The organism is uncultured Mobiluncus sp., assembly GCF_947087965.1.
GTDB lineage: Bacteria > Actinomycetota > Actinomycetes > Actinomycetales > Actinomycetaceae > Mobiluncus.
On sequence record NZ_CAMUES010000002.1, the window covers coordinates 346,028 to 403,698 of the forward strand.

The 57,671-nt window shown below is 56.9% G+C and carries 51 protein-coding genes (1 of these 51 cut by a window edge); 18 read left to right on the top strand and 33 right to left on the bottom strand.

Annotation, left to right across the window (positions count from 1 at the left end):
• Nucleotides 1-567, top strand: a complete 567-nt coding sequence (rsmD, locus tag Q0V70_RS03550; RefSeq protein ID WP_297588427.1) for a 16S rRNA (guanine(966)-N(2))-methyltransferase RsmD — start codon at nucleotides 1-3, stop codon at nucleotides 565-567.
• Here rsmD and Q0V70_RS03555 read toward each other — a convergent pair.
• From Q0V70_RS03555 to aspA, 4 genes are all read right to left on the bottom strand, one after another.
• On the bottom strand, nucleotides 533-2,968 hold the full coding sequence (locus Q0V70_RS03555) for a tellurium resistance protein TerC (RefSeq protein WP_297588428.1): 2,436 nt from the start codon (nucleotides 2,966-2,968) through the stop codon (nucleotides 533-535). The genes rsmD and Q0V70_RS03555 overlap by 35 nt on opposite strands.
• Nucleotides 2,969-3,009: 41 nt before the next feature.
• Nucleotides 3,010-5,460, bottom strand: a complete 2,451-nt coding sequence (locus Q0V70_RS03560) for an ATP-dependent DNA helicase RecG (protein ID WP_297588431.1) — start codon at nucleotides 5,458-5,460, stop codon at nucleotides 3,010-3,012.
• Between the two features lie 85 nt (nucleotides 5,461-5,545).
• Complete coding sequence (locus Q0V70_RS03565; protein WP_297588434.1) at nucleotides 5,546-7,165, bottom strand: hypothetical protein; 1,620 nt, start codon at nucleotides 7,163-7,165, stop codon at nucleotides 5,546-5,548.
• Between the two features lie 170 nt (nucleotides 7,166-7,335).
• Nucleotides 7,336-8,781 carry an aspartate ammonia-lyase gene (gene aspA / locus Q0V70_RS03570; protein WP_297588437.1) on the bottom strand — a complete coding sequence of 482 codons (1,446 nt, stop codon included), beginning with the start codon at nucleotides 8,779-8,781 and terminating at the stop codon, nucleotides 7,336-7,338.
• A gap of 268 nt (nucleotides 8,782-9,049) precedes the next feature.
• Here aspA and rpmB point away from each other — a divergent pair, with 268 nt between their 5' ends.
• The 5 genes from rpmB (at nucleotide 9,050) to tpx (ending at nucleotide 13,783) form a co-directional block, all read left to right on the top strand.
• Entirely contained in the window at nucleotides 9,050-9,247 is a 198-nt protein-coding gene (rpmB, locus tag Q0V70_RS03575; protein ID WP_036324183.1) for a 50S ribosomal protein L28, read from the top strand.
• 458 nt (nucleotides 9,248-9,705) lie between these two features.
• On the top strand, nucleotides 9,706-11,004 hold the full coding sequence (locus Q0V70_RS03580) for a hypothetical protein (protein WP_297588440.1): 1,299 nt from the start codon (nucleotides 9,706-9,708) through the stop codon (nucleotides 11,002-11,004).
• A gap of 242 nt (nucleotides 11,005-11,246) precedes the next feature.
• Nucleotides 11,247-12,734, top strand: coding sequence for an inorganic phosphate transporter (locus tag Q0V70_RS03585; protein WP_297588442.1), 1,488 nt, complete (start codon nucleotides 11,247-11,249; stop codon nucleotides 12,732-12,734).
• 18 nt (nucleotides 12,735-12,752) lie between these two features.
• Nucleotides 12,753-13,040 carry a hypothetical protein gene (locus Q0V70_RS03590; RefSeq protein WP_297588444.1) on the top strand — a complete coding sequence of 96 codons (288 nt, stop codon included), beginning with the start codon at nucleotides 12,753-12,755 and terminating at the stop codon, nucleotides 13,038-13,040.
• 245 nt (nucleotides 13,041-13,285) lie between these two features.
• The gene (gene tpx / locus Q0V70_RS03595) at nucleotides 13,286-13,783 is read left to right on the top strand and encodes a thiol peroxidase (protein WP_297588446.1); all 498 of its coding nucleotides are present in this window, start codon (nucleotides 13,286-13,288) and stop codon (nucleotides 13,781-13,783) included.
• Between the two features lie 48 nt (nucleotides 13,784-13,831).
• On the opposite strand, the gene Q0V70_RS03600 is transcribed toward tpx, so the two are convergent.
• The 4 genes from Q0V70_RS03600 to infC are packed head-to-tail and all read right to left on the bottom strand — an operon-like array spanning nucleotide 13,832 to nucleotide 16,342.
• Nucleotides 13,832-14,659, bottom strand: a complete 828-nt coding sequence (locus Q0V70_RS03600; protein ID WP_282921719.1) for an RNA methyltransferase — start codon at nucleotides 14,657-14,659, stop codon at nucleotides 13,832-13,834.
• Between the two features lie 28 nt (nucleotides 14,660-14,687).
• On the bottom strand, nucleotides 14,688-15,071 hold the full coding sequence (gene rplT, locus Q0V70_RS03605) for a 50S ribosomal protein L20 (protein WP_282921720.1): 384 nt from the start codon (nucleotides 15,069-15,071) through the stop codon (nucleotides 14,688-14,690).
• A 19-nt stretch (nucleotides 15,072-15,090) separates the two neighbouring features.
• A complete protein-coding gene (rpmI, locus tag Q0V70_RS03610; protein WP_004006656.1) occupies nucleotides 15,091-15,285 on the bottom strand; it encodes a 50S ribosomal protein L35 in 195 nt (64 codons plus the stop codon).
• 1 nt (nucleotide 15,286) lies between these two features.
• Entirely contained in the window at nucleotides 15,287-16,342 is a 1,056-nt protein-coding gene (infC, locus tag Q0V70_RS03615) for a translation initiation factor IF-3 (RefSeq protein ID WP_297588625.1), read from the bottom strand.
• Nucleotides 16,343-16,771: 429 nt separating this feature from the next.
• Between infC and Q0V70_RS03620 the strand changes: the two genes are divergently transcribed.
• Both Q0V70_RS03620 and Q0V70_RS03625 read left to right on the top strand, forming a co-directional pair.
• Nucleotides 16,772-19,480 carry a sodium-translocating pyrophosphatase gene (locus Q0V70_RS03620; protein ID WP_297588449.1) on the top strand — a complete coding sequence of 903 codons (2,709 nt, stop codon included), beginning with the start codon at nucleotides 16,772-16,774 and terminating at the stop codon, nucleotides 19,478-19,480.
• Between the two features lie 2 nt (nucleotides 19,481-19,482).
• Nucleotides 19,483-20,547, top strand: coding sequence for a glycosyltransferase family 1 protein (locus Q0V70_RS03625; RefSeq protein WP_297588452.1), 1,065 nt, complete (start codon nucleotides 19,483-19,485; stop codon nucleotides 20,545-20,547).
• Between the two features lie 125 nt (nucleotides 20,548-20,672).
• Here Q0V70_RS03625 and Q0V70_RS03630 read toward each other — a convergent pair whose 3' ends face one another.
• The 11 genes from Q0V70_RS03630 to Q0V70_RS03680 form a co-directional block, all read right to left on the bottom strand.
• A complete protein-coding gene (locus Q0V70_RS03630) occupies nucleotides 20,673-21,395 on the bottom strand; it encodes a glycerophosphodiester phosphodiesterase (protein ID WP_297588455.1) in 723 nt (240 codons plus the stop codon).
• 36 nt (nucleotides 21,396-21,431) lie between these two features.
• Complete coding sequence (gene priA / locus Q0V70_RS03635; RefSeq protein WP_297588457.1) at nucleotides 21,432-22,166, bottom strand: bifunctional 1-(5-phosphoribosyl)-5-((5-phosphoribosylamino)methylideneamino)imidazole-4-carboxamide isomerase/phosphoribosylanthranilate isomerase PriA; 735 nt, start codon at nucleotides 22,164-22,166, stop codon at nucleotides 21,432-21,434.
• Nucleotides 22,167-22,205: 39 nt separating this feature from the next.
• Entirely contained in the window at nucleotides 22,206-22,859 is a 654-nt protein-coding gene (hisH, locus tag Q0V70_RS03640) for an imidazole glycerol phosphate synthase subunit HisH (protein WP_297588459.1), read from the bottom strand.
• Entirely contained in the window at nucleotides 22,856-23,641 is a 786-nt protein-coding gene (locus Q0V70_RS03645; protein ID WP_297588462.1) for a hypothetical protein, read from the bottom strand. Before Q0V70_RS03645 ends, hisH begins: the two co-directional genes overlap by 4 nt.
• Nucleotides 23,642-23,659: 18 nt before the next feature.
• Nucleotides 23,660-24,274 carry an imidazoleglycerol-phosphate dehydratase HisB gene (hisB, locus tag Q0V70_RS03650; RefSeq protein WP_297588464.1) on the bottom strand — a complete coding sequence of 205 codons (615 nt, stop codon included), beginning with the start codon at nucleotides 24,272-24,274 and terminating at the stop codon, nucleotides 23,660-23,662.
• On the bottom strand, nucleotides 24,271-25,410 hold the full coding sequence (locus Q0V70_RS03655; RefSeq protein WP_297588468.1) for a histidinol-phosphate transaminase: 1,140 nt from the start codon (nucleotides 25,408-25,410) through the stop codon (nucleotides 24,271-24,273). Before Q0V70_RS03655 ends, hisB begins: the two co-directional genes overlap by 4 nt.
• Nucleotides 25,411-26,742, bottom strand: coding sequence for a histidinol dehydrogenase (gene hisD, locus Q0V70_RS03660; protein ID WP_297588471.1), 1,332 nt, complete (start codon nucleotides 26,740-26,742; stop codon nucleotides 25,411-25,413).
• A gap of 15 nt (nucleotides 26,743-26,757) precedes the next feature.
• Nucleotides 26,758-27,597, bottom strand: coding sequence for a carbohydrate ABC transporter permease (locus Q0V70_RS03665; RefSeq protein WP_297588473.1), 840 nt, complete (start codon nucleotides 27,595-27,597; stop codon nucleotides 26,758-26,760).
• A complete protein-coding gene (locus tag Q0V70_RS03670) occupies nucleotides 27,584-28,435 on the bottom strand; it encodes a carbohydrate ABC transporter permease (protein ID WP_297588476.1) in 852 nt (283 codons plus the stop codon). Before Q0V70_RS03670 ends, Q0V70_RS03665 begins: the two co-directional genes overlap by 14 nt.
• 98 nt (nucleotides 28,436-28,533) lie before the next feature.
• Nucleotides 28,534-29,829 (bottom strand): sugar ABC transporter substrate-binding protein, encoded by a 1,296-nt coding sequence (locus Q0V70_RS03675; protein ID WP_297588479.1) that lies wholly within the window; start codon nucleotides 29,827-29,829, stop codon nucleotides 28,534-28,536.
• Nucleotides 29,830-29,837: 8 nt separating this feature from the next.
• Entirely contained in the window at nucleotides 29,838-31,055 is a 1,218-nt protein-coding gene (locus Q0V70_RS03680; RefSeq protein ID WP_297588481.1) for an aminotransferase class V-fold PLP-dependent enzyme, read from the bottom strand.
• Nucleotides 31,056-31,187: 132 nt separating this feature from the next.
• Between Q0V70_RS03680 and Q0V70_RS03685 the strand changes: the two genes are divergently transcribed.
• Nucleotides 31,188-31,901, top strand: a complete 714-nt coding sequence (locus tag Q0V70_RS03685) for a FadR/GntR family transcriptional regulator (protein WP_297588483.1) — start codon at nucleotides 31,188-31,190, stop codon at nucleotides 31,899-31,901.
• 51 nt (nucleotides 31,902-31,952) lie between these two features.
• On the opposite strand, the gene dnaE is transcribed toward Q0V70_RS03685, so the two are convergent.
• The 7 genes from dnaE to ftsZ all read right to left on the bottom strand — a co-directional run bounded on the left by dnaE (nucleotide 31,953) and on the right by ftsZ (nucleotide 40,606).
• A complete protein-coding gene (gene dnaE / locus Q0V70_RS03690) occupies nucleotides 31,953-35,633 on the bottom strand; it encodes a DNA polymerase III subunit alpha (protein ID WP_297588485.1) in 3,681 nt (1,226 codons plus the stop codon).
• Between the two features lie 86 nt (nucleotides 35,634-35,719).
• Nucleotides 35,720-36,634, bottom strand: coding sequence for an RluA family pseudouridine synthase (locus Q0V70_RS03695; RefSeq protein WP_297588487.1), 915 nt, complete (start codon nucleotides 36,632-36,634; stop codon nucleotides 35,720-35,722).
• A complete protein-coding gene (locus Q0V70_RS03700) occupies nucleotides 36,634-37,161 on the bottom strand; it encodes a signal peptidase II (RefSeq protein ID WP_297588488.1) in 528 nt (175 codons plus the stop codon). The genes Q0V70_RS03695 and Q0V70_RS03700 overlap by 1 nt, the downstream gene beginning before the upstream one ends.
• A 67-nt stretch (nucleotides 37,162-37,228) precedes the next feature.
• Nucleotides 37,229-37,816: a DivIVA domain-containing protein gene (locus Q0V70_RS03705; protein WP_297588490.1), complete on the bottom strand. Its 588-nt coding sequence runs from the start codon at nucleotides 37,814-37,816 to the stop codon at nucleotides 37,229-37,231.
• A 190-nt stretch (nucleotides 37,817-38,006) separates the two neighbouring features.
• On the bottom strand, nucleotides 38,007-38,312 hold the full coding sequence (locus tag Q0V70_RS03710) for a YggT family protein (protein ID WP_297588492.1): 306 nt from the start codon (nucleotides 38,310-38,312) through the stop codon (nucleotides 38,007-38,009).
• Nucleotides 38,313-38,409: 97 nt separating this feature from the next.
• Nucleotides 38,410-38,874, bottom strand: a complete 465-nt coding sequence (gene sepF, locus Q0V70_RS03715; protein WP_297588494.1) for a cell division protein SepF — start codon at nucleotides 38,872-38,874, stop codon at nucleotides 38,410-38,412.
• A 220-nt stretch (nucleotides 38,875-39,094) separates the two neighbouring features.
• The gene (gene ftsZ, locus Q0V70_RS03720; protein WP_297588628.1) at nucleotides 39,095-40,606 is read right to left on the bottom strand and encodes a cell division protein FtsZ; all 1,512 of its coding nucleotides are present in this window, start codon (nucleotides 40,604-40,606) and stop codon (nucleotides 39,095-39,097) included.
• A gap of 213 nt (nucleotides 40,607-40,819) precedes the next feature.
• On the opposite strand from ftsZ, the gene Q0V70_RS03725 reads away from it, so the two are divergent.
• The 3 genes from Q0V70_RS03725 (at nucleotide 40,820) to Q0V70_RS03735 (ending at nucleotide 43,182) form a co-directional block, all read left to right on the top strand.
• A complete protein-coding gene (locus tag Q0V70_RS03725; protein ID WP_297588497.1) occupies nucleotides 40,820-41,647 on the top strand; it encodes a transporter substrate-binding domain-containing protein in 828 nt (275 codons plus the stop codon).
• Between the two features lie 87 nt (nucleotides 41,648-41,734).
• The gene (locus tag Q0V70_RS03730) at nucleotides 41,735-42,388 is read left to right on the top strand and encodes an amino acid ABC transporter permease (RefSeq protein WP_297346604.1); all 654 of its coding nucleotides are present in this window, start codon (nucleotides 41,735-41,737) and stop codon (nucleotides 42,386-42,388) included.
• 26 nt (nucleotides 42,389-42,414) lie between these two features.
• Complete coding sequence (locus Q0V70_RS03735; RefSeq protein ID WP_297588500.1) at nucleotides 42,415-43,182, top strand: amino acid ABC transporter ATP-binding protein; 768 nt, start codon at nucleotides 42,415-42,417, stop codon at nucleotides 43,180-43,182.
• 28 nt (nucleotides 43,183-43,210) lie between these two features.
• On the opposite strand, the gene Q0V70_RS03740 is transcribed toward Q0V70_RS03735, so the two are convergent.
• A complete protein-coding gene (locus Q0V70_RS03740; protein ID WP_297588502.1) occupies nucleotides 43,211-44,635 on the bottom strand; it encodes a hypothetical protein in 1,425 nt (474 codons plus the stop codon).
• Nucleotides 44,636-44,735: 100 nt separating this feature from the next.
• On the opposite strand from Q0V70_RS03740, the gene Q0V70_RS03745 reads away from it, so the two are divergent.
• From Q0V70_RS03745 to Q0V70_RS03760, 4 genes are all read left to right on the top strand, one after another.
• Nucleotides 44,736-46,478: a hypothetical protein gene (locus tag Q0V70_RS03745; protein ID WP_297588630.1), complete on the top strand. Its 1,743-nt coding sequence runs from the start codon at nucleotides 44,736-44,738 to the stop codon at nucleotides 46,476-46,478.
• A 9-nt stretch (nucleotides 46,479-46,487) separates the two neighbouring features.
• Nucleotides 46,488-48,032: a hypothetical protein gene (locus Q0V70_RS03750; protein WP_297588505.1), complete on the top strand. Its 1,545-nt coding sequence runs from the start codon at nucleotides 46,488-46,490 to the stop codon at nucleotides 48,030-48,032.
• 11 nt (nucleotides 48,033-48,043) lie between these two features.
• Nucleotides 48,044-49,333: an exopolyphosphatase gene (locus tag Q0V70_RS03755; protein WP_297588507.1), complete on the top strand. Its 1,290-nt coding sequence runs from the start codon at nucleotides 48,044-48,046 to the stop codon at nucleotides 49,331-49,333.
• 129 nt (nucleotides 49,334-49,462) lie between these two features.
• On the top strand, nucleotides 49,463-49,870 hold the full coding sequence (locus Q0V70_RS03760; RefSeq protein WP_297588510.1) for a hypothetical protein: 408 nt from the start codon (nucleotides 49,463-49,465) through the stop codon (nucleotides 49,868-49,870).
• Nucleotides 49,871-49,930: 60 nt separating this feature from the next.
• Here the strand turns inward: Q0V70_RS03760 and Q0V70_RS03765 are convergent, their stop codons facing one another.
• Nucleotides 49,931-50,653 carry a PspA/IM30 family protein gene (locus Q0V70_RS03765; protein ID WP_297588514.1) on the bottom strand — a complete coding sequence of 241 codons (723 nt, stop codon included), beginning with the start codon at nucleotides 50,651-50,653 and terminating at the stop codon, nucleotides 49,931-49,933.
• 192 nt (nucleotides 50,654-50,845) lie between these two features.
• Between Q0V70_RS03765 and Q0V70_RS03770 the strand changes: the two genes are divergently transcribed.
• Together Q0V70_RS03770 and Q0V70_RS03775 are read left to right on the top strand one after the other, a co-directional pair.
• Complete coding sequence (locus Q0V70_RS03770; RefSeq protein ID WP_297588518.1) at nucleotides 50,846-52,456, top strand: ABC-F family ATP-binding cassette domain-containing protein; 1,611 nt, start codon at nucleotides 50,846-50,848, stop codon at nucleotides 52,454-52,456.
• Between the two features lie 64 nt (nucleotides 52,457-52,520).
• Nucleotides 52,521-53,288: a hypothetical protein gene (locus Q0V70_RS03775; protein ID WP_297588521.1), complete on the top strand. Its 768-nt coding sequence runs from the start codon at nucleotides 52,521-52,523 to the stop codon at nucleotides 53,286-53,288.
• 66 nt (nucleotides 53,289-53,354) lie between these two features.
• Here Q0V70_RS03775 and Q0V70_RS03780 read toward each other — a convergent pair whose 3' ends face one another.
• From Q0V70_RS03780 to sufC, 5 genes are all read right to left on the bottom strand, one after another.
• On the bottom strand, nucleotides 53,355-54,467 hold the full coding sequence (locus Q0V70_RS03780; protein ID WP_297588523.1) for an NADH:flavin oxidoreductase/NADH oxidase: 1,113 nt from the start codon (nucleotides 54,465-54,467) through the stop codon (nucleotides 53,355-53,357).
• 140 nt (nucleotides 54,468-54,607) lie between these two features.
• Complete coding sequence (locus Q0V70_RS03785; protein ID WP_297588527.1) at nucleotides 54,608-55,084, bottom strand: metal-sulfur cluster assembly factor; 477 nt, start codon at nucleotides 55,082-55,084, stop codon at nucleotides 54,608-54,610.
• Nucleotides 55,085-55,088: 4 nt separating this feature from the next.
• On the bottom strand, nucleotides 55,089-55,631 hold the full coding sequence (gene sufU, locus Q0V70_RS03790; RefSeq protein ID WP_297588529.1) for a Fe-S cluster assembly sulfur transfer protein SufU: 543 nt from the start codon (nucleotides 55,629-55,631) through the stop codon (nucleotides 55,089-55,091).
• A 19-nt stretch (nucleotides 55,632-55,650) separates the two neighbouring features.
• Nucleotides 55,651-56,952 (bottom strand): aminotransferase class V-fold PLP-dependent enzyme, encoded by a 1,302-nt coding sequence (locus Q0V70_RS03795; protein WP_297588532.1) that lies wholly within the window; start codon nucleotides 56,950-56,952, stop codon nucleotides 55,651-55,653.
• 33 nt (nucleotides 56,953-56,985) lie between these two features.
• A protein-coding gene (gene sufC / locus Q0V70_RS03800; RefSeq protein WP_297588535.1) for a Fe-S cluster assembly ATPase SufC crosses the window boundary here: on the bottom strand, nucleotides 56,986-57,671 show its 3' portion. It continues 79 nt past the right edge of the window; only the last 686 of its 765 coding nucleotides appear in the window; its start codon lies off the right edge, out of view — the gene reads right to left on this strand; its stop codon occupies nucleotides 56,986-56,988.

Here is a 57,671-nt window from a genome sequence, read left to right on the forward strand (position 1 = left end):
GTGACACGGATTGTTGCTGGCGAAAAAGGGGGCTTGCACCTGACTGTGCCGAAGTCGGGAACCCGCCCCACTTCAGAGCGGGTGCGCGAAGCGATGTTTTCCCACCTGCTCTGCTCTGGGTTCCCACAAGGTGCCGCGGTTCTGGATTTGTTCGCCGGTTCGGGAGCCCTAGGTCTGGAGGCGCTGTCTCGTGGCGGGGCAAGCGCGGTTTTTGTTGACGCAGCCGGGTCGGCAGCCAAGGTGCTGCGTGCGAACATAGATACCCTGCACTATCGGGACCGCTCCCGTGTCCTGGTGAAAGATGCCGCCAAGTACGTTTCTGAACTGAAACCCACGGATTGTTTTGACCTCATTTTCTTGGACCCCCCTTATGCTTTAGCACCTTACGTGCTCTCAGAGATTCTGGCAGGCCTGACCGCGCACTTCAGCCCGGAGGGGGTCATGGTACTGGAGACATCAAAAAAGTTTCCTACCCCTGAGATTCCTTCGGGACTGCAAGCCGCTGGCACGAAGAACTACGGGGATACCCTGGTCACTTATTTGCACCAGGCTCGGAGCTGCGGTTGAGTTGGATGGCTCGCTGTGCAATCACAGCACTCAGAGCTGGCAGTACCAGATAGATAGCTTCCTTCACAATCATCATCCCGGAATCGTTGATAGGCACAGCCACCACCATACCCAACAAAATACCCAAAGCCACTACGCGCAGGGCAGGCAGGTCAGTGAGCTGATCCCAGGTGGACACCCACCACGGCCAGGACACTTGGCGGCGTTTTACCATCACTGTGGCCACCACTAGCGCCACTACTACCAGCGCTATTAGGATGACGACCCCGAGGTTGTTCACAAAAGAACGCAGCACATCGCGGACTTTTCCGGAAATCAACTCCTGACTTTCACTGCTGCCCAGATTCGACCAAAAGTTCCCGATATGACTGTCTGAACCGCGGGAGAACCAGCCGATAGCCCCCATCACCCCCAGCGTGAGCACCACCCAGACACCGGCATGCCACCAGCGCGGTTGTACTCCAGCAGCCATCAAGGCGACTATCCCAAAGGCCAGAATAATTCCCGGAGGTCCTCCGAAGTCCGCACCCCAACCGGGCAATGCATCAATCAAGAGGACTGCGACACCGAGTCCCGCGGTGACCCAGGCGGCCCGGCGCTGACCCCAGAAACGTTGCAGGACCGGCAGTAATGCCAGGAGAGCCCCGACAATGAGAATGATGTAGGTCCGGTTAGAAATGCCGTAGTAGCGCCGCGAACTGAGGACCAGCGAGCCCATGAATCCGTTGCGCTGATGGGCGGAACCCAGGACAATGTCCAGCGCCAAAATAAAGAATGAAATCCCCGCCAGAATAGACACCGCGTGCGGGCTACGCCACAGGATACCCACCAAAGCCGCCGCAATCACCGCGGTCAAGGCCAGGGCTACCGCGATTGCTCCAATCGTAGAGTCGGTACCGGGCAAGTTCCACCACGGAATCCAGTTCAGAATCAGCGCTGCCGGCAACATAGCGAAGGCAATAAGGCCCAGGAGACGTACCGCCCACCAGCTGTTTGCTAAACGCCGCGAGCCGCGCGCCGCAAAAGCCCAGATTATCAGCGCCCCAATCGCCAGGTAAGACAGCAGATGAAAGACCTGGTACCACCGTGAGTTGGCGCGCAGGGCGGAGCTGGCGTGACGCTGCTGCTCGGTAATCACGGAACAAGCCTCGGCGACGCTAGCGACCGGGTTAACTCTCAGCTCAGGAAGGGTGATATTCGCCGGCGGGACCAGCTTGGGGTCCAGGTATGTGCGCGCGTTCAACACTAAACCGCGTACGTCGGCAAGAGTTGCTAAGCCGACGGCGCGAGTCGTGGAAGTGTAGAGAACACCAGTGCCAGGAGTCCCAGCGTCGGAAGTTGCGGCCGACTCCCCTCCCGTCAGCGCCAACCCGGGAGTCTGCGCTGCCAGCAGCTGCAGGGACCTGGCGCCTTCAAAATCCCCCAAAGAAGCGATAATGACCGGACGAGGGTGCGCCGCGCTCTGATTTGCGCTCAGGATGGCGGCCAGCTGCTGTAGGGACAGGGTCTTTGCCGTGTCGTAGGTGTTCTGATTCAGCACAGCGGTGTCAACCGTATCCAAATCCACCACAACATCGCTGGGGGCGGCGGCGAGAAGGCTCTGCCACGCAGATTCCAAAGATGTCCGGTTCTTTAAGGTCTTGCCTAGCGGCGAGGTGGGCTGTTGGGCTTCGGCGGCGAGGGCGGCTCTGGCGCCAGCCCCGGTACGCTCGTTATAGAGGGAATCGAGCGTGGAAGGATTGATTCGGGCCATTTCGGGGACGACAGGCAAGGGCAGCCAATGGGCGACCTGACCGCGGCGATTTGCCAGCGGTATTCCTGCATTTCGTCCGACGGCCCAAGCATCCGTCGCAAAAATCCCGCGAGTGGGCCAGGTAATGTTTTCGGTGCGGCCCTTGAACTGGGCATAGGTGACAGCTGCAGATTTTGGCAAGGGCGTGGCGACGGCAGGTCTCAACTGAACCGGTGTCTGCACGGCTGTACCATCGTCCTTTACCAGCTTCATCCCCAGGCATTGCGACCCTACAGTTTTAGCCAACCGGCGTCCTTCTTCGTCGGCAACATCGCCGTGAGCCCGCAGCTGCATCCATCCTTCGGTGGGGCAGGTATAAATCCGAAATGACCGCGTGCTCAGTGCTGAAAACGTAAATGGAACCAGCATTTCCCCCAGCTGATTACCCTGTAAATCGAGGTCGCTGGGCTTCAGACCGCTCATCCCCAAAAACAGCACGCCTGGAGCGTCCGGGGAAGGCACCGCAGCATTGATACCCTGCGTCCACAGGCCAGGAGCGGCCAACGTCCCGCGGGCAGCGGCAGGTATCGCGCTAGCTTGGGGAAGGGCCGCCAGCGTCACCGTCAGCATCGCGATAAATGCTCCCAGACGCCGCCACCATGAACACACAGAGGGAATTTTACCAAGTTTAAACACGCCAGCTGTACTCCCTAGGACTTCGTGAGATTCTGAGCCCCTTCGCCCAGGTCAAACACCAACCGAGCCAACTCTGGATGTGCGCTGAGCTGGGGATCTTCCGCCACCACCGCGGCCGCCGCGGTTTTGGCGGCCGCAATGACTTCCGCGTCGCTGACCAGGGAAAGCACCTTTAGCCGGGAACGGCGGCCCGATTGGCTTTGCCCCAGTACATCGCCCTCCCGGCGGATTCTCAAATCAGCTTCAGCCAGCGCGAACCCGTCCCGGCTCACCGCAAAAGCCAGCAGGCGCGCCAGGGCCGGAGCCAGCGTTCCCTCCCCCGCTTGTGCCATCAAATCTGCCAGGTTGTCCGAAACGGGCGGGAAATCCAGGGGGGCAATGGCGAGGCAAACGCCGGGACGCGAACCGCGGCCAATCCGCCCTCGCAGCTGGTGCAGCTGTGAAATCCCGTAACGGTCGGCATCCAAGATAATCATCATGGAGGCTTCGGGCACGTCCATACCGACTTCCACAACCGTGGTGGACACCAGCAGCGGGGTGCGACCCGCGGCAAAATCCGCCACGGCCTGTTGTTTGGCGCCGGAATCCAGGTTGGAATGTGCCACCCCAATCTGAATATCTCTAAATACGGGCAGGTCAGCCAGCTGTGCCGCGGTCTGGGTGACGGTGTGCAGGACCCGGCCGGGCTCCAGCTCTTCGAGTTCTCCAAACCCGGCTAAATCATCGCCCCAGCTGGTTTGCGCGGGGGTCTTTCGCTTTTTTCGTCCGGTTTCCGAGGGATTCTGAAGATCAGCAGAGTCGGCAGAGTCCAGTTCAGAGGCGTCCGGCGCAATCTTGGGGCAAAGCACATAGACTCGCCCTCCCCGCTCGATTTCTTCCGCGGCCCGGCTCCAGGCGCGCGTGACCCACCGCACATTTGCTTCGTTGACCAGGAACGTCTGGACCTCCGCGCGTCCCGCGGGCAGCTGGCGCAACACGGAAACATCCAAGTCCCCAAACACCGTCATGGCGACGGTTCGCGGTATCGGCGTAGCGGTCATCGTCAAGAAATGTGGGGCTCGCTCCCCTTTCGCCAGCAGAGCGCCGCGCTGTTCCACCCCGAAACGGTGCTGCTCATCAACCACCACCAGGGCCAGGCGAGACAAATGCAGCGACTCAGTCAGCAGAGCCTGGGTTCCCACCACCAGCATCGGCTCACCGGCCGCTCCCCGGTCGGCAATTTCTCGTTTCTCCGGGGCGGGTGTCGAACCGGTCAGCAAACGTAGCGGGACACTATCCGTGCCGGGCTGTGCCCCCGATAGCTCGCCCAGAGGATTCGCCAGTGCCCCCAACAACCGATTCAGGGTCTGAAAATGCTGGTGGGCGAGGACTTCGGTGGGAGCCATGAAAGCGGCTTGAAAACCGTTTTGTACCGCGGCGACACATGCCAAAGCCGACACCACGGTCTTGCCCGACCCCACTTCTCCCTGCAACAGCCGATTCATCGGGACTTCGCGGGCAATGTCCCCCGCGATTTCATCCCAAACCTGGCGCTGCCCGGCAGTGAGCTGGAAAGGCGACCCCGCCACGACTTGTGAAACCAGGTCGCCAGGTTCCCCACCCGCACCCGCCGTCGGCGCGGAAGCGTCCCGAGAAACCGGCAAGGACCAGGCCGGATGGGCTTGGACCTGGTTGCGGGCTTTGGCCAGTGCCGCGCCCAGCGTAAATGCCTCACGGAACCGCAGATAGTCCACAGCAGCCTGGTACTGAGCATCGGTTTCCGGGTGGTGTAAGCCGAGCAAGGCTGCGTAGGCATCAGGCAGGTTTCTCTCGCGGCGCAGCGAGTCGGGGATGGCTTCGGGAATCTCCGCCGGGTTTAGCATCAGCAGCTGAGTGTCGATGATTTTCCCGATTTTCCACGAGGGCAGGCCCGCGGTGGCATGATAGAGCGGCTGGGGGCGGGTTGAGAGGGTCTTTACGACTTCCGGGTCATAATCAGCCAGCACCCGGTATTCCGGATGAGCCAAGAAGGCTTCGCTGGCCCGGCTGCCCGGTTTACCCGAAAGTCGCCCGGCAAAAACCGCTAAAGTCCCCTTTTCCAGGCGATTTGCGTGCATGTTTAAGGCGTTGGGGTGTTTCGCAAAGAAACGCACGGTCAGGCGGTTGGCCCTCTTTCCCCACAAGTCCGGACGGAATCCTCCCTGGTCAAGGGCGTCCGTTTCCAGCTGGTCCTGCAGGGTTACCGTGAGCATGGCTTTGTCGTGGCGGCGAGTCCAACCCAGACGCGAATCCATCACCACCGCAAAAACTGTGACATCCGCCCCGGGGATTAGCGAGTCAAAACGGGTCAGTTCTCCCCATCGATAGGTTCGCCGCGGCGGGTACCACAGCAAATCACCCAAGGTCAATACCCCCAGGTGAGCGAACTTAGAGACGACGGATTTCGCCTTAACTATCCGCTCCAGAGGGGTCTGCAAGTTCACCATGGTTTCACCTTATCAGGGAGCCTCTCACTGAAAATTCGGAAGTGCTGGAAAGCCGGAGGTCACCGCGGGGAACACACCACAGACGTCAAAGCCGAACTCCGATGCAGGTGGGGCCGGGCTGTCCTCCGTAATAGGCGACAAGCTCAATGTCCGCGTAGTTCGCCAAAGCGAGCTGCAACTTCATCCGGTCCGTGCTGACATTTTCGGAACTGATGACCGCGTGGAGTTCCCGGTTCGACCCCAGGTCGTTGACAAGATCGCGAATCTGGGTGTCCAAGTCATGATTAGACAAGGGTTCAACCCGGATGCTGGCTTTCAAATCCCGGCAAGCGGTTTCCAAATCGCGCAGCTGCTCCGAAACTGCACCGCGAAACCGTTTCCCCTGCAATGATTGCACCAGCCACGCCGCGCTCAACTCGTCGTCGGTATCCGCCACCATCACAGGAGCGTCCGCGCACTCGGTATCGTCCAGGGAATCGCGCATTGTCAGAGCCATTTCGCGCGCTTCAGGGGTGGTGGGAATGATGAGAGTAGCGCGGCCTTTGGGGATGGAGCGCCAGGCCCAACAAATCTGTTCGGGATTTTCCGTGCCTAAAAGGACCGTGGCTCCCGCTCTAGCGTAGGTCTCCACCAGTGCCGGCGCGGCGCTGAGGACCAGCAGACCCGGAATCACGAGCGGGGCCTGACGGGCGGCAAAGTTAGATAAAACCACCACATTGTCAAAATCAGCAGTGAGTTTAGTCAGGGGGTCTTCGTCGCCTTCGAGGGTTTCAGGGCGGAGGCCGAGATGATGAATCAGCACAGCTCCGTGCGGATATGGCAGGGCTGCTAGAGGCGAGGGGGTGTGTACGTGCGCTACGAAACGTCCCACTCCGATTTCATCTAAAATTTTACAAACCAGCACTTCAGAGCTGGCCGCCCGCAGACTGTCCCGCAGCTTTCCGGTAGGTATATCCATGGCCTCAAAATGGAAAGTGGCGGCAAATTCGCCGCCCGGCACCGTGTGTCGCAGACTTTCCGCAACGATACGCGAACGATTAGCCCAATCGCGCAACATGGCTTGCACCGTGGAAACATTGGTGGCGGCGTCGCCTTCAGCGGTCGCAGCCAAGTCAGCCAAGGACGCAAAAATCAGGCAGGCCCCCGCCAGACCGGCGTCTCCCACCCCGCCGTGAGCGTCAGCGGAATCAATGGTAGCTTCCTGCGCACAAACCAAAGCCGTGTCCACGACTTGTGACAAAGTCAACAGCTCCAGTTCCGAAAGTTGTTCGGAAACGGTAGAAATGAGTCGCGATAACCCAAATTCCCAAGTATCTGAACCACTGATTGCCTTGAACGCCTGGTCCATAGCATCGATGGCCATCAGCAAATCGGCCGGACGCACCACGGGCGCATCCCCCCAGGCCTCGGCACAGGCGGCAAAACCGGAAGCAAGGAAAATCCCGACTGATCCGTAGGGAAATTTCGCGACTTCCCGGCTCAGCGCCCCCATAAATTCCGCGGGGCGCAGGGAGGGACTCAGGGCTTGCGCCGCACGCGTGGCCGCCGCCCAAGAATTCCCCAGATTGGCCCCAGTATTGAAATTCGGCACGGGGAAAGTGTTGAGGTCGTCCAGCAAATCCCGCGCATGATTCAAGACCTCCCCCGTGCGCACGCACCATTCGCGAAGGTCTTTTGTCTCCAACTTTTGTCGCGCGGTATCCAACCTGTTTCCTCCCTGGTCACCTCCTAAGTTACCTGTTGCCGCCCGGTTTTCCCGGTTCCCATTCCGGTTTGGCCAGTTTTGCGTCTGGTGACAATAAACGTCGGTCCCACTGCCGCTACCCGAAACGACAATGGGGCCAACCAGACTGGGGAATTAACCTCACCACGGAATCAACGCTGGGGCAGACCCCGTTCGTCGTCGCCCCAGACCTTCCCGGTGTAGTGGGGACTCATGAGTGACTCCAAGCTGAGAACTTCGTCAAGCTCCGCGGGGGTCATCAAGCCTTTTTCAATGACCAGTTCCCTGACTGACTTACCGGTCTTCGCGGCTTCTTTCCCAATCAAGTCACCATTATGGTGACCGATGATGTCGTTGAGATAGGTGACGATTCCGATGGAGTTATGCACATACGCTTCGCAGACTTCACGGTTGGCGGTGATACCGTCAATGCACTTGGTGCGCAAGGTGTCAATAGCGTTGGTCAGTAGCTCAATGGATTCAAACATGCACTGAGCCGCGGCTGGTTCCATGACGTTCAGCTGCAGCTGACCAGCGGCGACAGCGTGAGTGAGGGCGACATCGTTTCCCATGACCTTGAAACAAACCTGGTCGACGACCTCGGGAATAACCGGGTTGACTTTGGCGGGCATAATCGAGGAACCCGGCTGCATCTCGGGAAGATTAATTTCATGTAAGCCACAGCGCGGTCCCGAGGAAAGCAAACGCAGGTCGTCACAAATTTTCGACAGCTTGGATGCCAGCCGTTTCAGCACCGCATGAACCGCCAGGTAAGCGCCGTTATCTGAGGTGGCTTCCAAGAGGTTAGAAGCGGGGACGATTTCGTAGCCGGTCACCTCCGCCAACTTCTGGCACGCGACTTTCGGATAGCCCTCAGGTGTGTTCACGCCGGTGCCGATAGCGGTCGCTCCCAAGTTCATTTCCAGCAGCAAAGCCCCGGCGACACTCAGGCGCGTCAGCTCCTCGGCGATGTTGACCGAAAAACCGTTGAATTCCTGGCCCAGCGTCATGGGGACAGCGTCCTGCAGCTGCGTGCGGCCCATCTTAAGAATGTCTTTGAATTCTTCACCTTTGCGAGCAAAGGCGTCAGACAGCTCCTGCACCGCCCGCTCCACTTCGTGAAGCTGGGTGTACACCGCCACGCGAAAACCGGTGGGATAGGCATCGTTGGTGGATTGGCTCTTGTTCACGTGGTCATTAGGGTTAATGATGTCGTAGCGGCCTTTTTCGTAGCCCAACAGTTCCAGAGCCAGGTTCGCCACGACTTCGTTGGTGTTCATGTTCACCGAGGTGCCCGCCCCGCCTTGGAACACATCCACGGGGAACTGATCCATGGCTCGGCCCTTCTCTAGCACTTCGTCGCAGCCGGACACAATGGCGCGAGCGATGTCGTGGGGAAGCACGTGCAACTCTTCATTCGCTAACGCCACTGCCTTTTTGACCTGGACCATGGCTCGCACGAACTCCGGAACATCCTGGATTTTTTTACCCGATATATGAAAATTCTCGATTGCCCGCAGGGTTTGCACCCCGTAGTAAACATCCTCAGGAATTTCACGTTTCCCCAGCAGGTCCTCTTCGATACGCCCAGCCATCATCGCTCCTATCTGTTCCCCGGAAAAAGGATTTGTACACCGTTGTGCCAGAACAACGGCGTTCTAGCAATCCCATTCTAGTCTGCGGGTTCAGCGTCGTGTTTCAGAAAGACCGGTGTCTTGGGCACGCGTAACGAATCTGCTTTCAAAGCGGGGTTCGATTTGAGAATCGACCCAGTTTGCCTTATCATAGTGAGGTTGCTCGTTGAGAGCTGCGGGTTCAAAGCCCGTGAAAGACTTTGAAGAATTACAAGAAATCAGAGGTATGAACATGGCAGCGGTATGCGATGTATGTGGAAAAGGTCCCGGTTTCGGGATGAGCGTGTCTCACTCTCACCGGCGTAACAAGCGTCGTTTCAATCCGAACATTCAGCGGGTTCGTGCCATCGTAGAAGGTACCCCCCGTCATTTGAACGTCTGCACCAAGTGCATCAAGTCCAATCGAGTGGTGCGCAACACGGGTCGCTAACCCCGTTTCACTTCTTGAATGCCGCGTCAAGGTTCTCCTTGGCGCGGTTTTTGTTTTTTCACGTTGTCAGCACAAGCCCGCTTCCGACCGCAGCTCTAAATGATAAGTTTTTGTAAATAAAGTAGTAGTTTTCGTACAGTTGTATTCACCTTTTGAACTCCGCTAGAATTGGATGAAATTCCAGTTCAATGCCTATTTTGCGCCCCATAACTGCAGTAAAACCCCCGCCACAGCAATTTTTGCGCAAAAACCAGATTTCACCTCCCCTCGACCCCGATTTTTTCGCACTATTTAGCGGTTTACTCGCTCTAATTGGAACATTTAACGGACATTCTTTTCTGAATTTTTCCTGAGCGTAGCCTGGTGATAATCTCTCCGTAAGCTGGGTGCGCAGCGACAGGGTTGTCTCTGGCTCTGAACATTCAGCGGTGAATATAACAACTACGTATGGAGAAAACATGAAAGTAAAACACATTTTCGCCTCTGTCGCGGGTGCAGCCTTATTGGGCGGCGCCTTCTTAGTTCCGGCACACGCCGACTCCTTCCAGGACTTCACCCCGGAAACCGTTCAGAATAACGACAAACTGCCCGTGGTCAACACCTACCGGGCAAACAACTACCTGAAGGCGAACGTTTTGAACGCTTACCCGGTGTGTAACGCCGGTGAGGACCTGCGTACCGTCATCTACAAAGTCTCGACCAACTTCGAGCCCAAAGGTACGATTTCCACCACCAACCGTACCAACGCCTCGGTACCGCTGACCCAAACTCTGTCCAAGACCGAGACCATCAGCTTCTCTTACCACAGCGACTTGAACGCGGGAGTCAGCGCCACCGCTTCGACCAACACTCCCGCAGGTGAAGGTCCCAACGCGTCTATCACCGCTTCCCTGGCCAAGACTATCGGCTACTCCATCTCGTACTCGCTGTCCTACACCGCTGGTCAACAGATTGGCCCTTACCAGGTTCCTGCCGGCAACACTGGTGAAGCCACTTATGGCTTCCGTACCATCACCATGACCGGCACTCAGCAGGCTTGCAAGCCTAACGGCACTTGGGGACACGCCTTCGCTTGGACTTCTACCGCCCCGGTGAAGAATGAAGTTGTCGTCAAGATGTACGCCACCCCAGATGGCGCTCTGGGCGGCAACGGCGACACGAATGCTTCTCAGGATGCTGGTTTCCCCCACCCCACCGAAAAGTTCGTGGCCTCCACCGAGCTGAAGCCGGTTGACCCGAACGCCGTGAATGATGGCAAGCTCGACTTGGCCCCCTTCCTCACGGTTTCGACCGCTAAGGCTGCCGGTTACGCCGGTACCGTAGCGCTACGGGTTAAGAACGTGGGTACCGAAAACTACTACGGCGAGTTCCCGACGGTGTCTTTCTTGGTCAAAGTTCACCAGGTTTCCGGCCCGCAGGGTGTAGATCGCCGCATCACCACCGGCCAGTTCAAGGGTTCTACGGTTGAGGATCTTGGCTTCGATCGCGCTACCTCCACGCGCACCTTCCGCGTTACCATGTCCAACCTGATTAAGCCCCAGCAGGAGATGCTGCTCGCTAACTTCAACTTCGGCGACGGCTACATCGGCAGCGCGAATGGCAAGGACAAGCGCTTGCAGAACTGGATTGAGGTTTCTCAGCTGGGCCGCTTGGCGAAAGATGTTTCTATCAGCAATGACCGTTACCTGGATTCCCGCACCTTGGGTGTCACCTTGACTGACGGCCGCAAAGCCAAAGCGAACCTGGGCGTTTTCTAAGCCTGTTGCGTGCAAAAAATTTGCTCAGAAAATAAACTTTTGGGGAGGTTCGCCACGGCGAGCCTCCCCAAAAGATTTTTTAACAAAAATTCTGCCCATAATTTACACGCATTTAACATTCGTGCACTGTTCAGTTAACAGTCGAAAGGTAAAGTTCCTTTGGATTACCGGGTGAGGGCTGCCAGTTACGAACGGCGGCTTGAACTTCCGGCAGTCACACTCACAATCCTAAGGATGCTGCTTTGGAAATAACTGCCACTATCGTGCTCGCAATCGTCATCATTACGGCACTTTCTTTCGACTTCACTAATGGCTTCCACGACACCGCCAATGCCATGGCCACTTCTATCTCGACCGGTGCCCTCAAGCCCTTTCAAGCGGTGGCGATTTCTGCCGGTTTGAACATGGTCGGAGCGTTCCTCTCCGTGAACGTCGCCGCCACAGTCGCCAGCGGCATTGTCGATTTGAGTTCTTATGACCTCACCAACCAGGCCGAGGGCATCAACCTGTTGATGGTGGTGTTTTCCGCCCTGATAGGAGCCATTATCTGGAACCTGTTTACGTGGCTGCTGGGGTTGCCTTCCAGTTCCTCCCACGCCCTGTTCGGCGGCATGATTGGCGCGGCGTTCGCGGCGATGGGTGCCGGGGGCGTGGAATGGGGTTCTATCCTGGGCAAGATTGTGATTCCTGCCGTGGTCTCTCCCCTCATCGCGGCCGGCGTGTCCGCCACAGCTACTGCCCTGGTCTACTGGATTACGAACACGATTCCAAAAGAGCGAAAAGCCTCCCACTTCCGTCACGGCCAAGTCATCACCGCTTGCCTGGTGTCACTGGCTCACGGCGCGGGCGATGCCCAAAAGACGATGGGCGTGATTTTCCTGGCCCTCATCGCGACCGGTAATGCAAGTGCGGAGGATCGGATCCCCGTCCTGGTCATCCTGGCTTGCGCGGTAGCAATTGCGGCAGGAACGCTCTCCGGTGGCTGGCGGGTTATCCGCACTTTGGGTAAAGGTCTGGTCGACCTGGAGCCTCCCCAGGGAATGGCTGCAGAAGCGACCTCCGCGGCTATCATTCTGACCTCGGCTGCTGGGGGGATGGCTTTGTCCACCACCCACGTGACCACTGGCGCTATCTTAGGCACCGGATTGGGCAAGAAGGGCGCTACCGTGCGCTGGGGAGTCGCCATGCGGATGGCGTCCGCTTGGGTCATCACCCTGCCCTGCGCCGGTGTGGTCGGCTACGCAACCTGGTGGATTGCCGCGTTGGCAGGTCGAGCTCATCCCATAGTCGGGGCGCTACTTGACCTGGCCATCCTGCTGGTGATGGTGGTCCTCATCGTGCTGCGTTCGCGCAAGAATTCGGTGGGGGCTCACAACGTGAACGAAGAGTGGGATCCGAACGCCGAGTCGATTGATTCTTCGCTACAAACCGCGCCGACCCGCGAGATTGACGCGAACCTGCGTGAGGACATCGACGAAATCATGCAAAAGGGCTTGGATAAAGCCGCCGAAGCCGCCCTGGTGACCTCACAGTCGCGAGCTCACCAGATAACCGAGCTGAGACGCCAGCGCGACGACTTGATTGAGCAGCTGCGCAAACTCGATCGTGAACTCGAAGAAGTGCTCTTTTCAGACGAGCATCTGAAGGGCGAACGTAACGTTCCCGTCACGGCCAGCGCCAGCGCGGGTAAAACGGTTGCCGCCACCGCTTCGGAATCGCCGGATAAGTAACCTCGGAAAGGACGAACAATGACTGTCGAAATGGCTTGGGCAATCGTTCGAGTGGCCGCTTTGGCCCTCATTTTTGGAGCCGGGATTCCCATGCTCTATGCCCTGGGGATGCGCGCTCATGCCGGGGATCCCATTCGTGATGAAACCGGTGAAGTTATCGCCGACACCGAGCCAACGCCGCAGATGCGAGCTCTGGGCTGGGCAGTCTACGGTTCTCTGGCGGTCATTATCATGGCCGCTATTGTCTGGGTGGCAAAAGACTCCATAGAGTTCTACACTGGATGGGCACCCTTTGGGGCAATATAAATACTTTCTGAAAAATTCGACACTAGTTGCCTCGGTTTCCGGCCGAGGCAACTACCTTTTTAGACTCCAGCCCCCGAATTAGGGGTCTTTTCCGGGTATATCGCGAGCGGGGCGTTAGAAATCGGGGATTAAACAGGGATAGGTGGCTATATAGGCCAGCAACCCCGATTTAAACGCAAATTTCGATCGCTTAGTCTCACTACGGTTTCGACCTGACCGGGAAAAGACACTGTTAGGATGAAAGTATGGCTACAACTCATTTGCAAGGTAATCCCGTAAATACTGTTGGTTCACTGCCCGCGGTGGGTTCTCCCGCCCCGGACTTCGTGACCGTCAAACAGGACCTGTCCGAAGCGAAACTGTCTGATTTCCGCGGCAAGACAGTGCTCCTCAATATTTTCCCCTCCATTGATACGGGGGTTTGCGCAGCCTCAGTACGGCGTTTCAACGCCGAAGCCGCGAAGCTCGATGGGGTGGAAGTCGTCTGTGTTTCGCGCGACCTGCCTTTTGCCCTAGGGCGTTTTTGCGCCGCAGAAGGTATCGACCACGTCACCACGACTTCGGCGTTCCGTTCCAGTTTCGGCCAGGACTACGGTGTCCAGCTAGCAGACTCCCCTATGGCCGGATTGTTCGCTCGTTCCATCGTGATTATTGATCCGAACGGTGTGGTGAAATACACCCAGCTGGTCGACGAAATCACCACGGATCCTGACTTTGAATCGGCTCTGCAAGCACTGAACTAGGCTTCCCTGTTTTCGTTTCGTACTAGCGGCGACCGGCAAAACCACCGGTCACAGCCGTTGCGCTGCTGCGCTCATCCACAGGCACAAGGTCGCCGCGGACGTTACGTTTAGGGACTCGGCACGCCCAAACATGGGAATGGACACGAGTACATCGCACCAGGATTCCTCGGTTGGGTCCAGCCCGTGCGCTTCATTGCCCATCACCCAAGCGACCTTCTTGTCACTCCAGGTCGCGGCTGTAACCGGGGTCAACATGACGTCGCCGGATAGCGACGTGCCCACAATGGTCCACCCTTCGGCTCGCAGAGCCGCCACTACGGCTTCTAAATCCTGAAACCGCGGCGTGGGAACATGGAACACACTACCCACCGAAGCGCGAATGACTTTCGGACTGGTCGCATCGGCACAGTCTTGCCCCATAAACACCGTTGAGGCCCCGCAGGCATCAGCCAGCCGAATCAGCGTCCCCGCGTTGCCCGGGTCTTGAGTAGCGGGCAGAATCAAAGCCAAGGTCCCCTCCGGCGAGGCCGGCACGGACGGAAAAGCCTCAAAACGCGCCACCGCAATCCACCCTTGTGCGGCATCACTCAGCGCCTTCTCAACTTGCGGGGAAACAATATGAATATGCAGTCCCCCCGCAGATACTGTGGACTGAGCAAAATCCAGTAGCTCCGGGCGAGTCTCGGCGCCTGCCTCGGTCACAAATAAATCTGTCACCGCTCCCTGAGGGGCACTATGCAGCAGCTCAGTGACCGCTTGGGGACCTTCGACCCGCGTTAAACCCGAACGCAAACGCGCGGAACGCCGCGAAAGCCCCGCCACCTTCCGGATGCGTTCGCTTCCGGGGTTGTCGAGGATTTCGCGACGTTCCACCATAGAATTGTCGATTGATAAACGCCGGGCTTTAGGCAGCCGCGGGAGCGTTTACATCTTTGGGCAGAGCGGCCTGCGCAGCTTTAACCAATTCGTTGAAAGCCGCAATGTCGCTAACTGCCAGTTCGGCCAGCATCCGCCGATCGACTTCAATGCCAGCCAAACGCAGACCCTGCATGAAGCGATTGTAGGTCATGCCCTGGGCGCGGCAGGCCGCATTGATACGGGTAATCCACAGCCGACGGAAGTCGCCCTTGCGCGCCTTGCGGTCGCGGTAGTTATACACAAAACTGTGGGTGACCTGTTCCTTAGCCTTACGGTACAGGCGAGAACGCTGGCCGCGGTAGCCCTCGGCCCGTTCCAGAGTGGTGCGGCGTTTCTTGTGAGCGTTTACTGCGCGCTTAACACGTGCCATGATTTATCTCCTTTTTCCTTTACTTACCCAACAGCTTCTTCATGCGTTTCACGTCAGCGGGAGCCACGACCTGGTCCTGGCTGAGGCGACGAGTACGCCGAGACGACTTGTGTTCCAGCAGGTGGCGCTTGTTAGTCTGTTCGCGCATCAACTTGCCGGAGCCAGTAACACGAATCCGCTTTTTAGTCCCAGAATGGGTTTTATTCTTTGGCATATTATTTCTCCTCTTTCTTAAGCGGGGCCTTCTTGGTGGCCGGTTTATCGGTTTTGCCCGCGGTTGTCTTGGGGGCAGCTTTCTTGGTGGTGCCAGTCGTTCTCCGGGCTGGAGCCTTGGCAGTGGTGGCAGCAGGTTTATCAGCCGCCGCAGTGGTTTTCGCCGCGGTTTTTGCAGCCGGTTTCGCGGTCGTTTTTCGAGCCGGAGCTTTCCGCGTGGCCGGTTTTTCGTCGGCTTCCGGGCTTTGGTCTGTATTAGCTGCAGGTTTCGCCGCTGGCGTCGAAGTTTCCGACGCGGTGGAGCTGGCGGGTTTCTTTCGCGCTGGCGATTTGGCAGCCGGCTTCGCGGCGGGAGACTCGGAAGCCTGGGAAGCCACGGCGGCCAGGTTGCCCGAGCCGAGCTGATCGAAAGTCAGCGGTTTCAAAACCGGAGCGTTCGCTTGTTGAGCCACCCGTTGCTGATTGCGCAAAGCCCGTTCCGCCTTGGCGTCACGCTTCGCCTGACGTTCGTCTTCGCGGCGCTTGCGTTGTTGGCTCACGGCGTCAGTCTTTTTCTTAACCGGGCCGATTACCATAGTCATGGAACGACCGTCCTGCCGGGGTGCGGACTCAACGACACCGTCATCTGCGATGTCTTCAGCCAAGCGTTCCAAAAGCTTGATGCCCATTTCGGGGCGGCTCTGTTCCCGTCCGCGGAACTTGATCATGATTTTGACTTTGTCTCCGCCATCGAGGAAACGCAGAATGTGGCCTTTTTTCACCTCGTAGTCGTGGTCGTCAATCTTCAGTCCCAGGCGGATTTCTTTCAGCTGCGTACTGGCCTGATTCCGGCGTTGATCGCGAGCCTTCTGCGCGGCTTCGTACTTGTATTTGCCGTAATCCATCAGTTTGCACACCGGAGGATGCGCTTCGGGGGCGACTTCCACCAGGTCCAGACCGGCGTCATCGGCCAAGGTGATAGCCTTCATGGTGGCCACCACTCCGATTTGTTCGCCGTTTGCACCAATCAGGCGCACTTCTGGCACCCGAATTTGGTCATTAATCCTTACGTCAGTAATGAGGACTCCTTGCTTGTAACCACGCCGCGAGCCGAAGCATACACAAAGTTACCCCACGTCTGTGGCATAAAAAGCACAGCCGAGCGCTTTAGACCGTAACCCAAGACGTGCGTCTCCAAAAGAAAACTGCACCGGGTGGAGGTGGGAAAAACTTTCCGCTTGCTTCGGCATACAGCCGAACAGACTAGATTCTAGCGCATCCGCGAGGTTTTCGCACATTTCGTCTGGCTGAAGCCTGTATAAAACCCAAGCAAAACTGTAACTATCGAAAAATTGCCTACAAGCGACAACGGATAGGACCGGCCTGGTGACTGCCGAGGTTGACATTGTCAGGTACAACCCAAGCTCACCCCTAAAAGCCCCAAAAATCCCGGAAATGCCACCTAAAATTACGGGTGAGGTAACGACCTATGGAAACGAGGCAGACCGATGATTCCTAACCTGAAAGCTCTGGCTGCAAGCCTGGCGGTGGCACTCCCGCAAACTAGCGCGAGACAAGGCGACGGACCTGGCGGCGGGGAGGCAAACCTGATACTTCCCGACTTGTCCCTCGCCAACATACACGGCATCCCCGGAACCAGCCTGCTGATTTTCGGCATGGTGGTGTGCATCGCCGGTCTAGTGTTTGGAACAGTGACGTTCTTTAAACTCCGCAGCCTGCCGGTGCATAAATCCATGTTGGACGTTGCCGAACTCATTTACTCCACTTGCAAAGCCTACTTGGTGAAACAAGGTAAGTTCCTGCTGTTGCTGTGGGCATTCATCACGGTCATTATCCTCGTCTATTACAAGGTGTTAGTGGGCTTTAGCTGGGGCAAAGTCGGAATTGTGGTGCTATTCAGCTTGCTGGGGATGGGCGGTTCGTTTGCCGTAGCCTGGTTCGGCATTCGTGTCAATACTTTCGCTAACGCCCGGGCAGCTTTTGCCTCGCTGCGTGGCAAGCCCTACCCCGTTCACCAGATTCCGCTGCAGGCCGGGATGTCCATCGGGACCGTGCTGATTTCCCTCGAACTATTCATGATGCTGGTTATTCTGGTGTTCCTACCCGCTGACGTGGCCGGTTCGTGTTTCATCGGTTTTGCTATCGGGGAGTCACTAGGGGCGTCCGCGCTGCGTATCGCGGGGGGTATCTTTACCAAGATTGCCGATATCGGTGCGGACCTCATGAAGATCGTGTTCAAAATTGACGAGGACGACCCGCGTAACCCCGGGGTCATCGCCGACTGCACCGGGGACAATGCTGGAGACTCGGTGGGGCCTTCCGCTGACGGCTTTGAAACCTACGGCGTCACCGGCGTGGCTCTGGTGACTTACGTCATTCTGGCAGTGCCAGACCCCTCCATTCAGGCGCTGCTGCTGGTGTGGATCTTTACGGTACGCGCGGCGATGATTATCGGTGCGGCACTGGCCTACGCCATCAACGCCTTGTGGGTCAAGGGACGTTACGGGGACGCGAAACGCATGAACTTTGAAACCCCGTTAACGACGCTGGTCTGGTTGACTTCGATTCTGTGCATCGTATTGATTTTCTTGGTGTCTTTCTTTGTGGTGGGTGAACAAAGCAACCACTTGTGGCTGAAACTGGCCACCATCGTGACCTGCGGTACTCTCGCGGGAGCCCTGATTCCCGAACTGGTGAAAGTATTTACCTCCACAAAAGCGCGTTTCGTGCGGGAAACCGTGAAATCCTCTCGTGAGGGTGGTGCTTCACTGAACATTTTGTCCGGCATGGTTTCCGGCAATATGTCCGGATACTGGCTGGGAATCACCATTGTGGGTCTGATGGGAATCGCTTTCCTGATTTCCCTGCTGATACCGGAATCCCTGATGGCAGCTCCGGCAGTATTCGCGTTTGGCCTGGTAGCTTTTGGTTTCTTGGGGATGGGTCCGGTAACCATCGCCGTTGATTCCTACGGTCCGGTAACCGACAACGCTCAATCAGTCTATGAACTGTCGCGTATCGAATCGGTAGAGAACATCGAAGCCGAGTTGATGGCTGACTTCACCATCAAACCCGCTTGGGACACCGCGAAACTCATGCTGGAGGACAACGACGGAGCAGGTAACACGTTTAAAGCCACGGCAAAGCCGGTTCTCATTGGTACCGCCGTGGTAGGCGCTACCACCATGATTTTCTCTATCATCATGACGCTCACAGATCGTCTGCAAGATGCACAAGCCGTGGGCAATCTTTCACTGCTTCACGCTCCGTTCCTGCTGGGGTTGATTACTGGCGGCGCCGTCATTTACTGGTTCTCCGGGGCCTCTATCCAGGCCGTAACGACCGGAGCGAACCGCGCCGTGGCCTTCATCAAAGACAATATCCACCTCGATTCCAGCAATGAACGCGCCAGTGAAAAGGACAGCCGCGCGGTCGTAGAGATCTGTACGCAGTACGCCCAGCAGGGGATGCTGCTCATCTTCCTGGCTGTGTTCTTTGCCACGCTGTCTTTCGCTTTTGTCGAGCCGTTCTTTTTCATCGGCTACTTGATCTCCATCGCTATTTTTGGTCTGTACCAAGCCATATTTATGGCTAACGCCGGCGGGGCTTGGGACAACGCAAAAAAGGTCGTGGAAGTCGATTTGCACATGAAAGGCACCGAACTGCACGATGCTACCATCGTCGGGGATACAGTCGGCGATCCGTTCAAGGACACGTCCTCGGTGGCTCTGAACCCGATTATCAAATTCACCACCCTGTTTGGCCTGCTAGCTGTGGAATTGGCGGTGAGCTTGACGAACCAGGGTCAGGCACGCTTGGTGCATATCCTGGCCGGGGTCTTTTTCGTGGCTTCAGCCTACTTCGTGTGGTGCAGTTTCTATCAGATGCGTATCCGCGGCGCCTCTCGTGACTCCATGCACGATCACGAACCTCCGGTCGACACGGCTTTGAACGGAATCCCCAGCGTGAAAGACCGGGTCACCCGGCCGGCAATGAAGATTATGCCGCGTCCCGGCGGTATCGACGCCCCCATTGACGCGGCCGCGCTAGACGAGATTCTCGACTCCTCACCAACGGATGACAGCCCGGACACCGACCTCTTGAGTCAAGTTCCCGACCTTGAACTAACGGAAGAATCATCGCAAAGCAATCCCCCGCAACCACCCGACCAGGCTGCGGAAAGGAAAGGGGAATAACCATGAAACTGGCAATCAAATGGGAAAATGCCCAAGTTGACGAAGCCGGGCGAGTGTCCGGACACTCTGCCGGAGACACCCTGGTGCGACGGATTTTGCGCAACTTCCCCGACTCCATCCTCATCGGCGGCTCCGCCCGCCGCGCTGAAAACTTCAGCGTGGCTCCGATTGAGATGCTCGACCCAACTGACACGGCCGTCATCAACATGGACGTCATCGACTCGCCGCGACTGTGGCAAAAAATGCACAACGCTGGGGCGGAAAAACCGCACATCATGAACTTTATGTGGTGGTCTCCACGCGAAATGACTACGGTAGAGGGCATTGCCTCGATGGCCCTGTCTTGCGCACTGTTCCCCACTTTTGCGAACTCGGAACGTACCGCCATGGAAGTCCGGGAGATGGCAGAAAAGTGGACCGTGAAACCGCTGCATGAACAGATGCAGCTGGGGTGGGTCAACCTGGGGTTCCGCCTGGCCCACGTCCGGCCGCGGGTTGAGACAGAGTTCCCCGTCGTGCTCTACCCCTCGATTTACCTTTCAGCAAAGAAGCGCCCGGATATTTTCTTGGACGTGGTCAACTGGGTACACCGCCAGATTCCGCTGCGGGTAGAGATGCGTTTGCACGAAACCCACCTGGTCAGCGAAGCCGCCATGAAGTTTTCCCATCGCGACTGGATTTGGGTGGGACCTTTGACCGCCACGCGTCAGTCCTATTGGGAGGCTCTGGCGCATACGACCGCTTTCCTGGCGACCACCGAGGAAGAATCCTACGGCATCGAGTACGTAGAAGCCTTGGGCGCGGGAGTCATCGGCGTCTTTCCTGACCTCGAATGGGCTCACGCCCTGGTGCCGCCAGACTACCCGTTCTTTTATAGGTCGGTGGAAGAAGCCAAGAACATGCTGTGGCAGGTCCTGGTTAAACCCGCGGAGGCTCGAAAGAAAATGGACGAGTCAGCCGGCGGTTCGATTCAGAAATGGATTGGCGAACACCACTCGGACGATGTCTTTGACGAAGCCCTGATTCAACACGTCGTGGACTGGCTGGGCGATATTCCCCACGCCTAGGGTCTTTCACAAGGGTGGTGGGGCGCTGGTAGCACTAGCGTCCCGCGTCAGGTTCACCAGCGTTCCCGCCGACCTTTCCGGTAACGCTGCGTCACCGAGTGCGAGTGTGGCTCGTACGGAGGCCGTCAGTGAATGGGGATGAGTTGCACGTAGGTGGCGCGTGGGGGGATTTCTGGCGACCGCAACAGGGATCTGTAAAAGCGTTTAACGGCAAGTTTCGCGGCTTCGAGGTCGCCTGAGGTGCGGACTGTGACGACCAGTCCCCCCGCCGGACCGGCTGCGATGGTCTCAATTTCGGCACCCGTATGGGCTGATAGCGAGCTGAGCAGTGTCGCGAGTTCGGCATCATGCCAAGCTGGAAGCCAATCGTCGCCGCTGACCAGGGCGTTCAAAGCGGGCGGTCCTAGTATGATGCTCGGCGCATAGGCGTGAATCCACTCCGGGTTTTTCGCTAAAGGCTTCGCTTCCGTGGCGCCACCCAACGCCACCGGAGCATCCAACCACAGAAATCCCTCAATAGCCAACGCCGCCAAAGCTATTCGCGCGGGGTTGACCAGCAGCGGCCGATGGTGTTTCGGATCCATCAACTCCGCGAAGCGTGCCGCGCTGGAATACACCGGCAGGGCAGCCCCGTAGGGGGCATAAACGGACGAAAATGATGGCGATTCGCAGCGCCCCGAAACTGCCACGGGAGCATTCACGATGAGTCGTTCCGTTTGCAGCGCTGAAAACAGCTCAACCTGCGCTGCCCCCACATCTTTGGCCGCGGCCAGCTCCAGGGCGCGCTGGGTTCCGGGCAGTAAATCACCGCAATCTGACGAATAGGGATTTTTTGCCAAATGTTTCATGAATGTTGCCGCGCTTTCAAACAGAGTCCCGCAGTTTTACTCCGCCAGACTCGCCAAGGCTTCGGCTACCGTGAATCGTTGCTCATAGATGGCTTTGCCGACAATGACACCCTCCAGGTTCAGGTGGACCCCCGCCAAGTCCCGCAGGGCGTGCAGGTCGCGCAGGGCAGACACACCCCCGCTTGCCACAACTTTTGCCGGACTGGATTGGCACACGTGAGCCAGCAGTTCCAGGTTCGGCCCAGTCAAGGTGCCGTCTTTCGACACATCCGTCACCACGTAGCGGGCACACCCCAAGGCGTCCAAATCCCGCACAATCTGGTCCAACAGTGGCCCTTCACTGACCCAGCCGCGTCCATAAACTCGCTCGCCGCGCACGTCCAAACCGATTGCGATACGCTGCCCAAATCGCTCAATGGCCGTGGCGCACCACTCGGGATTTTCGATTGCGGCGGTGCCCAGGTTTACCCGCGCCGCTCCGGCATCGAGCATGCGGCACAGCGAGTCGTCGTCACGTAATCCCCCGCTGACCTCAACTTGCAAACCGGGATAGGCCCTAACCAGGGATTCGACCAGGTCGGCGTTGGAGCCCCGCCCGAAAGCCGCATCCAGGTCGACCAGGTGCAACCACTTGGCGCCAGCCGCCAGGAAGTCCGCCGCAACCTCCCTCGGCTCTCCATAGGTTTTTTCCGTCCCGGCTTTCCCTTCGGTCAATCGGGTCGCTTTCCCGTTCACCAGGTCAATCGCCGGTAACAGCACCATCTGCGTCAATGAAAGTCCTTTCCGGGGTCGATTTACGACTCGCCAACTTTAGAGCATCTCTAGCCAGTTTGCGAACACGCGAGCCCCGGCTGGTCCGGACTTTTCCGGGTGAAATTGGGTGGCGCACAAGGCTCGGTTTTCCACGGCCGCCACAAAGTCGGCTCCGTAATGTGCCCAAGACACGAGCGGGGGGCGGAACAGCCGTCGTGATTCCTCATCCATTCCCAAGGCCTCAGCGGGGTCGCTGAGGCAAGCATAAGAGTGTACGAAATAGAATCTCTCTCCGTCGAGGCCCGCCAACAGCTGCGACTGGGCCGGGACATGCACCTTTGACCAGCCCATATGCGGTAAACGCGCCGCCGGCAGCGCCGTCACCATTCCGGGCCATTGATTCAGCCCGGCGGTGACTTCCCCGTTTTCGTCTCCGGAAGTAAACATGACCTGCAAGCCGACACAGATGCCCAGAACCGGGCGGCCTCCAGCGAGCCGGCGTTCAATCATCAACGGCGCCCGCGAGGCTTGCAGGGAACGCATTACCGCCGCGAAGGCTCCCACTCCGGGAACGACCAAACCGTCGGCCTGCGCGACTTCAGCCGCGTCAACCGAGAGAGACACCTGGGCTCCCGCCCGCTCCAGGGCGTGCGCGACGGAAAGCACATTGCCGTATCCGTGATCCAGAACGACAACTTTAGGGTCGGTCATGAGGCGTCCCCCCGCCCTTCTGAGTCCTCACCCCAGGTCGCGTCATCGGAGGAATCTGCCTGACCATGTTGACGCCGGCGTTCCTCGCGGGAATCTTTGATACCTTTACCCAGCATCCGCAACGCTTTCCAGCGGGGCATATCGACGGTATCAACCGCCCCGTCCACATCTGCCGGATTGACCCTCCCCAGCACCAGATCCTCGATGACCATTGGCATCTGCGCAATGACCAAGCCGGCCGGCAAATCCACCTCAAAAGCCTGATTGGCCCAGCGGCCCGCCAGGACTTGACCGGTCACTCCGGGTTCCTGTTCGGTGCCGGGAGCCAGCAAGGCAGAAAACACCACCACCGGCATTCGAATAATCTCAGTAAGCGTAGACGCCACCGTATCCAAGTCCGAGTCCAGCTCATTGAGGCTTTCAACCAGCAGTGCCATTCCCCACTGTTCTTCGGTCAACTCCAGGTTTTGTACCACCAGCGCCCCGGCGTCCGTCGGCACCACCACGGCCGAAATATCACTCAACGCACACAGCGCCCCCAAGGCTTCCGCCGAAGCCACCGGAGTTAAGAAACACGCGGTGGCTCGCCGGTTCACCAGCGGAGGCTCCGATTCTTCCGGTAAATCCAGCTTTTCGTCCGAGCCTAAAATCGGGGATTCCGGTTCAAAGTCAACATCTCCCAGTTTGGCGATGAGGTCGGCAAACTCGGCATCGTAGGCCTGCTGGTCGCCAGGTTTGTCCCCTCTGTCCTCAGGATTTCGGGCTTCTTGCGGTTCACTCATCACTAGCCTTTCCCGATGCTACAGAGTTCCTTTGGTGGAGGGGACGCCCACCACCCGCGGATCGTATTCCACCGCGGCCTTTAACGCCCGCGCGAGGGCCTTGAACTGGGCCTCCACGATGTGGTGCGGGTCCCGGCCCGCCAACAGGCGCAGATGTAGGCATATCCCGGCATTCAGCGCCAGGGATTCAAACACGTGATAGGTCAGCGAGCCGGTGAAGTGTCCGCCGATGAGGTGATACTGCTGGCCTTCCGGTTCCCCCTCGCAAACAACGTAGGGCCGTCCCGCCAAATCCACCACGGCGTGAGCCAAAGCCTCATCCAGAGGCACGCACGCGTCACCGAAACGGCGGATACCGGCCTTGTCCCCCAACGCTTCGCGCAGCGCCTGACCCAGAACTATGGCCGTATCCTCCACCGTGTGATGGACATCAATGTCGGTGTCTCCCGTGGCTTCAATATCCAAATCAATCAGGGAATGACGTGCCAAAGCGGTGAGCATGTGGTCATAGAACGGCACCGTGGTGTGTATGTTGGCTTGGCCCGTCCCATCCAGGTTCACCCGCACTTTTACTCGCGATTCCGACGTTTCCCGCGTGACCTGCGCCACCCGGGGCATCCGAGTTTCGTTCATTGCAATACCTCCTTCAGGGCGGAGAGAAACACCTCGGTTTCCTCCTCGGTGCCCACGCTGGCCCGCAACCAGCCATCGGGTCCGACTACGCGAATCAATACGCCGCGGTCAAGTAAATCTTGCCAGACTTTTTGGCGGTCGCCGAACTTTCCAAAGAAAACAAAGTTCGTATCCGATTCTGCCACGCTCAACCCCATTTCTCGCAGGGTTTGCACCATCCGGTCGCGAGTATGACGCATTTTGTCCACCTGGGCTTGCAACAAATCTGACTGGGACAGTGCCGCCAGAGCTGCCGCTTGGGTCAAAGCCGACAGGTGATAGGGCAAACGCACCAGCATGAGCTGGGAAATAATCTGGGGATGGGCCGCCAAGTACCCCAACCGCAAACCGGCCATTGCGAAAGCCTTGGACATAGTTCTGGACACCACCAAGTGCGGGTGCGCCGCCAACAGTTCCAGTGCGGAAGGTACCCCATCACGGCGAAACTCGCCGTAGGCTTCGTCAATGACCACCAGGGTCGCGCTCCCGTGCGGTCCGCTGGTACGAGTAAAACTCAGGATTTCAGCTACGTCCGCGGAACTCAGGTGGGTTCCCGTGGGATTGTTGGGGGAAGCCAGTACCAGCAGCGCCGGGTGAGCGCGGGCTACAGCTTGCTGTAACGCGGCCACGTCCACGGAAAAATCCTCCCGCCGCGGCACGTCCAGTAACTCGGTGAGGGTGTTGCGAGCGTATTCGGGATACATCGAGTACGTGGGCGAGGACGACAGCGCCGGATGTCCCGGCCCCCCAAAAGCACTGAACAAATGATGCATGACCTCGTTAGAGCCATTCGCGGCCCACAGCCATTCGGGAGCCACCCGCACCCCGGATTCTCGCTCTAGATAATCGCTCAAGGCAAGGCGTAGAGCCGGAAAATCCCGGTCAGGATAACGATTCAAGCTGCCCGCCGCCTCGCGCACCGCCGCGGTAATCGCTTCTATCACCGGAGCCGGCACGGGATAGGGGTTTTCGTTCACATTGATGGCCACCGGTACCTGCAGCTGAGGAGCCCCGTAGGGTTCGAGCCCCGCCAAGTCCTCGCGCAAGGGCAGTTGCATGGAGCCTTCCGGCGTGGCAACGGCGTCTGTTGCGCTCATTTACTTGCCTTCCCGACGTGCCAGCAGGGATGCTCCGTGGCCTTCCAGGTCCTCGGCATGACTGAATACCACCAGGCGGTCGGTCAGCGCGTCCGCGGCTTGTTGGGTGTATTCAATCTGTTGCACGGACTTCAGGAATGCCATCACGTTCAGGCCCGATGCGTGGGAGGCGGTGCCTCCGGTGGGCAAGACGTGGTTGGAGCCTGCCAGGTAGTCCCCCAGCGGCACCGGGGTGTAGTCGCCGACGAAGATTGCCCCCGCATTGTGAATTTTTGCTGCCACTTCGCGGGCATCAGCGGTTTGAATTTCGAGGTGTTCAGCTCCGTAAGCGTTAGCCACGGCAATGGATTGTTCGATATCCCGAGTGAGGATAGCACCCGATTGCGGCCCGGATAGGGCGGTGGCGATACGTTCGTGATGGTCACGTTGGGGAACCAGGCGCTCCAGTTCCGCTCTCACCTGGGTCACAAGTTCGGACGAGTCGGTAATCAGGACCGAGGCGGCGGCCGGGTCGTGTTCGGCTTGGCTGATTAAATCCGCAGCGACAAATTTCGGCGTGGCGCTGCTGTCCGCGATGATGGCAATCTCGGTCGTACCGGCCTCCGCGTCGATACCGCAGACGCTGGACACCACACGTTTCGCGGCCGCAACATAGATATTGCCCGGACCGGTAACGACGTCCACAGGCTCCACCAAAACCTGACCATCCTCGGCCGTCTCGCCCTTGGCACCGTAAGCAAACGCACCAATCGCTCCGGCCCCGCCCATGGCATAGACTTCGTTCACGCCCAATAAAGCGCAGGTCGCCAGCACGGTGGGGTGTACCGAGCCCCCGAAAGCCTGCTGCGCCGGAGAGGCCAAAGCAATCTGGCTCACCCCCGCCACCTGTGCCGCCACCACGTTCATGATGACCGAGCTGGGATAGACCGCGAGCCCGCCCGGAACGTACAGTCCCACGCGCCGCACCGGAATCCAGCGTTGCGTAACGGTGCCACCGGGAATAATTTCGGTAACGACCGGCCGAGGCAGCTGCGCCTCGTGACCTTTCCGGTTATTGGCAATGGACGTTTCAATCGCTTCGCGCAGCCCCGAATCCAGTTCCTGTAAAGCTCTCTCAATTTCAGCCGCCGGGACCCGCAACAGGCGGGGACGCACCCGGTCAAACTGCTCGGCTTGGTCACGCAGGGCCTTAGCACCTTCACGGCGCACCGCATCGATTAGGGGCACCACCGCCTCCACCGCCCGCTCGACATTGAGAGCCGCCCGGGGCAGCCGCTCGCGCAGCACCGCGGCATCTACGTTTTCTTTTGAAAAATCCAATACGTTGAACACAGTAACATCTTACAGCTATCCCTTAGTAGCACCTTGGGTTAGGCCAGCTACAATCCACTTGCTAGCGAAAGAGAACAATATCATGGTGGGAAAAATCGTCAACACAGCGGCTGCAGACATCGGCCCCCATTCAATGTTGAAACTTGAGATGAAACTGTTCAACGCAGTGGGAATCGTACGTTTAGAATCCGAGTTGATTAGGGTTACAGACAAGAACAGCTCATTCCAAATATTGACAAAGTTGAAGATGAAAGTGGCTGTAATCCCCGGCAACATAACCGGAACGATAATACGCCAAAGCGCAGAGAACCTGTTCAAACCATCAACCATGGCTGCCTCTTCGAGAGAGTCAGGGACGTTGTCGAAGAACCCTCGCAACATAATCGAGGAGAATGGTATGGTCATGGCGATGTAGATGAGGATGAGACCCGCACGGGTATCAACCAGACCCAGAGTGGTGAACATCTGGTATAGCGGACCAAGAGCGATGAACATCGGTATCATCTGCGTGATGAGAAAGGCGATGAGCACCGCCCCTTTCGATCGAAAAGTAAAACGTGACAGAGTATAACCGCTAAGGAGAGCAATCAACGTAGCCACAATCGAACCCAACAGGGCCACCGTCAATGAGTTGAACATATAGGTGCCGAACTGAGCCTTGGAGAAAAGATTCGTGTAGTTTTCTAACGAAAAAACGCGTGGCCAATAGCGGACGGGATATTCCGCGATTTGATTGGCTGGCTTGAAAGACGTGAGGAGAATCCAATACAGCGGGAACACCGTAATGATAAGCCACAGGCTCAAGCCGCAGAATTTGATTATCTTAAGATACATCGGTGTCTTATTTAGCATCATTACTCCTCGTCAAGAGCAACAGATACACTCCGGTAAACACTGTGAGAACGCCGACCACGATGAAGCCCAATGCGGAGGCCAAGCCATAACTGCCCTGCTGGGTGAACTGAATCATCCAAGTCGTTGCGATGTGTGTCTGGTTGCCGGGCCCTCCCCCGGTCATCGCGTAGATGATATCCGGGAAGTTAAAAATCCAGATTATGCGCAGCAAAACTGTAAGTACCAAAGTCGAACGAATCGAAGGAATCATGATACTGAACAGAGTGCGCGTACGGCTCGCGCCATCAATCGCCGCTGCTTCCAACATATCTTGAGGCACAGATTGCAAGGCTGCCAAAATCATAATTGCGAAGAAAGCCACTCCGTACCAGATGTTCGCGATAATCACGGCAACGAAAGCTAACTCCGGTTTCGCTAACCATGGGACAGGAGAATCCACGATGCCGACCCGCATTAACAAGTCATTGAACACACCGAACTCACTATTGAACATCCACCTGAAGAGGATGCCAATCAAGAACCCTGACACTGCCCAGGGGTAAAAAATAACAGCTTGATACAAACCTCTGAACCTGAAGCGATTGCGCAAGGCTAAAGCTATTAAGAACCCGATTACGAACTGGGGAATGAGAGATGCTGCTACCCAGATGAGCGAGTTCACCATGGTGTGCAGAAATAGAGGATTCGAGATGAGTTCATGGAAGTTACCGAGACCAACAAACGGGGTGTCATTGAGATCCCACAAGTTCCATTTTCGGAAAGCCATCTGGGCGCCACGTAGCATCGGATAGTAGGTGAAAATGGCTACAAAGATGAAGGCGGGCGCCAGAAATGCCATTATCGTCAGGGCAGACCTGCTCGAGAATGGGCGACGGCTGTGGGCGCGCCCGCTTTCGTCAGACGCACCCACAGCTTTCTTCCCTGAAAACATCGTAGCTAACCTTGCCACTTTTCTGTCCAGAACTTATCCCACCCGGAGAGCATCTGGGCGGTAGTCATCTGGTTCAAGAGGACCTTCTGCAAGTCTGCTTCTGAACGCTGCATCCATTCGGTCCACCAGGCAACCCCGCGAGGTTCCTCAACGGATATCCAGGTATCTGGGTTGGACGTCATTTCTACGTAAGCAGCCCAGGGACCAGTCTTGAAGAATTCGTCTTCCCCAGCAGCCTGCAGAATCGGCACCAGAGAGTTTTCCTTCGCGAAAGTGGTGGAAGGATCGCCAGCCAGCCATTTCACTAGCTCTACTGCCTCAGCCTTATGCTTAGAGAACTGCGTCACACCCCAGCCCGCCGTAGCCATTGGCCATGCGGCCTTCCCCGTCGGCCCTACCGGGTTGGGAGCAACACCCCACTGATCCTCAGTCAGGGACGACTCTTTCACCGTAGCGATTACCTCAGGATCTTGGAGCAGGAAGGCGGTAGAGCCATTGGTGAAGCCCTGCACCATTTCTGCGTAGCCCCAGGAAACAGAGGACTCCGGGGAACCTGTTTTGTATAGCTCCACATATTTATCTAAGGCAGTTTGAGACTCGGGGGTCGTGAAAATCGTCTTGCCACTCTTAACCTTGTAGGCATTGGCTACGTCAAGGTTGTCTGCGTTGTAGGCTTCGAGAATACTCATCAACTGCCCTGCAGAGTTGGGGCCTCCACGGAAGGCGTAACCGTAGCGGTTTTGCGCGGGATTCTGAATCTTAGCTGCCTGTTCCACCAAGTCTTCCCACGACTTAGGTGCTCCTTCAAAACCAGCCTGTTTCACCAGGTCAGTCCGATAGAACAAGCTCAGGCCGTAGAAACCATAGGGGATAAAGTAGGACTTCCCATCAGCATTGATGGTGAATTTTTGAGCCTGATTGGTGAGCTTATCGAGGCCATCCCAAGTTTTGAGATCCGGGGCCATGTCGTAGAGCCACCCGTTATTGCTGAAAGGCCCCACAGTCAGGTCACGAACTTCCAGGACATCAACCCCGGAACCGGATTGAAGCATTTGCTGTATTTTTTGATCTGCTTGCTCTGTTGGCGGAGAAATCAACTCTACCTTGATATTCGGATGTTCTTTCTCGAAATCCTGAAGCAGACCTCGAATCAACTCGGTACGAGCAGGGTTAGTCAAGGACTCCACCATTTGGAGCTTTACAGCTCCTTGTGAGTCATCTCCATTACTTGAGCTGCAACCAGTTAGCCCAAGTGTCAGGGCAAATGAGGCTGCAATTAACACGGCGATGTGTTTGCGCATTATTCCTCCTAATCTTTGTTGTTCATACTATTGGGTTCAGTTGAAACCTGACTCGCCCACTGGTGCAGCAGTGGAAGACCTTCGCTGGCGAGATACTCAAAATCTGTCAATGAGTTGTATATGTGGGTTGAAAAGCGAAGAAAACCTTGGCCGTGAAAACTTGTGAAGGATAGCGCTATTCCCGTGGCTTCGATGAGGGGAATACGCAACGCATCACTTTGTTCCCGCGTACGTCCCAAACCAAGAGGCAAACGCGCCAAACGTAACGGGCCGACTTTCTGCCCAACATCGGGGAAAGGATCGTCCATCCACTGACGCAGCGTTACGTCAAGAATCTTCTCTCCCTCGTCGGCCAAACGACTAGACCACTGCCTAACCTTGTCCCAACCAACCATCTTATCGATGAGACTCCAAGCAAAAGGTGCTGTGAGCCACGCCGTGGTGTCCATTGTTCCGGTGTGGTCAAAACGTTTGGGGAACTCGAGTTCTGCGCCCCAGGAATCTATTAGAGGGAATAACTCCTGATCAGCATCGCGCGAATAGAGCAAAGCTGCACCGCGTGGCGCACAGGCAAACTTGTGCAGGTTACCAACCCAGTAATCTGCGTCAAAGCAGATGGGATTTTCCAAAACGCCAGGGGAATGCGCCCCGTCCACTAGGGTAGTAAACCCTAATTCCCTGGCTTTTTTACAAATCTCGTTCGTCGGGAAACGCCGAGCAGTGGCTGACGTAACCTGATCGATGACAAGCAAGCCGGGTGGGATGCTTTGCATCTTCTCTGTCAGAATATCCACAACTTCCATCGCTGTAGCATTCAAAGGAACAGAAGCCACATTGAAAGTTCCACCAGTACGCTGAGATAAACGCCTAGCTCCCATTGAAACCGCACCGTAACCGTGATCTGTTACCAGGGTATGGACAGGACTCCTTGCCATAAACCTTTGGAAAACAACCGATGCGCCTGCCGAAACATTGAAAACAAAAGCCAGGTGTGACGGGTCCACACCCAAAAGCCTCGCCATTTCCTCGCGCGCCCTGCCTACCCGTTCGTGAGCTGCCGAGAACCAACTCACGGGGTTTTGCTCCATTAAAGTACGCAGCCGGTTTTGTTCAACTTGTACCTCCACCGGTACTGCGCCGAAAGAGCCGTGATTGAGATGCTTGCATCTTGGATCGAGAGACCAACTGGGGCCTGAGTTATACGAGTAAGCAGCAGAGAACTTCATCGTTCCAACCTCCTTGTCTGGCAATTCTAGCACCTGAAGCAGTAAAAGGTATTAATTTGTGCAATTTTTGTTTAATTGTCTGACAATTTATATTTTCGGAGGACTGGAACTATTTCCTTGTAAGGTAGAACTATGCAAGATGCAGTAGAACAAGCCCGCTTGGGGCTATGCAGAATGATTGCCACAGGGGAGCTGAAACCGGGACAGGTGCTCCCCTCTGAAATTGAGCTATGCGAACGATTTAATGTTTCGCGCAGCTCACTTCGCGAAGCTCAAAAAATGCTGCATGTGGCTGGAGCACTGGATTTACGAAGGAACTCCAGTGCGCGTGTATCTCAGCTCACACCGAAAAACGTGGTGGATGCACTTACCGCTATCGTACCGCTGCTACCTCTTGATTCTTTTATCGAATTATTCAACCTGAGGGAAATACTGGAAGGTTACTGCGCTGCTCAAGCAGCAGCAAGACTCTCGGATTCTCAAATTGAGAAGCTAGAGCAAATTGCGATGGATTTGAGGAAATGCACCCCAGGACACGATGCGCAAATCCTAGATACCGAGTTCCACAAGCTCATAACCAGCGCTGCGAATGACCAAGCCATCATTTCCCTACTCAAAGTGCTGCGTCAACGCGGTAGGGATTACCACATTTATGAAGAACCTGAAAGACTCGAATTGAAAAAAGTTAGCGATAACGCCCACCTAGAGATTGTCCAAGCGATAAAAAACCGTGACCCCGAACGAGCCTCATTCTTGGCACGAGCCCATGTCCACACCACTAAAACCTGGCTAGAGACTTACCGTCCTAACCCAGACCTTTTTTCAAACAACCTTGAAGATGTCTAGACACTACAAGCTTCACAAAGAGGCCATTCTACAGAGAACATGGTTACGGATTTAAAGGCTGGATGCGTCGAAAAGAGTCGTATCCGACAGCGTCTGCTCCGCACGAGACTCAACCGGGGAAATCTCAGCCAGTTCAGCGGCTGCACTGGATTCTAAGGGGTTTGTTCCCGGGGCGATAATCGAGTCATATCCCAGCATAGCGCGCAGCTCGCCTAAGAAATCCGGGCCCGCGTTCACCAGGCGTTCGGGACCCAAGTCCAGAACCTGCAGCTCCCCTTGCTCCAAAATATACAGACGCACGGGAGCCTGACCGGGGAAACGTTCCAGCAAGGACCCAAAAGCGCGCATATTTTCTGTCGTGCAGCGCTCAGCGGGTAGCAATAGATCCACTTCGTCCAAGTGATCCAGACGCAACGATAAGTTCGGTACGCTCAGGTCGCTGGCGTAAATCGAAACGGATTCATCCTCGCGGCGCAGCCGTCCACCGACCACCACGATATTGTCTTGAACCAGGTCAGCGGCAATGTTTTCGTAGGTTTTCGCAAAGAACAACACTTCCACAGAGCCGGTCATGTCCTCGATTTTTGCAATCGCCCACTGCTGGCCGGAACGTTTGGAAATTTTTACGTTCACCGCTGTCACCAGACCGGCAATTTTGACCGGGGAATCATTGCTCTTGCCTTCGTCCGAGGTCAAATCCACGATATGATCCTCAGCCAGGCCTTCCAACACCCGTTTCATCCCCGAGAGCGGGTGGTCCGAAACATACATTCCCAACATCTCACGTTCAAACGCGAGCAGTTCGTTCTTGGGCCACTCCGGGAGATCGGGAATATCGATGCTGGCTGAACCCAGCAAATCATCCTCCGCCTCGGCCCCATCCATCTCTAAGGCGGCAAACAGGTCGAACTGTCCGTTAGACTCTTGACGTTTCGTGGACACCACCGCTTCCACTGCCTGTTCATGAATCGCGGTAAGCGCGCGGCGCGAAGCACCGAAAGCGTCAAATGCCCCGGCCTTAATGAGTGAACCTATGGTGCGTTTGTTACAGACTTCCGCCGGAACTTTTTTCAGGAAGTCGGAAAAGGACGTATAGGCGCCTTTTTCCTGCCGCGCCTTGATGATTTCCGCAACCACGTTTTCTCCGACGTTGCGAATCGAGGCCAGTCCGAAACGAATGTCGTTTCCGTCAGGTGCAAAAGCTCCGTAGGACTGGTTCACGTCAGGAGGCAAGACCCGAATCCCCATGCGACGTACCTCGTTCAAATACATCCCCAGCTTGTCTTTATCCGTCTGGGTAGTCAGCACGGCCGCCATATATTCGGTCGGGAAGTTTGCCTTGAGATAGGCAGTCCAGTACGCAATCAGCCCGTAAGCGGCCGAGTGGGATTTGTTGAACGCATAGTCGGCGAAAGGCACCAGGATACCCCACAGGGTTTTACAGCAATCCTCGGAGTAGCCGTTAGCAATCATCCCATCGTGGAACTTCACGTACTGTTCAGCCAGAACGTCTTTCTTCTTTTTCCCCATGGCTTTACGCAAAATATCGGCCTGCCCCAGCGTGAACCCGGCGACCTTTTGGGCGATAGCCATGACCTGTTCCTGATAGATAATCAGGCCGTACGTGTAGCCGAGGATATCTTTCAGCGGTTCTTCCAGCTCACGATGAATCGGCTCAATCTTTTGCAGCCCGTTTTTCCGAAATGCGTAGTTCGTGTGGGAATTTGCCCCCATCGGTCCGGGTCGATACAGTGCGACCAGAGCGGAAATATCGTCGAACTCGGTAGGCCGCAACTGCTTCAGCAGGGTGCGCATGCCCCCGCCATCGAGCTGGAACACTCCCAAAGTCTCGCCCGTGGACAGCATCTCATAAGTCGCTTTGTCATCAACTTCCAAACGCTCAAGGTCGGGTGGGGTTTTCCCGTTAATCTTAATGTTGTCCAGGGCATCGGAAATAATGGTGAGGTTCTTTAGCCCCAGGAAGTCCATCTTTAGCAGACCCAGGTGCTCACAAGTCGGGTAGTCGAACTGGGTAATCATGGCTCCGTCTTGCGGGCGTTTCATCATCGGAATGACGTCGGTCAAGGTTTCCCGCGACATGATAACTGCACACGCGTGTACCCCCCACTGGCGCACCATGCCCTCAACGCCGGCTGCCAGGTCAAAAATTTGGCGGTTAAAGGGATCTTCAGCCACGACTTTGCGGAATTCTTCTGCCTCTTTGTAGCGAGGATGCTGCGAATCGTACATGCCGGACAACGGGATGTCTTTACCCATGACCGCCGGCGGCATTGCCTTGGTGAGCTTTTCACCTTTTGAGAAATCCGCGCCCGAAATGCGTGCCGCATCCTTAAGGGCTTGTTTTGATTTAATCGTGCCGTAGGTCACGACCTGGGACACTTTGTCCTTGCCGTATTTGCGGGTCACGTAGTCAATCACATCTTGACGGCGACGATCGTCGAAGTCCACGTCGATATCCGGCATGGACACCCGTTCCGGATTAAGGAACCGTTCAAACAATAGCCCGTGCTTGATGGGGTCCAAATCTGTGATGCGCATGGCGTAGGCGACCATGGAGCCTGCGCCGGAACCGCGCCCCGGTCCGACCCGAATTCCATTGTCCTTCGCCCATTGGATGTAGTCCGAAACAATCAGGAAGTAGGATGGAAATCCCATTTGGATAATAATCTCAACCTCGTAGTCGGCGCGTTTGCGGACTTCCTCGGAGATACCGTTCGGGAACCGATACTGTAGACCGCGTTCGACTTCCTTAATGAACCAGGATACTTCGTCCTCGCCGGCTGGCACCGGGAAAACCGGCATGAAAGTGCCTTCCTTCACGTCTGGGAATTCAACGTTGCACTGCTCGGCAATCAACAGGGTATTGTCCAGAGCCTCTGGGATTTCCGCAAACAGTTCGTGCATTTCTTCGCTGGGTCGCAGATAGTAATCCGTACCGTCAAAGCGGAATCGATCCGGGTTGGACAGCCGATCCCCGGAGTTGATGCACAGCATCGCGTCTTGAATTTCCCGGTCTTCCTTATAGACGTAGTGAGAGTCGTTGGTAGCGATGACAGGTGCGTTGATTTCCCGAGCTAAGCGCAGCAAGTCTTTGCGTACGCGGTTCTCGATGGATAGACCGTGATCCATCAGCTCCACGTAAAAATTTTCTTTGCCAAAGATGTCCTGCAGTTCCCCGGCAGCCCGCCGAGCCTCCTGGTACTGCCCCAACCGCAACCGGGTCTGGACCTCCCCGGAGGGACAGCCTGCTGTGCCAATGAGCCCCTCGTGGTAGCGCTCCAACAGTTCCCGGTCAGCCCGCGGCCATTTACCCATCTGTCCGTCCAGGGAGGCATAAGAACCCAGCCGAAACAGGTTATGCATTCCCTCGGTAGTTTGGGACAACAGCGTCATATGCGTATAGGCGCCCCGAGCGGACACGTCGTCACCGGCCTTTTGCTGTTCCAAAGTCCCCCACTGCACTTTAGTGGTGTCGAAACGCGAAGTTCCCGGAGTGACATAGGCTTCCAAGCCGATAATGGGTTTAATCCCGGCATCATGACATTCTTTATAAAACTCAAAAGCCCCGAACAGGTAGCCATGATCGGTAATCGCCACGGCTTTTTGCTGGTTTTCTACCGCTTTGGCGACCAGCCGCTTAATCTTTGCCGCCCCGTCCAAAATCGAGTAGTCAGTGTGGACATGAAGATGGACGAAATCGGATTTGGGCATGGGTTAATCCTAGTCGATTTTTGCCTGGTGAAGCTCCGCAGTCCTAGTCTCCCAGGTGGGGACGCGAGTCGAGAATTTCAGCCCAACTATTGACGCAAAAGCTCTAAAGCCGCCGCTAAATCAGCTGGTAACGGAGCCTGCACTGCCACTTCTAGCCCGGTTCGCGGATGCTTAAACGCCAACCTACTGGCGTGCAGCCATTGCCGCTCCAGTCCCAGCCGGGCGGCTGTCTTCCGATCCGCCCCGTATTCCGTGTCTCCCACCAAGGGATGTCCGATAGCCGCGAGATGCACGCGAATCTGGTGGGTTCTTCCCGTCTCTAGCTGGACTTTCAACAAGGTCGCCCCCGAAAGTTCCTCGGTGACGTCGTAGTGTGTCACTGCGGGCTTGCCCCCGGATACGACCGCCATCTTAAACTCACGCCCCGGCGCTCGTCCGATGGGGGCATCTATGGTTCCCACCGGGGGGTTTACCCTTCCCGTGGCTAGGGCGGTATAAATTTTTTCGACCCGGTGGTAGCGAAACTCGTTTTTCAGTTTGCCGTAGGCCAGTTCTGATTTTGCGACTACCATTGCCCCTGAAGTTCCTGCGTCCAACCGATGCACGATGCCTTCACGTTCCACCGGACCGGAAGTTGACACCGGAATCCCGGCAGCGCGCAACGCCCCAACTACCGTAGGCCCCTCCCAACCGGGGCCGGTGTGAGCGGCGACCCCGGCCGGCTTATCCACCACCACCACATCATCATCAGCATATAAAATTCCCAAGTTTTCCACGCGGGTGACTTCGGGAACATAGCCGATAGGTTCGGGAATTTCGATTTCCAACAGACTTCCCGGGGTCAGTTGATCGGATTTTTTCAGAGTCTCGCCGTTTTGCGTGGCCGCTCCCGATTCCAACAGAGTTCCCGCTTTTGCTCGTGACAGCCCCAAAAGCCGCGACAGCCCCACGTCAGCGCGAAGCCCCGCGAGACCCTCCGGTACCGGCAACAAACGACTCACTAATCTTTATCCTTTTCGAGACCATCCTGATCTGTACCCTCTTCGGCGCACCTCGGTTTGGGTTCGGATTGAGGAGTGGCGAACAGCGGTACGCCGCGAACCAGCAAAACGAAGACTACCGCTACCCCAACAACTACGAAAATGTCAGCCACATTGCCGACGAACCAACCGAAGTAATCGATAAAGTCAACGACCTCTCCGGTACCCCACGTCGGACCTTGGAACCTATCTACCAGGTTCGCCAGTCCCCCTCCCGACACAACCGCCAAGGTGTAAGCCCACATCCGGGTATGTGTCGAGAAGGACAACACAGTCAATATAAACACCAATATCAAGCTAAATATGGTCACGACCAGGGTCTGGCCCTGACCAATGGACAAAGCGGCACCGGGGTTGTGAGTGAGGTGCAAAGTTACGTATGAGCCCAGCAGGGGCTGCGGCTCTGTACCGGCAACCAGGAAACGCTGGGCCAGGCGTTTCGTCATCTGGTCGATACCGCCCACCGCCACCATGATTAAAAGCACCATCAGCCAGCGGGAGAAACGGTGGGAATCTCCCGTCGGCTGATGACTAAAGATGGATTTGAACGACAACTTAGTTGGTCGGGGCAGAGTTCGCCAAGTCCGAAAGAATGCCCTCTAGGAACGAACTCATCTTGGCGCGATACTCGGATTCGAAAGTCTTGAGCTCTTCAATCTTGCGCTCCAACATGCCGCGTTCTTGCTCCAACTGCGCCAGGACGCGGGAATGCTCTTGCTCTGCCTCGGCAATAATTCGATCGGCTTCGACGCGGGCATCGGCAATGATTTCTTCGCCCTTCTTTTGACCGTCTTGCACGTATTCGTCGTGCAGACGTTGCGCCATATCCAGCATTGAGACCGCAGAAGTCGACTCGGGGGCCTCTGCAGTAGCCGGAGCAGATTCCACCACCGGGGTAGGTTCCGGAGCTGCCGGTTCGGGAGCTGTTTCTGCCACTGGTGCCACACCGCTGCTCAGTTCGGCAATCTTGCGATTTGCTTCATCCAGCTCGGCCCGGAGCGCATCACGCTCTTTGGTCAGGGTATCGAGGGTATTCACCACCTCGTCCAAGAAATCGTCCACTTCATCCTGATCATAGCCTTCGCGGAATTTCGTGGGCTGAAACTTCTTGTTGACGATGTCATCTGTGGTGAGCAACGCCATATTCGTCACCTCGTCCGTATCAGGGGGCTTGCGCCCCGATTTCCAAAACCTTTTGGGCCTTCGCACGTTTTGTACAAAAGACATTGTTACACATTTTTTGTTACTTGTGTGAATACTGAGGTTTAAAACTTACTCCGAAAGAGGGGAAATTTGCTAATTGCCCGGAGCGATGAAAATGGATAAACGGCGTCTAAACCATAAAAGTGAGTCTGACCGCCAACCATTGTAGCCCGAACAGGAGGATGAACAACACTAAAAACCCCATGTCAAGCGCCAATCCGCCGATACGCAGCGGAGGTATCAAACGCCCAAAAAAGCGTACCGGCGGATCTGTCAAGGCATAAATCAAGTTAGCCAACACCAAAATGATTCCCCGGGGGCGCCAATCTCTAGCCAAAATCTGGACCCAGTCCAGAACTACCCTCAGAACCAGGATGAAAACATAGACGTTTATCACGTAGTAAATAACAAAGCCGATGAGTCGTACCGTATCCACGCAGACAATCCTACCTGACAGCTCTCGGCTAAGCAGACCAAGGTTCCCCCACCTCTAGACGCGATGGGGGAACCTCAGAATGGAAGGAAATTAGCAGTCACAGAGTCTGCAAAAGGGAGGCCGCGCGATTCGGACTAGCCTCGATGGTCTTAAGGTTCTGCGGGGAAAGCAGGAACACTCGGGTGCCAACTTCCTCAAAAGAACCGCGCAGACCGTAAGTCAAGCCGGAAGCAAAGTCCACCATGCGCTGCGCTTCCTTGGCGGAAAGATAAGCCAGGTTGAGGATGACTGGCACATTGTCGCGCAGGTAATCTCCGATTTCTTTGGCATCCGAGTACGTGGTGGGCTTGGCCGTCGTAATCCGGTCAATAGTGCCGATTGGCGCCTCAGCAGGTGCTTCCGGGTGGGCGTGCGGAGCGGTTTCCGATTCGGTGGAACCGGGAAATTCATGAAGCTCGCCCAAAGGAGCTTCATCTTCGAGGAATTCCTCATCTTCGTAATCGTCGATGTCGGGTTCCCGCAAGCCGACCTTCTCTAAAACGTTACGCAGCGCCAGACCCATAATTTCTCCCCTAGGTTTCGGTGTGATTTGGACAACTGGAATGAGACTATGCGAAAAACGGTGGTTTATTGGGGAATTTTTACGGAGTGTCGCTAATCAGAGCGAAAAATTGCGAAAGCCGCCCCGTCGATGACTGGTAGTCAACGACGGGAACGGTTTCTATTGGGAGAGAGGAAAAAGTTTCGAGCTACGCCGGTATCACCCCTGGAGCGCAGTGGAATTATTTCAAAAAGTCCGGAATGTCGAGTTCATCGTCTGCCGCGATGTCATCAAAGACATGTTCCAAGCGTAGTGCTGGCGCACGCTGTTCCCGGGAGGAATCGACGTAATCCGGTACGCTTGCCGCATCGGGCGACACTGGACGAATCCCGGAGGTAACGGCTAAAGGCTCCCGCTTTGCGTCAGGAATTCCGTTCAGGCCGGTGAGTTTGATTTCCGGTTGATGCGTCTCTGACTTGGGGCGCAAGGTGCCCATCGCCTCGGTTCCAGCGGGGAACTTCGGGGCTTTCAGCTCGGGGACTTTCGTAGCCGGTTCATGGCGGTGCTGAGCCAGCCGAGCCTCTATTCCGTCAAGGATTTCTTCCTTTTCCGGAGTCGTCTCAGCAGTTGCCGGGACGGGCTTCGGCGTCGCCGGAGTTTCCGTATTCGGCTGCGGTGCCGTTCGTTGGCTCGGTTCGCTAGTCCGGGGCGAAGCCGGCGGCTTGGCACTCGGAGCAGCTGGGGCGGGACGCGCTGCTGTGGTACGGGTGGCAGATGACTTCTGAGCGGCATGCGCGGAGGGGACGCTTCCACCCTTACCTTCAAAGCCCGCGGCGATAACCGTGACTTTAATCTCATCAGCAAATTCTTCGTTCGGGGCGTAACCGATAATGACGTTAGCGTCTGGATCGGCCAGTTCGCGAACCATCTGGGCGGCATCGTTCATCTCTTGCATCCCCAGGTCCGTCCCGCCTTGGAAGAAGATGAGCACACGGTCAGCCCCGTCCATAGAGCTTTCCAGCAGCGGCGAAGAAATCGCCATCTCTACTGAGCTGAGAGCCCGGTCCGGGCCAGTAGCGGTGCCAATGCCCATCAGCGCAGTCTTGGCATCTTTCAAAGTGGTGGTCACGTCAGCGAAATCGACATTTATGGTGCCGGGGATGGTGATGATTTCGGTGATGCCCTGCACGGAGGAATGCAAGACCTGGTCAGCAGCACGGAAGGCTTCCAGTACCGAGAGGTTAGCATCCGTAGATTCCAACAGACGTTGGTTAGGAATGACAATGAGGGCATCAACTTGTTCGCGCAGAGCTTCGATACCTCGATCGGCTTGCTGTTCTCGACGACGTCCCTCAAATTGGAAGGGACGAGTAACCACACCAATAGTCAAAGCGCCGAGTTCGCGGGCGATACCGGCCACAATCGGTGCCGCGCCCGTGCCGGTGCCGCCGCCCTCACCAGCGGTGACAAAAACCATGTTGGAATCGCGCAGCGCCTCACGGATATCCTCCTCGTGAGCAGATGCTGCCGCTTTGCCAACTTCGGGATCAGCTCCAGCACCCAACCCGCGGGTGGACTCCCTGCCAATCTCGAGTTTGACATCAGCGTCCGACATCAGCAGGTCTTGTGCATCGGTGTTAATCGCGATGAACTCGACCCCGCGCAGATTTGATTCAATCATCCGGTTTACCGCGTTGACACCGCCGCCCCCGACGCCTACGACGCGGATGACTGCCAGTGGTGCTGGTTCCATCATGGTTTTCCCCTTCCAACCTTAACCTTGAACTTAAGGGTTAAAGTAATGCCGTCTTTTTGACGCCAGAAATTTAGTGAGTGTTGCGCAATTAACCGGGATGTGCTTCGGCGTGTTTTGGAATTTCAGATTTTTGACACAGTTTAATTCCCGGCGGGCACGCTGTTAGACTGCGAAAGGCAAAAACAATTTTCACTATCTAAAGGAAAGACAATGGTTTTTAAAAAAATTGTCAGCCTGGCGGCAGGCCTCGCCGTAGCTTTTTCTCTGACCGCTTGCGGCGGCGATTCATCTCACAACGCCGGCACCGAAGGGGGAAACACCGCGAAAAGCGCGGGCGACAAGTTCGTGGTCGGCTTTGACGCGAACTTCCCGCCTTACGGTTACAAGGACGAAACGACTGGAGAATACACCGGTTTCGACTTGGATCTAGCTGCCGAGGTAGCGAAACGCAACGACTGGACCCTGGAAAAGAAACCTATTGACTGGGATGCCAAAGATATGCAACTCGATTCGGGATCGGTGGACTGCTTGTGGAACGGTTTTACCATGAACGGCCGCGAGGACAAGTACACCTGGTCAAAACCTTATGTAGATAACTCCATTGTTTTTGTAACTCGCAGTGCTGACAACCTGAAAGAAGCCGCGGCTCTGGAGGGCAAGACCGTCATTGTGCAGGCTGATTCTTCCGGTTTGGCAGCTCTGGAGGACGAAGCTAACAAGGATTTGCTCGCTTCGTTCAAAGCCCTGAACAAAGTTCCCGACTACAACAACGCTTTCATGAGTCTGGAAGCCGGGGCGGCCGATGCGGTGGCCGTGGACATCGGTGTCGCCAACTATCAGTTGGAGACGCGAAAGAAGGGACTGTTCACCATCATGGAAAAGCCGGTGCAGACCGAGCAGTACGGCGTGGGCTTCAAACTCGGCAACGAAGCCCTGCGTGACCAGGTGCAAAACACCCTGGATGAGATGATTACGGACGGTAAGTTCAGGGAACTGGCCCAGAAGTACGGCTTGGAAAACGCCGTCATCACCAAGTAAACGTAGCCAAAGTTGAGTTTTCGGTGTCGCTCTTAGAGCGAGACAGCAGTCAGCAGCACCGAAAACTCCTCAGTTTTAGAATGCAACATGAACGAGTGGACTTTCCTTCCTGAACTGGCCTTGGGCTTTGGCCGCACCGTGATTCTGTTCGCGCTGACGCTGGTCATTTCCCTCCCCTTGGGATTACTGGTGTACGCCGGGCGAGTGGTTCCCTTTAAACCCCTGAACTGGATAGTCCAGTTCTATATCTCGATTATGCGCGGCACTCCCCTAATGCTGCAGCTCATGGTCGTTTATTTCGGGCCCTATTATGTGTTCAAAGTGCCTATCAGTGCGTCTTACAATTTTTGGGCTGCCATCATTGCCTTTTCAATCAACTACGCTGCCTATTTCGCCGAAATTTATCGCGGCGGTTTCCAGGCTATCCCCCAAGGGCAAACCGAAGCGGCGTTTGTCCTGGGATATTCCCAGCAGCGCACTTTCTATACCATCAAGTTGCCCCAGATGTTTCGCACGGTGTTGCCTTCCATCACTAACGAAGTCATCACCCTGGTCAAGGACACTTCCCTGGCCCAGGTCATTTCTTTCTTGGAAATGTTTTCTATCGCCAGGGAATACGCCTCCACCACCGCTTCCATGGCACCTTTCGTCGCTGCCGGCATTTTCTATTACGTCTTTAACATGGTGGTGGCCGTGACCATGAACAAGTTGGAAAAACGCGTCAGCAAGTATCAAATCTGAAACAGTCACCAGCAAAGCAGGGAATCATGAGCACCGCACTATCTATTAAAGACATGCACAAGAGCTTCGGCGATTTGGAAGTCCTGAAGGGTGTCTGCGTACAGGTCGAGCAGGGCGAGGTCCTGGCAATCCTGGGCCCTTCCGGTTCGGGGAAGTCCACTTTGCTGCGCTGCGCCACTTTCTTGGACTACATGGATTCCGGGAGCATCGAATACTTTGGAGAAACCGCTCTAACCATGAAAAACGGGGAAAAGACCTCCAGTAGTGATGAAAAACGGTTCCGGCATGACTACGGATTGGTGTTCCAGAATTTCAACCTGTTCCCGCACTGGAACGTCATGCGTAATCTCACCGATGCCCCGATTAAAGTGCAGCATCGCAACCCGGCTGAAGTCCGCATCGAAGCCCAACAACTCCTGGATCGCATGAACCTGGCAGACAAAGGCAACGCTTACCCCTCCGAGCTGAGCGGGGGTCAAAAGCAGCGCGTGGCCATCGCCCGGGCACTCGCGTTGAAACCGCGAATGCTGTACTTTGACGAACCGACTTCCGCGCTGGACCCGGAGCTGACTGGTGAAATCCTAGCTATTATCCGCTCTCTGGCTGATGAACGCATGACGATGGTTATCGTCACTCACGAGATGGAGTTCGCCGCCCAGGTCGCTGACCGTGCCGTTTTCATGGACGGCGGGACCGTACTGGAAGAAGGCCCCGCGGAACAGCTCATTCACCACCCTACTCAGGAGCGCACTCGCCAGTTCCTTCACAAACTCCAGGGCGAACAGCCACACTAACGCCGCTTTTGACCAGGCTGCGGCAAAGCTAAGCAGATTGGGATTCCGGGTGGGACCCGGCAGCCGATGATTCCGCGGCGCTGGCCGAGTCATGCGACATCTGCATCCGCGCCAGGGATGTCAGCATCCGAATCTCGGGACCGAGACGCCGCACGGAGGGGAAATTCGTCTGTTCCAGCCCTCCCAACAGCAGCAAAGCGTCAAATCCTTGGTTGCATTCCAGCAGTGCTCGCGCCCGCAGCAGCCGCGCCATGAACCGAGCGTCCCCTTCGGTTCCTTGCAGCAACAGACCGTCGGGAAGGGGATGCGAATCCAGCAGCCCCAAAGACGAAGACACCTCGACATTGCCGTTACGTTCGTCATAACGGGCTGCCAGCGTGGCGGCTGCTTGGCCCAGCAAATCGCGAGCCTGTGCCACAGTCGGGTGTACCAAGGCGGGAATCTCGTGGAAACGCGAAGTCGGAGCCAGCGACACTTTCAAGGAATACCTTCCGTATCCAGCCCAGTCCAAAGACTCCAAAGCCCCGATGATAGCGCGCATCCCCACCAACAAATCCCACGGATCGTGAGTATGGCGGATTAAACCCAGGTGCCTCTCCAACAGCAGGAGCAGGCGCGGCCACATTCCCGCAACCCCCAGGAACCGGAAATGTTCACTAATCTCGGAAAGCCGGGATTCCTCGCGATCATATTCATAAGCCACCAAGTGCGCTTCCCAAGCGACCTGCCAGGCATCCGTGGCGACCAGCCCGGGCAGCATCACCCGTAGCAGTCGCGCCTTTTGCGGACCGGGAAGCTCATGAGTTAACATCCGCCACGAAACCTGCAACGCCTGTTCAGGGTGGCGTTCCCAAGCCAGTTCTACCTGAGAAATATCGACCGCACGTCCCAGCGCCGGATGATCCGCGGGGGTAATCCCATCGATAGCGCGGTCCAAGAAGTACCGGTCACTAGCGGGGTTCCCTAACGCCTCCCGCATCCGATGACGCAAATAGTCTCCGGCCGCGGACGAGGGTCCCAGGCTATCTTGGAAAGCCTGCAAACCTGCCAGTAAATGATTCAACAGTGACAGGGGAACGTCGGGATGGGTGCAGGCGCTTTCAATAACCTCGGGATAGTACCGGGCGAGCTGCTCCAGCTGGCGTGAATCATATAGTTCCGGGCGGTGCAGCAAACGCGTCAACGTTGAGGAAAATGCTTCCAGCGCCTTACCGGGGTTACGCCCTTCCAAATAGCAGCCAATCAGCTCAATTTCAGCCCCGGCCAGCAAGTCATCGTAGCCGGCGTCACGCGCCGCACTCACCACGTCCAAAGTCGCTTTCGTGCGTGGCAGCCCTGGCGGAATCGAAGCCGCATTCATCAACTGCGTGGCTAACACCGCAGCACTGTAAGAGGCAGAATCATCCGATGCGGAGTCGAAGGAGTAAGCATCATCTGAAAACGTTATGCTCAACAGACTCCCCCTTAAACTATCCGGTTAAACTCACCATACCGGCGCGCGTTGCCCCGGCGCGCGTGACACACCGGGAAACCGGACGGGGAATCTCGTGAATATGCAAGAATGGGTGCTGATGAGCATTTTCGAGTCCGACGGTTTCGTTCCGGGAGTGGATCCAGAGATTCTGGCCAAGCAGATTGGCGACGATCTGGAAACCGCCCTGGGTGAACCCTTGAGTTTAGAGCGCCTGCACCGTTTGGAGGAACTGGCGACTTTGGCTCGAAAACATGGCCTGGACGAAACGGAAACTACCGTCCGCTTGGAACTCGTGTGGGACGCTCTCGAATCCGGCGACACCGAATCTGCCTTAGCCACCCTGTCATGGGTGTTGCAACAGGTCGCGCAGGGCCAGATAGTTCCCAACCAGGCTCAAAACCAGGTCATTGCCCAACAGATGCTGCAAATCCCCACCCTGGCAGCCCGGCACCCCGGCGTGAGCGCGAAACTACTCGAGCACCTGACCTACTGGATGGAATATTTCACGACTGAAGCGGGTATTTCCTTACGTTCCCGCTGGATAACCCGTCACCAGGTGGAACTGGGACGAGGCAACCGCGAAGCCGCACGCGAAGCTCTCGATATTATTTCCGCTCTGGAGGAGGTACCTCGCGAAGTTCGCGATGAAGCGGACTGCCCCCTGCACCATTTTCGTTCCCGCATCGCTTGGGCGGTCAACGCTTCGGAGTTTCCCCAAGCCCTCTCCCTGTACCGCGACGCATTAGAACGTTGCGCCGAGTCAGATTGGCAGTGCATTCAACCGGATGACATCAACCCGCTCTTGATGATGCCGCTGTCTTGGGCGGGCGAGGGCGACGCGGCGTGGCGCGCCCACGAACGTTCTTACCGCCACCAGACCGAAACGTCCCAATATCTCGGCGACATCGCCTCTCACCTGCGTTTTTGTGCGGCTACTTGGAACATTTCCGAGGGCTTGGAACTACTGGAAACCCACGCGCAGTGGTTCTCTAATCCCGAAGATCCTTGGGATTTGCTGGTGGCGACCCGTTCGGCAGCGACTTTCCTGTCCCGAGCCGTGGGGGCGTTCATCGGGACGAGCACGAAAGTGCCACCCCTCGGTTTTACTATCAACGGGTCGAATCGCTGGCTTCCTTTCGAGAGTCTCAATCCGACAGATACTCTGGCGCTGGCACAAGCCCGGCTGGAGTCGGTCGCCATGAAACTTGCTCTGGCTTTTGACTCCCGCAACGCCAACAACACCATGTCCACGCGGGTCATTCAGAGCTTGCACGAAGCCCCGCTGTGTTCTTTCGCTTCGGTAAAAGACCTTTTGAGCGCCCGTTTTGGTGTGAAAAATCTGCTCGCTGAACAGGGCTTGAGCGAAAATAGTCCGGAATGGGTGCTGCCCGACCTAGACGCCCCGTCCTGGTTGCGCCAACCCGTTCCAGAGTTTCGATTGCTGGACTTTTCACAGGCCGCTGCGGTTGAGAAACAGTTGCGAGCTTTCGAGGAATTAGTCGATTTTTCGGCGCTGCCGGCCGCAATCTCTGTTGATAAGGAACGCTTGGTACTGGGGGCAAACCGGGTGACGTTCCTGGCCGCGGCCGGGAAGTGGAACGCCGTTATCGATACGGGCGAACTGCTGCTGGAAATTGGTGAAAGAATTGATGATCATCGTCAATCGCTGCGTTTGGCGTGTTACCTGGTGCAAGCCTATTGGCAGTTGGACGATTTGGGCGCGGCGCGCAACTGGCTGGTGCGAGCTGATGAATTCGTAGATGCTACTGTTTCGGACAAACCTCGCGCGCTATTGGACGATTTGTCCCTGTTGGCGGGATAAACTTTCCTCATGCAACGTTTCACCCTTCCTCCCGTTCCAGATTCTCTGGATGAGTTGTGTGAAGCGTACACAGATGCCACCGGCTCTTACGCGTGGCGTCTGGCTGACCGGATGCTGCGGGCTTTTCCCAATGCTCCCCTCAGTGCGGTCGCGCCCCACCACGCTATTTCGTTCCTGCGATTGCGAGCGACCATTTTGGACGCTTTGGGGGATGTCAGCGCGTGCCGGGCTATCTTTAAGTTCGCCGCTACCCAAGCCGCGGGGGCGGGCGATATTGTGTCTCAAGCGGCCGCCCTCGCGCAGCTGCACGTAGACCGGTCTTTCCGTCTCGATGATGACACCGAACACGGCTCACCTTTCGTAGGGGCAATTCGCCAAGATTTGCGAGACATCGTGGATTTGCTGTTGGATAACCCCGCGGCGATAACCCAAAATCCTGATTTGACCACCGCTACCCTCGCCCATCTGGTTCACGGGTTCGCCCTCATCGGCGCCAACGCCGATGGGCGGGAAACCCTGGACCAAGCTCGAGTCATCTGTCCCGAAAAAGAATCCCTCAAAGCCTGTTTGGACCTGGCTGACGCCGTGTTGTTGGCTTGCAGCGGGCAAATTGATGAGGCCTTAGAATTCGGCGAGCTTATCTTAGGGCGTGATTCCGAGGATCCCCTGGCTCTGCAGGTCGAGGTGCGTGAGTTCCTGGGGACCTGGTATCGGGCTATCGGACGTCACGTGGACGCGGCCAACCACCTCAGAATTGTGACCGACCTGTGCCGGGACTACGACCTGCCCTATATGGCTCTCGTTGCGGCAATGGAACAGATTTCTTCCCTGGTGGAATTGAACAAACTGGAAATTGTAGTTGATTTGGCTTCGTGGGCTCTGGACGTAGCCCACGATCTCGGCATCAATAACGAGGTGGTGCGAACCTTGGACATCGTCTTGGTCCAAAGTTTGGCCAGTTTGGGGCGTCACATTCAGGCCGTCAACTGTGCTGAAATCGCCGGCACGCGAGCGCGGGAGCACGGGGATGTGGATACCGCCATTCTGCTCTATGAAATGGGAGCCAAGTCCGCCCGAATCAGCGGGGATCAGGCTCGCGCCGCAAACCTCTACGGTTTTTGCGCCGAACTCGCCGGCGGCGAAATTTCGTTGCAAGCCCGTTTCCTCCGCAAAGAATCTGCAGCCATTTTGGCCACCGTAGGACTGAAACCACCCCGAGAAGAGCCCTCCGAGGAACCTTGTGCAGTTCCCCACACAGCGGAAACCACCGCCGCGAGAGCGGACACTGAAACCCTAAAACACCTCGAGATGGACCCGGATGTTAATTCCATCGAGGCACGTACCGCACTGTCCTTAGCGAAAGACCTCATGGATGAAGCCCTCTCCCTGCTGATGTCCACCCCGAAAGGAGAACGCGACCTCGCCGCCCCGGAACTCGCCAAGTGGAATGAGCTGCGTGCTTGGATGGCTGGGGTCGAGGACGGTGCTCAGCCATCGGTCGCGTCTGACGAAAGTGCGCCACCGTCGGATTTGCCCCAGGAGGACGATGCGTAATGGTCAATCGGATGGATACCACGCTACTGCTACCGGATTTAGCCAACCAGTATGCCACCGCATCCCACTCTGTCAGCTTGCGCCTGTTGGCTTATGCCCTGCAGTCTTTCCCCCTAGCCGAGCCTTTTGCCCCCAGCCCCAATCGCAGCGAGACAGAAAATCTGAATATTTTGCGTCTCTGGGCAGACATGCTGGTGGCTCGCGGTGAAAACGGCGCGGCTGCCTCCACTTGGAAGCAAGTCGCGGTGTGGTGTCACCATCTGGACGACTTGCAAGGCGCCACCTACGCCCTGGTGCAAGCCCATGCCCTGCTGCTGCCCCAGATTCCCCCGGCGGAGGCTTCCGACACCGCGGCGCAGCTGATTAAGTTCCTCACCAGAGTCCCCGATTCGCTGGAAAAGTCTGAATCGATGATTGTTTTGGCAACCAGTCTGCTGGAACTGGGGGATTTGCGAGCCGCCCAAATCCTTCGCGACGAAGCGGCCGGCAGCACCGCGCAAATTCGCCTGGATTCTGCGCTGTTACAAGCGAAAATATTCCTGGCTCAGGGACACCGGGAACAGGCACAGTTTTTCCTTGACGATTTGGAATGCAACCCGGGGATATTTTCTGACGTGCAAGGTGCCCGCATGACTATTGGCATGTTTCGCCTGAGCCTAGATCAGGACAGCGGAAACCTCACCGCGGCGCTGGAGCGAGTGAAAACGTTATCCCAGCAGGCTAAATCAGAGGGTCTGCTGCTCCAACAAGCCCTGCTGAGCGCCACGCGTACTGAGCTCAGCGCCGAAATACACCTGGATCAGGAGGTCATCGTCCACGGCATCGAAACCCTCCAACTCTTTGACCAGCTGAATCTGGGAGAAACTCGCCGCATCGGCATCAAAGCGATACTGGCTCGTTCGCTAGCGCGAATGGGGCGCGCCAAGAAAGGCATTGAATATGCCGAGGAAGTGTCGGCTTGGGCGCAGCGCCACGAAAACCTGGCACTGGAGCAAGAATTTACGGTCATCGCCGCAGACTTGGCGGCGCGCGACCTGCAAGGTATCCGCGCCGCCGGGCTCTATGGCTGCGCCGCGGATTTGTACAGCGAACAACCGCTCTTGCGGGCTCGCTACCTGCGAAAATGCGCGGTGCAACTGGTTTATTCCGCCGGGTCGGACCGGGAAACCACTATCCGCTGGGCGCTTTCGCTGCTGCGCGAAGCCGGGGATTTGCTCCACGGCATGGAACGCGACGGCGAAGTAGCCGCGGAACTCTCCGCTTGGGAATTCGACCGCCTGTGGATTCGCACCCGGAAATAGCCACCCTGCCCTGCAAGCCAATGACAGGCACGGCTGGTACCTCCGAAAAGACGACCGCACCCTGGTCTTAATCTGAACCGTAAGATAAAATATTGCTGAGTTTGGGTGTTTTGGAAGGCGGTTTCAACGATGAAAGCAAATTTGGTGATTCATCGAATTGTTGCCCTATTTCTCAGTCTCGCAGTCGTGGCTCACTCCGGGTTCGCGTTGTGGCAGCTGTACCTGAGCGGCAAAACATTTTACCCCTCAGGTAACACCGCTATTTACTATGCGTCGATTCCCCTTCCCTCCCAGCTGGCCGTGCTGGTCCTGGCGCTGGCTTCGTTTGGTTTCGTAGCTGCCTCCATTAAGCACGGGTTTTCTGTAGGGTGGCTCCTCCCGGCGCTGGTCCTTTCCACGCTTTGCCTTGTGGTGACCGGAATCGTGGGTCTGATTATGGCCATGCTGAGCCTCGTCACCGCCGCAGCCTACAGCTTGGTACGGCTGGTGCCCAAACTGGCTCGCGCCAAAACCCCGAGCCCGAGGTCAGTCTCCTAGGACGTAAAAACAGTGTGGGGCCGGTCAATCGTCAACCAGCCCCACGACTTTGTCAGCTCCCTAGCCGTTATTCTTTAAAGCGTTGAGCCGCGCTGCAACTTCCGCGTCTGCCGCGGACACATCCAGGGCGGCGAACTGCGCCTCCAGGGATTCGCTCTCTCCCGCCAGCTCGGCCTGACCGGCCGCCATGGCCTCGGCCCGGCGGACCTTTTCCTCAAAACGCCCCAGTTCGGAAGTCGGATCCATAATGTTAATCTTGGACACGGCCTGCTGCACCTGGGTTTGCGTGGCCGCGGTCTTCGAGCGAGCCACCAACGAGTCCCGCTTCGACTTCAACTCCTCCAACTGCATCTTCATCGTGTTCAGCCCGGACTTGAGCTTATCCACCGTGGCGGTCTGGGAAGCAATAATCGGAGCCGCTTCCTCGACCTCCTTTTCAAAGCTAATCTGTTTCGTGATGGCAACCTTCGCCAGGTTGTCCATCTTGTCGGCTTCGGCCGCGTTCCCGGCAGCTCGCAGTTCATCGGCTTTTTTGGAAGCCGCCGCAGCTTTCGCCCCCCACTCGGTGGCGGCCTGCTGATCCTCATCGCGGTCGCGTTCGGCCAAACGCAGATTCCCAATCGTTTGCGCCACCGCCTGTTCAGCCTCCGCGATTTCATTGGTGTAATCACGTACCAGCTGGTCAAGCAGCTTTTCGGGGTCCTCTGCTTTGTCCAGCAGCGAGTTGATATTAGCCTTGGTAATTTGGGCAATACGCCCCAAAATAGATTGCTTTTCAGCCATTTTCTGTCCTTCCAGTCGAGCGGCTTGTGCGTTTTAACGCTATCGCACCCGCCGACACGACCACTCACCCTTTGGGGTGATTTTTCGTTCCAGAATCGTTCGCCAGACGGATTTGTTGGTAGTTGCAGCTCAGGTCACAAGGCTGGGTCGGCAGGTTTTCGGTTCTGGCGGTTTTCCGACTAAACTCTTGGGGTGATTACTGCCACTGACCTCACCTTGCGGATTGCGGACCGTGTCCTGATGGAACACGCCTCGTTCCAGGTCAACAAGGGTATGCGGGTCGGTTTGGTGGGACGTAACGGCGCCGGCAAAACCACCCTGATGAGACTGCTGAGCGGTACCGGGCTGCCCGACGCTATTCAGGTTGAAGGAACCGTGTCCCGGTCTACCACCCCGGGTTACCTTCCCCAGGACCCTCGGGAAGTCGATCCTGACCAGATCGTGCGCGACCACATTTTGAGCGTGCGCGGACTCGATGTCATCGAAGCCAGAATCCGTAAGGCGGAAGAGGCGATGAGCCGCGAAACGGGCGAAAAACAGCAAAAGGCCATGGAAAAATATGTGCGCCTGGATCAGGAGTTTCATATGTCCGGCGGCTACGCGGCAGCTTCCGAAGCCGCACAAATAGCCGCTAACTTAGGGATTTCCAACGAAACGTTACGCCAGTCTTTGGGGACGCTCTCCGGGGGGCAACGCCGCCGGGTCGAGCTGGCGCGCGTGCTGTTTTCCGGGACGGACACCCTGCTGTTGGATGAGCCCACCAACCACTTAGACCACGATTCCATAGTGTGGCTGCGCAGTTACCTGCGTTCGTTTCCCGGCGGGGTCCTGATTATTTCGCACAACGTGAAACTTTTGGACGAAACCTTAAATCAGGTTTTGTACCTCGATGCGATGCGCGGCGCGTTGGACGTGTACCACATGGGCTGGAAAGCCTATTTACAAGCCCGCGCGGACGATGAGGCGCGGCGGAAAAGGGAACGGGCGGTAGCGGAAAAGAAAGCCGCAGCCTTACAAGCCCAAGGTGAGCGCCTGCACGCGAAAGCCACCAAGGCCGTGGCGGCCCAACAGATGCTGCGCCGCGCGGCGCAGCTGCTGGAAAATACCCAGGCGGAAGGCCCGAAAGAAAAAGTCGCCAAACTCGATTTCCCGCAGCCCCAGCCTTGTGGGAAAGTTCCCCTAGCTGCTGAGGGTATTTCCAAAACCTACGGTTCCCTGGAAGTCTTTACCGACCTGACGCTGGCTATCGACCGCGGCTCAAAAGTGGTGGTGTTAGGGTTCAACGGTGCAGGGAAAACGACCATGTTGCGTATCTTGGCTGGTCTGGAGACCAGCGACACCGGACGGGTGGTTCCCGGTCACGGATTGAAACTCGGATATTACGCCCAGGAACACGAAACCCTAGACGATTCCCTGTCCGTGGTAGAGAATCTGCGCCAAGCCGCTCCGGAACTTGACGACACCCAGGTGCGTTCCCTGCTGGGACAGTTCCTGTTCTCCGGGGCGGACGCCGACAAGCCCACCGCGGTGCTGTCCGGCGGGGAAAAGACGCGCCTAGCTCTGGCGACGTTGGTGGTGAGCGGGGCGAACGTGCTGCTGCTGGACGAACCGACCAATAACCTGGACCCCGCCTCCCGGGAGGAAATCCTGAACTCCTTAGCCACCTATGAGGGCGCGGTAATCCTGGTCACCCACGATCCGGGAGCGGTGAAAGCGCTGGACCCGCAACGGGTCCTGCTGCTGCCCGATGGCGATGAGGACCTGTGGGACGAAACTTATCTGGAACTCGTTGAGGTGGATTAAACCGTGGTCTCTCAACGCCACACGAAACGATAAACTGTTTGAGACAGACTAGAGAGGAAAACTGATGCGTTACCAAAAGACAGTCGCCAGCGTACTGGGGGCGGCGCTGCTTGTCGCGGCGTTGAGCGGATGTGCTGGCACGAAACAGACTCTGGACAACCCCGACAGTGCTTACCTCAAGCAAAAAGATTCTCTGCCGACGATGGTGAAACAGTTTTCCGGCCCGAACCTAGCCATTATTTTGGGTGGGTTAAAGATTAAGGGCGACAGCCTGAAAGTGTATGACGAGGAAACGACCGCTTCGTTCCGCTCCGCGGAACATCAAGCCTTGGATCCGCTGCGAGAGACTACCTTTAAGCCCGAGATGTGCCAGCAAAAGTTCATCGACTCCTATACTGACAAACCAGAAATCCCCGCGGCTTTTTCCCAAGCCAATCTCAACAATCACGCTACAGTAGTGCGCTCTCAACTGCGAGCCTACCCGTCCGTGGCGCAGGCTCAAAAAGCGATTCAAGTCCAGCGGGATTTGGCTCAAGCCTGCCCTACTTATGCGGTGACAGCTCCCGGAGGCGCCAGCTCCCAGCAAACCACCGCCGCGGCGGATTATCCGCTTGACGGAGCCCAAGACGGCTTGATGATGACTTACGGAACGGACCGCGGTGAAGGCCAGGTTGCCCCCACCGAAGTCGGGGTGTTTCAGCGAGTCGGCAACTTGGAAATTCGGGTGTATTTTGATGGCAAAAATCCCGTCATGGATGCCAACGAGGCTCGCGCCGAATTGCAGGAATTCGTAACATATCTGGGCCAAGCTCTGATTGCGAAAGCAAAGTAGCTACCGGAGGAAGCCTCATCCCGGTTCCAAAAGTTTCTGGTGGCGGCCTGCCTGGAGCTGGCGGCGTCAGCTGCGCGGAGTGCCGCTGATGTAAGGCTTGGGAATGGGGGCTTCGTCGCCCAAACGCGCCGCCCAGGCTAGGGGCAGCGACGGGTCAGTCAGCAAAGGCCGACCGACCTGGACCACGGAAGCTTGACCGTTGACCAAAATCTGTTCAGCTTGTGCCGGTTCAGTAATCATACCGACAGCCGAAACGGGCAGAGGCCCCCGGTCTTGAATCTCGGTGGCGTATTTCACCTGGTACCCCGGTGCCTGCGGAATCTCTACCCCGTCAATCAGCCCGCCGGTGGACACGTCGATAAAGTCAACCCCGAAAGCGGCCAAATCCTGGACAATCCGACCCCAGTCCTCCAGAGTAACGTCGCGCTGTAGCCCAAATGCTCCGCTGGGAACCCAGTTCGTCGCCGAAATCCGCATTAGGAGCGGGAACTTTTCCCCCAACTCTGCTCGGATTGCAATGACAAGTTCACGCCAAAAGCGGAAACGCCCGTGTAAATCCCCGCCGTATTCATCGGTGCGTTGGTTAGTCAGCGGAGAAATGAACTGACTCAACAGGTAACCGTGGGCGCCGTGAAGTTCCACAAAATCGAAACCGGCGGCCAAAGCGCGGCGGATGGCGCAGACGAAATCCGCTTGAGTTTTGCGTATATCCGCAGGGGTCATTTCGCGGGGAACCTCGTGGCGAGAGGTAAACGGAATCGGGCTGGGCGCGACGGTATGCCAGCCTATGCCTCCCAGGGAGGAGTCCTCGGGAGCCAGGGGCGTGCCGGAAGGAGACGTGGAGGCTTTCCTGCCGGCGTGAGAAATCTGGATACCGGCAGCCGCACCGCCCTCCTTGATGAGGGTGGCCAACCGGGCAAAAGCAGGAATTTTTTCGTCCCGGTCCAGCATCAAATCAAAGGGGGTGATGCGCCCCTCCGGGCTGACTGCGGTCGCTTCCACGATGACGGCGCCCACCCCGCCTGATGCCCTGGCTCCATAATGAACTTCGTGCCAATCGTTAGGCCACCCCGCGGACGGCCCCTCGGAAGATGCCGTAAATTGGCACATCGGAGGCATCCACAGACGATTGCGGGTCTCGAGGTTTTTCAGCCGAAACGGCGTAAAAAGGTGGGACATGGGGTAATTCTAACAAGAGCCGGGACATCTTTGTTGCGCAAGCTATCCCGGTAGCTGTCCCAAAATCGTCAAATACGATGCGCACTGCACAGATTTGCAGTACTCAACAGAAAACGCCTAGTTAGGTGCCTGTAATCAAATCACACGTTGAAACCGAGGGCCCGCAGCTGCTCACGGCCATCCTCGGTGATTTTGTCCGGGCCCCACGGCGGCAGCCACACCCAGTTAATGGACACGGTTTTCACCAAATCTTCCAGCACGAAACGGCACTGGCGCTCAATCATATCCGTCAGCGGACAGCCGGCAGAGGTCAGGGTCATATCAATAACCAGGTCGTCTCCGTCCAAGTGCAGCCCGTAAAGCAACCCCAAATCCACGATGTTGATGCCCAGTTCCGGGTCGATAACGTCCTTCAGGAGCTCCACGATTTCTTCCACCAAGGCACGTTGCTGTTCGGAGAGCTCCGCGCCGGGATTCGCCACGACATCTGCCGCTATCCCGTCAACTACGGTTGCCGACTCTGCTGGTGCGGCGCTGACCTCTGATTCCACCGCCGCACTGGCGTGCGGAGTACCCAGCTCGTCCAATAGCTCTTTACTCAAGGGTTCTTCACTCATTGGTCTACTCCTTTGTCGTTTGAGGGGTTTCAGGGTCACAAGTCCGGTTCATGACTTTCGGGTCACAGTGCGACGCAGTTTGGGTGCCGCCGCCGGTTCCATCCGTCGCCACAGCTTGGGCCAGCGCATCTTTCAATGCCATCCACCCCAACAGCGCGCATTTCACGCGGTTGACGTAGCGGGAAACTCCTTCCAGGCTGGAGGCATCGCCCAGACGATCGAGCAAATCCTCGTCCACGCCCCGGCCTCGTGAATGCATCATTTCGTTGAAATCCTGTTCCAGCCCGTGCACAGTTTCCAGGTCTTGGCCCTGCACCAGCTCCCACATCATCGACAGGGAGGCCTGCGAAATCGAGCAGCCGTGTCCGTCCCACACCAGGTTGCGCAACTTTCCGTCAGCCACTTCCACCTGTAGCGTAACCTCGTCTCCGCAGGTCGGATTGACCTGGTGGGAACTGGCAGCCCAGCCGGGCAGGGTGCCAGCGCCATGCCGAGCCTTGGACTGCTCCAAGATGAGCTGCTGATACAGGTTTTCCAGTTCGTTCACTTGTGTTCCTTCTGTCTATTCAGCTATCCCCTGGCGTGACACCAAAGAACTTTGCGGCCTGCGGAAGCGCTTGCAGCCAGCGGTCAATCTCATCAATAGTCGTGGTGGGGCTGAACGTGGCCCGCGTGGAGGCGTTCACACCAAAGAAACGATGCAGCGGAATGGCACAATGATGGCCGACTCGCACCGCCACCCCTTGCGAATCCAAGTATTGCCCCAGGTCATGAGGGTGAATCCCTTCCATTTCGAAGGACAACACCCCGGCGCGATGCGTCATGTCAGTAGGGCCCAGCAGCTTCACGCCGGGAATCTCCACCAGCCTCGGCAGGGCGTAAGCGGTGAGGGCCTGCTCGTGAGCAGCGACCCGCTCCATCCCCAGCCCCTGCAGGTACTTGCACGCGGCGGCCCAACCCACAATCTGGGCGACCGGTTGGGTGCCAGCCTCAAAGCGGTAGGGTGCCGGCATGAAAGTTGTTTCCTCCACCGTCACGTTTTCAATCATGGAACCACCGCTGAGGAGCACCGGCAGCTGTTCGAGCAGCTCACGGCGCCCCCACAAGGCTCCCACCCCGGTGGGGCCGAGCATCTTGTGGGCGGAAAAACACGCGAAATCAACTCCGAGCTGATCAACTTCCAGCGGCAGGTGAGCACTGGATTGGCAAGTGTCCATGACGACGATGGCACCGACCGCCCGGGCGGTGGCAATAATTGGCGCAATGTCCGTCACCGCCCCGGTCACGTTAGACAGGTGCGTGAACGCAACGACCCGCGTGCGCGGCGTAATGACGTCCTCTAGGTGGCACACGTCCAGGCGCCCGTCGGGGGTCAACTCGATGACTTTCGTGACGGCTCCAGTGCGTTTGGCCACCAGCTGCCACGGCACCAGATTGGCGTGATGTTCCGCCCTGGTGAACACGATTTCATCGCCCGGTTGCAAGGCAAAAGGTCCGCCCGCACGTTCCCAAGTGGCGGCTGCAAAACCGTAAGCCACTAGGTTCAGCGCCTCGGTCGCTCCCGAGGTCCACACGATTTCTTCGGGGTCGCTCACGCCTAAGAAGTCCGCGACGTCCTGGCGAGCATCTTCAAACAAAGCCGTGGCTTCGTCGCCGAGCTGGTGAGTCCCCCGGTGTACCGCCCCATTGTGGCGGCGGTAAAAGTCGTCAATGGCCTCCAACACGACCGCCGGCTTTTGCGAGGTTGCCCCAGAGTCCAGATAGTCAAGGGGCGAGCCATCGCGTCCCGAAACGCTGAGAATCGGGAAATCCGCACGAATCCGAGCGAGCTCCGCCTCGCTGAAATCTGTCGCCGGGCCTGTTACCATGACAATTCTTTCCCTTCGCCGCTCGCGCCGCCCTTAAGCAGCCGTCGAGGCTCCCAGGTACTTGTCGTAGCCCTCGGCTTCAAGTTCATCGGCCAGTTCGGGCCCACCTTCTTTGCTGATACGCCCGTCCACGAAGACATGAACGAAATCGGGGTGCACGTAACGCAGAATCCGTGAGTAGTGGGTAATCAGCAAGATTCCGGTATTGGCGGCCTCATGCACCCGGTTGATGCCTTCAGAAACAATCTTGAGAGCATCAATGTCCAAACCGGAATCTGTTTCGTCCAAAATCGCGAACTGCGGTGCTAACAGCTGCATTTGCAGAATTTCCAGGCGTTTCTTTTCCCCGCCGGAAAAGCCCGCGTTCAAATCCCGGCTGGCAAACTCTTTCTCCATCTTAAAGTCGTCAAAAGCCCCGTTGACTTCTTTCATCCATTGACGCAGCGACGGAGCTTGTCCCGCCACCGAAGTTTTTGCGGTGCGCAAGAAGTTCGACACGCTCACCCCGGGGACCTCGACCGGGTACTGCATCGCCAGGAACAACCCCGCCCGAGCGCGCTCGTCCACACTCATCTCCAGAATGTTCTTGCCGTCCAGCAGGGCTTCACCGCCAGTGACCTCATACTTCGGGTGTCCCGCCAGGACATAGCTCAGAGTCGATTTGCCCGAACCATTGGGTCCCATAATGGCGTGTACTTCGCCGGAGTTTATGGTCAGGT

What these genes read in the sequence shown, in the direction of transcription:
- Q0V70_RS03560 (WP_297588431.1), bottom strand. Translation starts at nt 5,460, where the DNA reads ATGGTGAACTTGCAGACCCCTCTGGAGCGGATAGTTAAGGCGAAATCC.
- aspA (WP_297588437.1), bottom strand. Translation starts at nt 8,781, where the DNA reads ATGATGGCTGGGCGTATCGAAGAGGACCTGCTGGGGAAACGTGAAATT.
- rpmB (WP_036324183.1), top strand. Translation starts at nt 9,050, where the DNA reads ATGGCAGCGGTATGCGATGTATGTGGAAAAGGTCCCGGTTTCGGGATG.
- Q0V70_RS03580 (WP_297588440.1), top strand. Translation starts at nt 9,706, where the DNA reads ATGAAAGTAAAACACATTTTCGCCTCTGTCGCGGGTGCAGCCTTATTG.
- Q0V70_RS03590 (WP_297588444.1), top strand. Translation starts at nt 12,753, where the DNA reads ATGACTGTCGAAATGGCTTGGGCAATCGTTCGAGTGGCCGCTTTGGCC.
- tpx (WP_297588446.1), top strand. Translation starts at nt 13,286, where the DNA reads ATGGCTACAACTCATTTGCAAGGTAATCCCGTAAATACTGTTGGTTCA.
- Q0V70_RS03600 (WP_282921719.1), bottom strand. Translation starts at nt 14,659, where the DNA reads ATGGTGGAACGTCGCGAAATCCTCGACAACCCCGGAAGCGAACGCATC.
- rplT (WP_282921720.1), bottom strand. Translation starts at nt 15,071, where the DNA reads ATGGCACGTGTTAAGCGCGCAGTAAACGCTCACAAGAAACGCCGCACC.
- rpmI (WP_004006656.1), bottom strand. Translation starts at nt 15,285, where the DNA reads ATGCCAAAGAATAAAACCCATTCTGGGACTAAAAAGCGGATTCGTGTT.
- Q0V70_RS03620 (WP_297588449.1), top strand. Translation starts at nt 16,772, where the DNA reads ATGATTCCTAACCTGAAAGCTCTGGCTGCAAGCCTGGCGGTGGCACTC.
- Q0V70_RS03625 (WP_297588452.1), top strand. Translation starts at nt 19,483, where the DNA reads ATGAAACTGGCAATCAAATGGGAAAATGCCCAAGTTGACGAAGCCGGG.
- Q0V70_RS03630 (WP_297588455.1), bottom strand. Translation starts at nt 21,395, where the DNA reads ATGAAACATTTGGCAAAAAATCCCTATTCGTCAGATTGCGGTGATTTA.
- hisH (WP_297588459.1), bottom strand. Translation starts at nt 22,859, where the DNA reads ATGACCGACCCTAAAGTTGTCGTTCTGGATCACGGATACGGCAATGTG.
- Q0V70_RS03645 (WP_297588462.1), bottom strand. Translation starts at nt 23,641, where the DNA reads ATGAGTGAACCGCAAGAAGCCCGAAATCCTGAGGACAGAGGGGACAAA.
- hisB (WP_297588464.1), bottom strand. Translation starts at nt 24,274, where the DNA reads ATGAACGAAACTCGGATGCCCCGGGTGGCGCAGGTCACGCGGGAAACG.
- Q0V70_RS03655 (WP_297588468.1), bottom strand. Translation starts at nt 25,410, where the DNA reads ATGAGCGCAACAGACGCCGTTGCCACGCCGGAAGGCTCCATGCAACTG.
- Q0V70_RS03665 (WP_297588473.1), bottom strand. Translation starts at nt 27,597, where the DNA reads ATGATGCTAAATAAGACACCGATGTATCTTAAGATAATCAAATTCTGC.
- Q0V70_RS03670 (WP_297588476.1), bottom strand. Translation starts at nt 28,435, where the DNA reads ATGGCATTTCTGGCGCCCGCCTTCATCTTTGTAGCCATTTTCACCTAC.
- Q0V70_RS03675 (WP_297588479.1), bottom strand. Translation starts at nt 29,829, where the DNA reads ATGCGCAAACACATCGCCGTGTTAATTGCAGCCTCATTTGCCCTGACA.
- Q0V70_RS03680 (WP_297588481.1), bottom strand. Translation starts at nt 31,055, where the DNA reads ATGAAGTTCTCTGCTGCTTACTCGTATAACTCAGGCCCCAGTTGGTCT.
- Q0V70_RS03685 (WP_297588483.1), top strand. Translation starts at nt 31,188, where the DNA reads ATGCAAGATGCAGTAGAACAAGCCCGCTTGGGGCTATGCAGAATGATT.
- dnaE (WP_297588485.1), bottom strand. Translation starts at nt 35,633, where the DNA reads ATGCCCAAATCCGATTTCGTCCATCTTCATGTCCACACTGACTACTCG.
- Q0V70_RS03700 (WP_297588488.1), bottom strand. Translation starts at nt 37,161, where the DNA reads ATGGTGCTTTTAATCATGGTGGCGGTGGGCGGTATCGACCAGATGACG.
- Q0V70_RS03705 (WP_297588490.1), bottom strand. Translation starts at nt 37,816, where the DNA reads ATGGCGTTGCTCACCACAGATGACATCGTCAACAAGAAGTTTCAGCCC.
- sepF (WP_297588494.1), bottom strand. Translation starts at nt 38,874, where the DNA reads ATGGGTCTGGCGCTGCGTAACGTTTTAGAGAAGGTCGGCTTGCGGGAA.
- ftsZ (WP_297588628.1), bottom strand. Translation starts at nt 40,606, where the DNA reads ATGGAACCAGCACCACTGGCAGTCATCCGCGTCGTAGGCGTCGGGGGC.
- Q0V70_RS03725 (WP_297588497.1), top strand. Translation starts at nt 40,820, where the DNA reads ATGGTTTTTAAAAAAATTGTCAGCCTGGCGGCAGGCCTCGCCGTAGCT.
- Q0V70_RS03730 (WP_297346604.1), top strand. Translation starts at nt 41,735, where the DNA reads ATGAACGAGTGGACTTTCCTTCCTGAACTGGCCTTGGGCTTTGGCCGC.
- Q0V70_RS03735 (WP_297588500.1), top strand. Translation starts at nt 42,415, where the DNA reads ATGAGCACCGCACTATCTATTAAAGACATGCACAAGAGCTTCGGCGAT.
- Q0V70_RS03745 (WP_297588630.1), top strand. Translation starts at nt 44,736, where the DNA reads ATGCAAGAATGGGTGCTGATGAGCATTTTCGAGTCCGACGGTTTCGTT.
- Q0V70_RS03750 (WP_297588505.1), top strand. Translation starts at nt 46,488, where the DNA reads ATGCAACGTTTCACCCTTCCTCCCGTTCCAGATTCTCTGGATGAGTTG.
- Q0V70_RS03755 (WP_297588507.1), top strand. Translation starts at nt 48,044, where the DNA reads ATGGATACCACGCTACTGCTACCGGATTTAGCCAACCAGTATGCCACC.
- Q0V70_RS03760 (WP_297588510.1), top strand. Translation starts at nt 49,463, where the DNA reads ATGAAAGCAAATTTGGTGATTCATCGAATTGTTGCCCTATTTCTCAGT.
- Q0V70_RS03765 (WP_297588514.1), bottom strand. Translation starts at nt 50,653, where the DNA reads ATGGCTGAAAAGCAATCTATTTTGGGGCGTATTGCCCAAATTACCAAG.
- Q0V70_RS03775 (WP_297588521.1), top strand. Translation starts at nt 52,521, where the DNA reads ATGCGTTACCAAAAGACAGTCGCCAGCGTACTGGGGGCGGCGCTGCTT.
- Q0V70_RS03780 (WP_297588523.1), bottom strand. Translation starts at nt 54,467, where the DNA reads ATGTCCCACCTTTTTACGCCGTTTCGGCTGAAAAACCTCGAGACCCGC.
- Q0V70_RS03785 (WP_297588527.1), bottom strand. Translation starts at nt 55,084, where the DNA reads ATGAGTGAAGAACCCTTGAGTAAAGAGCTATTGGACGAGCTGGGTACT.
- Q0V70_RS03795 (WP_297588532.1), bottom strand. Translation starts at nt 56,952, where the DNA reads ATGGTAACAGGCCCGGCGACAGATTTCAGCGAGGCGGAGCTCGCTCGG.